The 57,671-nt window shown below is 72.9% G+C and carries 46 protein-coding genes (1 of these 46 running past the window's edge); 18 read left to right on the top strand and 28 right to left on the bottom strand.

Annotated features, from left to right (window positions below):
• Nucleotides 1-670: the end of a WD40 repeat domain-containing serine/threonine-protein kinase gene (locus NYZ98_RS29080; protein WP_262846755.1), read on the top strand. 2,837 nt of this gene lie to the left of the window's left edge; the window shows 670 of its 3,507 coding nt (coding positions 2,838-3,507); its start codon lies beyond the left edge, outside the window; it ends in the stop codon at nt 668-670.
• A gap of 13 nt (nt 671-683) precedes the next feature.
• Here NYZ98_RS29080 and NYZ98_RS29075 read toward each other — a convergent pair whose 3' ends face one another.
• Nucleotides 684-2,270, bottom strand: a complete 1,587-nt coding sequence (locus tag NYZ98_RS29075; RefSeq protein WP_262846754.1) for a DUF7507 domain-containing protein — start codon at nt 2,268-2,270, stop codon at nt 684-686.
• An 837-nt stretch (nt 2,271-3,107) separates the two neighbouring features.
• On the bottom strand, nt 3,108-3,974 hold the full coding sequence (locus NYZ98_RS29070) for an AraC family transcriptional regulator (protein ID WP_262846753.1): 867 nt from the start codon (nt 3,972-3,974) through the stop codon (nt 3,108-3,110).
• Nucleotides 3,975-5,018: 1,044 nt separating this feature from the next.
• Here NYZ98_RS29070 and NYZ98_RS29065 point away from each other — a divergent pair.
• Both NYZ98_RS29065 and NYZ98_RS29060 read left to right on the top strand, forming a co-directional pair.
• A complete protein-coding gene (locus tag NYZ98_RS29065; RefSeq protein ID WP_316249614.1) occupies nt 5,019-6,134 on the top strand; it encodes a type III polyketide synthase in 1,116 nt (371 codons plus the stop codon).
• Nucleotides 6,131-6,730: a cupin domain-containing protein gene (locus NYZ98_RS29060; RefSeq protein WP_262846752.1), complete on the top strand. Its 600-nt coding sequence runs from the start codon at nt 6,131-6,133 to the stop codon at nt 6,728-6,730. The genes NYZ98_RS29065 and NYZ98_RS29060 overlap by 4 nt, the downstream gene beginning before the upstream one ends.
• 379 nt (nt 6,731-7,109) lie before the next feature.
• Here NYZ98_RS29060 and NYZ98_RS29055 read toward each other — a convergent pair whose 3' ends face one another.
• The 3 genes from NYZ98_RS29055 to NYZ98_RS29045 are packed head-to-tail and all read right to left on the bottom strand — an operon-like array spanning nt 7,110 to nt 10,368.
• Nucleotides 7,110-8,720, bottom strand: coding sequence for an ABC transporter permease (locus NYZ98_RS29055; protein ID WP_262846751.1), 1,611 nt, complete (start codon nt 8,718-8,720; stop codon nt 7,110-7,112).
• The gene (locus tag NYZ98_RS29050) at nt 8,717-9,700 is read right to left on the bottom strand and encodes an ABC transporter ATP-binding protein (RefSeq protein WP_262846750.1); all 984 of its coding nucleotides are present in this window, start codon (nt 9,698-9,700) and stop codon (nt 8,717-8,719) included. The genes NYZ98_RS29055 and NYZ98_RS29050 overlap by 4 nt, the downstream gene beginning before the upstream one ends.
• Nucleotides 9,697-10,368 (bottom strand): TetR/AcrR family transcriptional regulator, encoded by a 672-nt coding sequence (locus tag NYZ98_RS29045; protein ID WP_262846749.1) that lies wholly within the window; start codon nt 10,366-10,368, stop codon nt 9,697-9,699. Before NYZ98_RS29045 ends, NYZ98_RS29050 begins: the two co-directional genes overlap by 4 nt.
• Nucleotides 10,369-10,556: 188 nt before the next feature.
• Here NYZ98_RS29045 and NYZ98_RS29040 point away from each other — a divergent pair, with 188 nt between their 5' ends.
• Nucleotides 10,557-11,156: a Dps family protein gene (locus NYZ98_RS29040; protein WP_262846748.1), complete on the top strand. Its 600-nt coding sequence runs from the start codon at nt 10,557-10,559 to the stop codon at nt 11,154-11,156.
• Nucleotides 11,157-11,206: 50 nt separating this feature from the next.
• Here NYZ98_RS29040 and NYZ98_RS29035 read toward each other — a convergent pair whose 3' ends face one another.
• Together NYZ98_RS29035 and NYZ98_RS29030 are read right to left on the bottom strand one after the other, a co-directional pair.
• Nucleotides 11,207-12,007 carry an IclR family transcriptional regulator domain-containing protein gene (locus NYZ98_RS29035; protein ID WP_262846747.1) on the bottom strand — a complete coding sequence of 267 codons (801 nt, stop codon included), beginning with the start codon at nt 12,005-12,007 and terminating at the stop codon, nt 11,207-11,209.
• A 66-nt stretch (nt 12,008-12,073) separates the two neighbouring features.
• Nucleotides 12,074-13,519 carry an amidohydrolase family protein gene (locus NYZ98_RS29030; protein ID WP_262846746.1) on the bottom strand — a complete coding sequence of 482 codons (1,446 nt, stop codon included), beginning with the start codon at nt 13,517-13,519 and terminating at the stop codon, nt 12,074-12,076.
• A gap of 204 nt (nt 13,520-13,723) precedes the next feature.
• Between NYZ98_RS29030 and NYZ98_RS29025 the strand changes: the two genes are divergently transcribed.
• From NYZ98_RS29025 to NYZ98_RS28975, 11 genes are all read left to right on the top strand, one after another.
• On the top strand, nt 13,724-14,911 hold the full coding sequence (locus NYZ98_RS29025) for a CaiB/BaiF CoA transferase family protein (protein ID WP_262846745.1): 1,188 nt from the start codon (nt 13,724-13,726) through the stop codon (nt 14,909-14,911).
• Entirely contained in the window at nt 14,908-15,747 is an 840-nt protein-coding gene (locus NYZ98_RS29020; protein WP_262846744.1) for a citryl-CoA lyase, read from the top strand. Before NYZ98_RS29025 ends, NYZ98_RS29020 begins: the two co-directional genes overlap by 4 nt.
• Nucleotides 15,740-16,603, top strand: coding sequence for a DODA-type extradiol aromatic ring-opening family dioxygenase (locus NYZ98_RS29015; RefSeq protein WP_262846743.1), 864 nt, complete (start codon nt 15,740-15,742; stop codon nt 16,601-16,603). Before NYZ98_RS29020 ends, NYZ98_RS29015 begins: the two co-directional genes overlap by 8 nt.
• A complete protein-coding gene (locus NYZ98_RS29010; protein WP_262846742.1) occupies nt 16,600-16,959 on the top strand; it encodes a hypothetical protein in 360 nt (119 codons plus the stop codon). Before NYZ98_RS29015 ends, NYZ98_RS29010 begins: the two co-directional genes overlap by 4 nt.
• A 138-nt stretch (nt 16,960-17,097) precedes the next feature.
• Entirely contained in the window at nt 17,098-17,952 is an 855-nt protein-coding gene (locus NYZ98_RS29005) for a shikimate dehydrogenase (protein ID WP_262846741.1), read from the top strand.
• 12 nt (nt 17,953-17,964) lie between these two features.
• Nucleotides 17,965-19,791, top strand: a complete 1,827-nt coding sequence (locus NYZ98_RS29000) for a bifunctional sugar phosphate isomerase/epimerase/4-hydroxyphenylpyruvate dioxygenase family protein (RefSeq protein WP_262846740.1) — start codon at nt 17,965-17,967, stop codon at nt 19,789-19,791.
• A 36-nt stretch (nt 19,792-19,827) separates the two neighbouring features.
• Complete coding sequence (locus tag NYZ98_RS28995; protein ID WP_262846739.1) at nt 19,828-20,499, top strand: TetR family transcriptional regulator; 672 nt, start codon at nt 19,828-19,830, stop codon at nt 20,497-20,499.
• A gap of 150 nt (nt 20,500-20,649) precedes the next feature.
• Nucleotides 20,650-21,810 carry an ABC transporter substrate-binding protein gene (locus NYZ98_RS28990; protein WP_262846738.1) on the top strand — a complete coding sequence of 387 codons (1,161 nt, stop codon included), beginning with the start codon at nt 20,650-20,652 and terminating at the stop codon, nt 21,808-21,810.
• A gap of 48 nt (nt 21,811-21,858) precedes the next feature.
• On the top strand, nt 21,859-22,728 hold the full coding sequence (locus tag NYZ98_RS28985) for a branched-chain amino acid ABC transporter permease (RefSeq protein WP_262846737.1): 870 nt from the start codon (nt 21,859-21,861) through the stop codon (nt 22,726-22,728).
• The gene (locus tag NYZ98_RS28980; protein WP_262846736.1) at nt 22,725-24,518 is read left to right on the top strand and encodes a branched-chain amino acid ABC transporter ATP-binding protein/permease; all 1,794 of its coding nucleotides are present in this window, start codon (nt 22,725-22,727) and stop codon (nt 24,516-24,518) included. The genes NYZ98_RS28985 and NYZ98_RS28980 overlap by 4 nt, the downstream gene beginning before the upstream one ends.
• Entirely contained in the window at nt 24,515-25,231 is a 717-nt protein-coding gene (locus NYZ98_RS28975) for an ABC transporter ATP-binding protein (RefSeq protein ID WP_262846735.1), read from the top strand. The genes NYZ98_RS28980 and NYZ98_RS28975 overlap by 4 nt, the downstream gene beginning before the upstream one ends.
• A 59-nt stretch (nt 25,232-25,290) precedes the next feature.
• Here the strand turns inward: NYZ98_RS28975 and NYZ98_RS28970 are convergent, their stop codons facing one another.
• The 4 genes from NYZ98_RS28970 to NYZ98_RS28955 all read right to left on the bottom strand — a co-directional run bounded on the left by NYZ98_RS28970 (nt 25,291) and on the right by NYZ98_RS28955 (nt 27,702).
• Nucleotides 25,291-26,292, bottom strand: a complete 1,002-nt coding sequence (locus NYZ98_RS28970; protein ID WP_262846734.1) for an NAD(P)-dependent alcohol dehydrogenase — start codon at nt 26,290-26,292, stop codon at nt 25,291-25,293.
• 50 nt (nt 26,293-26,342) lie between these two features.
• The gene (locus NYZ98_RS28965) at nt 26,343-26,567 is read right to left on the bottom strand and encodes a helix-turn-helix transcriptional regulator (protein ID WP_262846767.1); all 225 of its coding nucleotides are present in this window, start codon (nt 26,565-26,567) and stop codon (nt 26,343-26,345) included.
• Nucleotides 26,568-26,569: 2 nt separating this feature from the next.
• A complete protein-coding gene (locus NYZ98_RS28960; RefSeq protein WP_262846733.1) occupies nt 26,570-26,995 on the bottom strand; it encodes a hypothetical protein in 426 nt (141 codons plus the stop codon).
• A 128-nt stretch (nt 26,996-27,123) separates the two neighbouring features.
• Nucleotides 27,124-27,702 carry a TetR/AcrR family transcriptional regulator gene (locus NYZ98_RS28955; RefSeq protein WP_262846732.1) on the bottom strand — a complete coding sequence of 193 codons (579 nt, stop codon included), beginning with the start codon at nt 27,700-27,702 and terminating at the stop codon, nt 27,124-27,126.
• 156 nt (nt 27,703-27,858) lie between these two features.
• Between NYZ98_RS28955 and NYZ98_RS28950 the strand changes: the two genes are divergently transcribed.
• The 3 genes from NYZ98_RS28950 to NYZ98_RS28940 all read left to right on the top strand — a co-directional run bounded on the left by NYZ98_RS28950 (nt 27,859) and on the right by NYZ98_RS28940 (nt 33,308).
• Nucleotides 27,859-29,052 carry an FAD-dependent monooxygenase gene (locus NYZ98_RS28950; RefSeq protein ID WP_262846731.1) on the top strand — a complete coding sequence of 398 codons (1,194 nt, stop codon included), beginning with the start codon at nt 27,859-27,861 and terminating at the stop codon, nt 29,050-29,052.
• Between the two features lie 268 nt (nt 29,053-29,320).
• The gene (locus tag NYZ98_RS28945) at nt 29,321-32,026 is read left to right on the top strand and encodes a hypothetical protein (protein ID WP_262846730.1); all 2,706 of its coding nucleotides are present in this window, start codon (nt 29,321-29,323) and stop codon (nt 32,024-32,026) included.
• A 16-nt stretch (nt 32,027-32,042) separates the two neighbouring features.
• Complete coding sequence (locus NYZ98_RS28940; RefSeq protein WP_262846729.1) at nt 32,043-33,308, top strand: hypothetical protein; 1,266 nt, start codon at nt 32,043-32,045, stop codon at nt 33,306-33,308.
• 80 nt (nt 33,309-33,388) lie between these two features.
• Here NYZ98_RS28940 and NYZ98_RS28935 read toward each other — a convergent pair whose 3' ends face one another.
• The 17 genes from NYZ98_RS28935 to NYZ98_RS28855 form a co-directional block, all read right to left on the bottom strand.
• Nucleotides 33,389-35,968, bottom strand: coding sequence for a glycoside hydrolase family 9 protein (locus NYZ98_RS28935; protein ID WP_316249613.1), 2,580 nt, complete (start codon nt 35,966-35,968; stop codon nt 33,389-33,391).
• A 216-nt stretch (nt 35,969-36,184) separates the two neighbouring features.
• On the bottom strand, nt 36,185-37,474 hold the full coding sequence (locus tag NYZ98_RS28930; protein WP_262846728.1) for a helix-turn-helix domain-containing protein: 1,290 nt from the start codon (nt 37,472-37,474) through the stop codon (nt 36,185-36,187).
• 675 nt (nt 37,475-38,149) lie between these two features.
• A complete protein-coding gene (locus NYZ98_RS28925; RefSeq protein WP_262846727.1) occupies nt 38,150-38,956 on the bottom strand; it encodes an SDR family NAD(P)-dependent oxidoreductase in 807 nt (268 codons plus the stop codon).
• A gap of 20 nt (nt 38,957-38,976) precedes the next feature.
• Nucleotides 38,977-39,378, bottom strand: a complete 402-nt coding sequence (locus NYZ98_RS28920; protein WP_262846726.1) for a MaoC/PaaZ C-terminal domain-containing protein — start codon at nt 39,376-39,378, stop codon at nt 38,977-38,979.
• Nucleotides 39,375-39,830, bottom strand: coding sequence for a MaoC family dehydratase N-terminal domain-containing protein (locus NYZ98_RS28915; protein ID WP_262846725.1), 456 nt, complete (start codon nt 39,828-39,830; stop codon nt 39,375-39,377). The genes NYZ98_RS28920 and NYZ98_RS28915 overlap by 4 nt, the downstream gene beginning before the upstream one ends.
• 2 nt (nt 39,831-39,832) lie before the next feature.
• Nucleotides 39,833-40,231 (bottom strand): aspartate 1-decarboxylase, encoded by a 399-nt coding sequence (panD, locus tag NYZ98_RS28910; protein ID WP_262846724.1) that lies wholly within the window; start codon nt 40,229-40,231, stop codon nt 39,833-39,835.
• Nucleotides 40,232-40,241: 10 nt separating this feature from the next.
• Nucleotides 40,242-41,573 (bottom strand): crotonyl-CoA carboxylase/reductase, encoded by a 1,332-nt coding sequence (gene ccrA / locus NYZ98_RS28905; protein ID WP_262846723.1) that lies wholly within the window; start codon nt 41,571-41,573, stop codon nt 40,242-40,244.
• Between the two features lie 11 nt (nt 41,574-41,584).
• Complete coding sequence (locus NYZ98_RS28900; RefSeq protein WP_262846722.1) at nt 41,585-42,568, bottom strand: 3-oxoacyl-ACP synthase III family protein; 984 nt, start codon at nt 42,566-42,568, stop codon at nt 41,585-41,587.
• A 1-nt stretch (nt 42,569) separates the two neighbouring features.
• Nucleotides 42,570-43,526, bottom strand: coding sequence for an LLM class flavin-dependent oxidoreductase (locus tag NYZ98_RS28895; RefSeq protein WP_262846721.1), 957 nt, complete (start codon nt 43,524-43,526; stop codon nt 42,570-42,572).
• Nucleotides 43,516-45,318: a non-ribosomal peptide synthetase gene (locus NYZ98_RS28890; RefSeq protein WP_262846720.1), complete on the bottom strand. Its 1,803-nt coding sequence runs from the start codon at nt 45,316-45,318 to the stop codon at nt 43,516-43,518. Before NYZ98_RS28890 ends, NYZ98_RS28895 begins: the two co-directional genes overlap by 11 nt.
• Nucleotide 45,319: 1 nt before the next feature.
• Nucleotides 45,320-46,342: a TauD/TfdA family dioxygenase gene (locus NYZ98_RS28885; RefSeq protein ID WP_262846719.1), complete on the bottom strand. Its 1,023-nt coding sequence runs from the start codon at nt 46,340-46,342 to the stop codon at nt 45,320-45,322.
• Between the two features lie 29 nt (nt 46,343-46,371).
• Nucleotides 46,372-47,121 carry a thioesterase II family protein gene (locus tag NYZ98_RS28880; RefSeq protein ID WP_262846718.1) on the bottom strand — a complete coding sequence of 250 codons (750 nt, stop codon included), beginning with the start codon at nt 47,119-47,121 and terminating at the stop codon, nt 46,372-46,374.
• Nucleotide 47,122: 1 nt separating this feature from the next.
• On the bottom strand, nt 47,123-47,341 hold the full coding sequence (locus NYZ98_RS28875; protein WP_262846717.1) for an MbtH family protein: 219 nt from the start codon (nt 47,339-47,341) through the stop codon (nt 47,123-47,125).
• 102 nt (nt 47,342-47,443) lie between these two features.
• On the bottom strand, nt 47,444-48,337 hold the full coding sequence (locus NYZ98_RS28870) for a tryptophan 2,3-dioxygenase (protein ID WP_262846716.1): 894 nt from the start codon (nt 48,335-48,337) through the stop codon (nt 47,444-47,446).
• Nucleotides 48,337-49,491 (bottom strand): capreomycidine synthase, encoded by a 1,155-nt coding sequence (gene vioD, locus NYZ98_RS28865; RefSeq protein WP_262846715.1) that lies wholly within the window; start codon nt 49,489-49,491, stop codon nt 48,337-48,339. The genes NYZ98_RS28870 and vioD overlap by 1 nt, the downstream gene beginning before the upstream one ends.
• Nucleotides 49,472-50,413: a TauD/TfdA family dioxygenase gene (locus tag NYZ98_RS28860; RefSeq protein WP_262846714.1), complete on the bottom strand. Its 942-nt coding sequence runs from the start codon at nt 50,411-50,413 to the stop codon at nt 49,472-49,474. The genes vioD and NYZ98_RS28860 overlap by 20 nt, the downstream gene beginning before the upstream one ends.
• Nucleotides 50,414-50,561: 148 nt before the next feature.
• The gene (locus NYZ98_RS28855) at nt 50,562-57,659 is read right to left on the bottom strand and encodes a non-ribosomal peptide synthetase (protein WP_262846765.1); all 7,098 of its coding nucleotides are present in this window, start codon (nt 57,657-57,659) and stop codon (nt 50,562-50,564) included.
• Nucleotides 57,660-57,671: the final 12 nt, after the last annotated feature.

The following is a 57,671-nucleotide window of genomic DNA, read 5'->3' as shown; positions in this document are numbered from 1 at the left end:
GGACACCTCCGCGCAGGACGCGTCCACCGGGCCCGCGGTCATCCTGTGGGACCTGCGCGACGGCCGCGAGCGGTGGCGGCTGACGTACCCGGCCGTCACCGACATCGGGTTCAGCCCGGACGGCAAATCCGTCGTGGTGCGCGGCGACGATGTGCGCACCGCCGACGCCGGGACCGGGCGGCTCACCGGCACCGTCAAGCTCGGCGGCGACACCCGGCGGACGCTGTTCACCGAGGGCGGCGCCCTGTACGCGGCCGGCGAGGGCGAAGGCGGCCTCGCGCTGTGGGCCCCGGGCGCCGCGCGGCCGGAGACGCTGACCCTGCACGGCCCGACCCGCGGGGTGACCGGCGTCGCGGTCGCGCCCGGCGGCGGCCTGGCGGCCACGGTCCAGGGCGACGGCACCGGTTCGGTCGAGGTGTGGGACCTGGCCACCGGCGTCCTGCTCGGCCGTCCCGTCACCGAGCGGGTCAGCGCCGTGAGGGACGTGACGTTTTCGGCGGACGGCACCCGGCTGCTGGTCCTGGACGACCAGGGCGGCCTCACGACCTACCCGGTCGTCCCCGAGACGCTGGTCTCCCGCGTGTGCGCCCGCGCCGGCCGGGACCTCACCGAGCAGGAGTGGCGCTCCCAGCTCCCCGACCTCCCCTACCGTCCCGTCTGCGCCCCCTGACCGACCGGTTCCATCAGCCGCCCGCCGACCGCCGGCCGGCGGCGCGGCTCCGCAGGCGGCGGCGGGCGAGGACGGCGCCCAGCGCGGCCAGTCCGCCGAGGGCGATGGCCGCGCCGGCGAGGACGACGGCCGGGTCGCCGTGGCCCGGGTCGTCCGGGTACCCCGCGTTGACCCCGGCCGGGGGCGACGCCGCCGCTCCGGGTGACATCGGTGCCGTGGCCCCGGGTGAAGCGGGCGCGGTGGCCCCGGGCGAGGACGGTGTGGCGCCGGCGCCGCCGCGGGTGCCGCCGCCAGGGCCTCCGCTCGTGCCGCCGGTCCCGCCGGTGCCGCCGCCGCTGATGCCGCCGCTGGGGCCGCTGCCGGGGTCGGGGAGGGGGCCGGGGCCGGGCGGCCGTGGCACCCCGGTCGGTACGAGGTGGTCGTCTCCCCGGTCGCCGCCGTTGGCCGGCCAGTCGTGCAGGGGCCCGAGGAAGTCGGTGTCGAGGCGCCCGGTGTCGGGGAGCGCGGGGGGGACGACCGGCGCGTGCGGGACGTTCGGCACGTACGGCACGTGAGCCCACCCCGCGGCCAGGACGTGGCCCGTAGGTCCTTCGCCGGGCTCCGGGTACCGCTGGCCGGCGTCGGGCGAGGAGAGGAGCGGCGGGTCGCCGGTCTCGTCGCCGTGGTCACACCGGTGGCAGCCGGGGCCGGGCGGGCGGGGCAGCGGGACCCGGCCCAGCGCCTGGGCCGAGGTGACCGGCCCGGCGGGCCCGGCCGCGGCGGCGGTGGCCGTGCCGCTGACGCTGCCGGTGGAGACGTCGACCGGGGTGATCGTGTGGTCGGGCGCGGTGCAGACGACCGACCGCCCCGGGGCCAGGATGGTGGTCGGGCAGGTGACGGGCGGGTCGCCGGGGTCGTCGACGGTCAGCCGGGTCAGGGCCGAGGTCCCGGTGTTGGTCACCTTCAGCGTCCAGCGGACCCGGTCACCCGCGGTGATGCCGCGCCGGCCGTTGACGTCGATCGTGGCCCCGGTCTTGGTGATCGAGAGGCCCTGGGTTCCGAAGACGGCGGTGAGTGTGCTGGTGGGCGCCGAGGTGACCGGGGTCCCCCCGTTCGCGGTTCCCGAGGCGGTGGCGGTGGCGCGCACCGAGCCGCCGGCCACGTCGGCCAGGGTGATGACGTACGGCGCCGCGGTGCACGCGATCGTCGCGGCCGGCGCCAGCGCGCCCGAGGGACACGTCACCGGCCCGGCTTTGGTGTCGGTCACCGTGACACCGGTCAGCGCCACCGTCCCGGTGTTGGTGACCGCGAACCCCCACTCGATCGAATCCCCGGCTCCGGCCGTCCCGCTGCCGTCGGCGTCCACCACGGTGGCCGTCTTCAGCAGAGCGAGCGAGGGAGCACGGGCGCCGGTGACACCCGCCGCCGCCACGGCGCAGCCGAACGAGCCGACGGCGGACGGGATGCCGGCGGACGAGGTGCCGGCGGACGGGATGCCGGCGGACGTCACCGGCCCGGTGGCCGCCCGCCGCGCGGCGGGAACGAGGCCGGTGAATTCGGCGGGATCGGCCTCGGTGACCCCGACGACATTCGCCGTGTCAGGAGTTCGCGCCGTTTTCACCTTGAAATCAGGCGGTATCATTCCACCCGGAAGAATATCCTCGAACAGGCCGGTGCGTGGCACGCCGTTCGGGCAGCGCGTGAGCGCCGCAGGTCCCTCTTGATATGTCGCGAGAATCGACGGGAAATCGGCTACCGAGGCGATTCCGGAAAAGGCAACCGGCCGGGTCACAGTCGATTCCGTCAGCGGTCTGTTCGCATAATCGCCCGCCGCGCCAAGGCGCGTTCCCGCGGTCACGCCGTCACCGCCGGCGACCGTCGGGAAAGCACCGCCGAGGGCACCGAATCCGACGTGGCCACGGGAAAGGACCGCCGCCCCGCCGGCCGGGGCGCTCGCCCCGGGATCGGCCCGGTAACCCATCGCCGGTGCCGTGGGCTGGGCGTCTCCGGGGACGCCGCCGCCACCGGCCGCCCGGTGGCCCCCGTTGGAAACGAGTTCACCACCCAGCGCGGGCGCCCCATCGTTATCGTCGCCACCGTGGACGGAGCCGGATTCCACGACGGCTGTGAAACCATTGTCACCGATGATGGTCTTGACAGGGGCCCGGGCCGCGGCGGTGGCATTCGGCGCAATATATCCGACACTCAGGACACAGGCCGCCACGCCAATGGAAAGGCTCAGGGCGCGCGCGCGATCGCCACCGAATGATCCACTCATTGCGCGATCTTAGTCATATCACGATCATCGCCGGACTTGGCGTGATCAAATGTCTGATCCCGCTTGCGTCAAGCGACCGGCAATTCTGCGATCGGCGCGGGCCGCCGTGACATAGCCGGGGAGTCCAAAATAGGGCTTCCCGGACATGACAGTTCAATATCGGCCCGCGCCATCGCACTTTCAGCCCTCGGTCCGCTCCACGGGGATCCACAGCTCGGCCTCGGCCTCGGCGCCGTCCGGTGACAGCAGCGTGCGGAGGATCTCCGGCCCCGGCCTGCTCTGGTAGGGGTTGGAGGGGAACCACTGGGTGAACACGTCCCGCCACATGTACTGGAGCGTCTGCGGGAACGCGCCCGAACTCTCGAAGACCGCCCACGTCCCCGCGGGGCAGGGGATGGCCTCCATGTCCGGGGGCACGGGGGCGCCGGTCGCCACACCGTAGTAGTAATCGAGCTCGGTGCCCTCGGCACGGCTGCCGGCCAGGTCGTCGCTCACGTTGACGATGCCCTGCGGCTCCTGGTCGGAGAGCTCCGCGAGGCGCCGCGTGGTCTCCTTGTCGATGCTCCGGACGAACTCGACGATCGCGGGGTTCATCCCCTCGTGGACCAGGGGCACGCGGGCCTTCCTGCCCACCACGCGGAACTCCTCTTTCTCGACCACCCGATATCGCATGCTGCCGTTCCCTTCGATCGTGAGGCGGAAGGACATCCGTGACTGGGAGCGCAGAGCGGCGCCCGTGCGCCTGGCCTCGCCCGGCCCGACGCCGTGGACAGCGCGGAAGGCGCGGGCGAACGCCTCGCCCGAGCCGTAGCCATAACGCACCCCGATATCGAGCAGCGTGTCCTGCCCCGCGAGCACCTGGGCGCCCGCGACGGTGAGCCTCCGCCGGCGGATGTACTCCGACAGCGGGATGCCCGCCAGCGCGGAGAACAGCCGCCGGAGGTGGTACTCCGACATGACGGCGATCCGCGCGAGCTCGGACACCTCGATCGGCTGATCGAGGTTGCGCTCGATGTGCTCCATGGCCTGGTTCAGCCGCTCCAGCATCCCGGCTCCCTTCCCTTCTGCTCACCGACGCTAGGCCCGGCGCCCGCGACCGGACCCGACATCCTGTGCCCGGTGCGGTCGGGTACGACGGCCGCCGCCCGCCCCCGGATCCCCGAAGATCGTTTCCCGGCGCCGGTGCCGCCGGATTCCCCACGCCCGGGCCCCCCGCGCCAAATCGGTTCGCGCCGCGCCTTACCGATACCGGGCTCCGAAACTTTGTGCCCGTTCGTTCCTCGATCTGCTTATTTGATGCACCTTATGCCTGATAGAGGTGAATCGTTTCACGGCCGCGAATCCAGGAACAGCCCGGCCCGACTTCGCATCGCCGTCCGGTGACCGATCGTCCTTCTTGGAGTCGCGCCGGGTGACGCAACGTGACGCCGCCCGGCGGTCCGTCACTCATCGCACAGTCGATGAATGCAAACCGCTCGACTTCTCCGGGATTCACCGGGAAACGGGCCTGAGGGCTTGTGCGCGAGCCCAAGTTTCGCCGCCGTGACGCCACGTTCCCGGATGGATTCGCGAAGGATCCTACGGGAACGACGGCCTACCATATGTAAAAAGTATCGACGCCTAGTTGTCAGACATATCACTGCTTACTTACACTCGATCACAGCCCCTCGAGGAACCCTAATCACTCCGCCTCGCGTGAGGAACGCGACTAATTGCCTAAGCGACGACGCCTGGTGGAATTAGCCGCACAGAAGTCCGTGCGCGCCCCTCCAGGGCGGGCATCCGGGCTTCACCGCCGGCCTCACACGCCTTCCCGTGCCCCGCCCTGTGACCCACCCCCCACCAGTCCCTCCTCGTCACAGTCACCACAGCAGCCCTGGCTCATTCCTTCGCGCGCGACCCCGCTCACCCCCCGTCCCCTCTCTTCGGCGCGCCCTCTCCCTCGGCCTGCTTCACCCCCGCGCGCCCGAACCCACCCCGGCCCACCTCAGCTCGCGCGCCCCACCTCCACCCTCACCTCGTCCCACCGCGCCTCGCCACGGCGGGGCCCCTCTCCCCCAGCACCCCTTACTCAGGATCCAGGTGATAGCCATGCCGGTTCTGTGCAGGCCTGCCGTCCACGTTCCCGAAAATGTGATCACCCAGGCCGAAACCCTGGAGCTGTGCCGCCGGCTCCACTCCGACCACCCCCAGCTCAACCTGGCACTCCGGTTGATCGCCAACACCGGCGTGCAGGAGCGGCACCTCGTGCAGCCCATCGACGAGACGCTGACCCACCCGGGCTTCCACGCGCGCAACGACATGTACGAACAGCACGCCAAGAAGATCGTCCCGGCCGTCATCCGCGAGGCCCTGCGCAACGCGAGCCTCGACGTGGACGACATCGACCTCATCATCTACGTCTCGTGCACCGGCTTCATGATGCCCTCGCTGACCGCCTGGCTGATCAACACCATGGGCTTCGGGCTCGGCACCACCCAGCTCCCGATCGCCCAGATGGGCTGCGCCGCGGGCGGGGCCGCCATCAACAGGGCGGCCGAGTACTGCCAGGTGTATCCGCAGGCCAACGTGCTGATCGTCGCCTGTGAGTTCTGCTCGCTGAGCTACCAGCCGACCGACACCGCCCTCGGCAACCTGCTGTCCAACGGCCTGTTCGGCGACGCCGTCGCGGCCACCGTGATGCGGGCCCAGGGAGGCAGCGGGATCCGCGTCCACCGCAGCGGCTCCTACCTGATGCCCGGCACCGAATCGTGGATCAGCTACGAGGTGCGGGACACCGGCTTCCACTTCCGGCTGGACAAGCGGGTGCCCCGGACGATGGAGGGGCTCGCGCCCCCCTTACGCAGGATGGTCGCCGACCACGGCTGGGACGCCTCCGAGCTCGATCTGTACATCGTCCACGCGGGCGGCCCCCGCATCCTCGACGACCTGGCCAAATACCTGAACGTCCCCGCCGGCGCCTTCGCCCACAGCCGGGCGACGCTGTCCAGTTACGGCAACATCGCCAGCGCCGTGGTGCTGGACGTGCTGCGCCGGGCCTTCGACGACCCGGCCACCACCGACGGCGACAAGTGCCTGGTGGCGGGGTTCGGGCCCGGGATCACCGCCGAGTTCTGCGTCGGCACCTGGGTGACGCAGACCCCCGACCCGGTGTTCCGCGCGCGTGCCGACCAGCAGCGTGCCCGCATGCTCGACCCGATCCCGTGAGGTGGCACCGCCGCCCGTCCGGCTCCGCGGGACACGGCGGCCCTGAGCGTGCCCTGGCGGCCCCGGTGGCCGACGGGGTGACGCTGAGGCCGTCCGAGGGCCCCCGCCTCGCCCTGGGGCCGATGACCGTCACCTACAAGGTCACCGGCGGCCGGAGCGCGGTGGCCTCGACCTTCGAGGTGGTGGTACCGCCCGGCTGGGACGTGGGGGCGCACGTCCACGACCACGGCGAAGAGATCTTCTACGTCCTGGAAGGGGAGCTCGACCTGCTGGCCTTCGCCCCCGCCGCGCCCCGCTCGGGAGACTGGCAGTCCTGGACCTCCCGCTCGGGGGAGACCGTCGTACGCGGCGGGCCGGGCAGTCTGGCCTTCGTCCCCCCCGGCTGCCCGCACGCGTTCTCCAATCCGGGGACCAGGCCGGCGAGGATGCTCTTCCAGGCGGCCCCGGCCGGTCATGAACACTATTTCGAGGAACTCGCCGAGATCCTCGCCGAGGTCCCCCCGGACGACAGGGCCATCGAGGCGCTGCGTTTCCGGCACGGCATAACCCAGCTCACCCCGCTACGACCGGACGTCGGCCAGGCCGCGCACCGCTGATCATTACAAACCACACGGTTATGCTGATTCTCTCTATAGAGGATCGGCGTAATCGTGTTCGTCTTGTTACCCACTGGTAGGTCGTTCGGTAACATGGATGCCCACTCGAAAGCGAAACAACCATCGCGGAACAACAGGCGCCCCATCCGTTTCTCCAGTAACCGACCATGACACCCCCCTTCGGGCGTTTGACCACAGGACAATTGCAATGTCCGTAATGCAATACCAATTACCATCTTGTCGGGCAGTGGATTAATCGGGTCGCTTTTTGGGTATAAGACAGGTTTCCCCGGAGACAGGGTCGCGTCAAGAGCCTTTACCCTGAACGCCATTTCACAGATAGTTGAATGATCACCACCCTGCGTGACCGTGACGGATCTCAGCCGACGGGAAGGTCGCGGTGCCGCAACCCCAGCAGCCCGAGCCCGGTGAGGGCCGCCGCGAGGGCCGTCAGCACGGCGAGCGGCGGCACGGACAGGTCCCCGCCCGGAAGCGGCGGGACATGGGCGAACACCGACAGGCCGGTCACCCACCCGCCCAGCCGGAGCTCGGCGCCCACCCAGCCGAGCAGCAGGCTCGCCGCGAGCACGGCGAAGGCACCGGCCGCGAGGCGGGGCAGCAGGCCGGCCAGCGCGAACGCCAGACCGGCGAACACCCACACCGCGGGCAGCTCCGCGAGGGCGGCGCCCAGCAGCCGGGGCAGCTCCCGCCCGACGTGACCGGTGTTCATCCCGTGCGCGAGCCCGGCGGCGGCCCCGGCCAGGACCAGCCCGGCGGCCGGGCCGAGCAGCCCGAAGGCGAGGTGGCCGCCGGCCCAGCGCAGCCGGCCGACCGGGGCGGCCAGCAGGGGTTCGGCCCGCCCGCCGCTCTCCTCGGCCCGGAGCCGGAGCACCGCCTGGACCGCGTACCCGGCGGCGACCAGGCCGAGCAGCGTCATCATCGCCGTGAGGTACTGGTCGGCGAGGGCGCCCCGGCCGCCCAGCCGGGCCAGGGCGTCCCGCGCCGCCGGGGAGCCGCCGTCCAGCAGCTCGCCGACGCTCTGGGCGATGCCGCCGAGCACGAGGCCGAGGACGGTGAAGCCCGCGGCCCGTGCCAGCAGCGGCCCCCGGTGCAGCCGCCAGGCCAGCGCGAGGGGGGTGCGCAGGCCGGGCGCCGCGGTGGCCGGGCCCAGGCGGGCCTGGAACAGGCCGCCGCCGAGGTCGCGCCGCGCGGACAGGGCGGCGGCCGACGCCGTGAGCGCGGCGACCGCGCAGGCGGCGAGCCCGAGTACCCACCAGCGTTCGCCGGCGAACGGCCGCATCCGGTGCGCCCAGCCGATCGGCGAGAGCCAGGAGAGCCCGCCCAGCCCGCCGCCGGACCGCGCGCTGACATCACCGGCGCCCCGCAGCAGGAACGCGGCCACCAGGACGGTGATCCCGGCGCCCCTGGCTCCCCCGGCGCCGGAGGTGAGCTGGGCGGCCACCGCGCCGACGCCGGCGAAGACCCAGCCCGCGGCGGCGAGCCCGAGCCCGTACGCCAGCGAGCCGGTGGCGGGCAGCCCCGCGCCGGTCAGCGCCAGGGCCGACAGCAGCCCGAGGACCAGGGCGGCCCCGCAGGTGGCGGCCAGGGCGGCGGCCAGGCCCGCGTGGCGCCCGACGGCGGTGGCGCCGATCAGCTCGCGCCGGCCGGCCTCCTCCTCGGCGCGTGTGTGCCGCACGACCATGAGCACGGCGGCCAGGGCGACCACGACGGGGATGAACCCCGCGCGCCAGGTCACCAGCTCGCCGAGGCCGGAGCCGCTCAGGGGGCCGTAGGTCACGGTGAAGGCCGCGTTGTGGACGCTGGTGGCGGCGTACGCCGCGCGCGCCTGCGCGGTGGGGTACCCGGCGTCGAACGCGGAGACGAACGCCACGGGGATCAGGCAGGGGATGACCACCCACACCGGCATCAGCGCCCGGTCCCGCCGCAGGATCAGCCGGACGAGCCCGCCGGTACCGGTCAGCGTGCTCATCGCGACGCCTCCGCGCTCTCGCCGGCCGAGGCGGTCGAAGCGGTCGAGCCGGTCGAAGTGGCCGAGCCGGTCGAAGTGGTCGAAGCGGTCGCCCCGGTCCGGTGGTAGTGCCGCAGGAACAGCTCCTCCAGCGTCGGCGGCCGGCTGACCAGGCCGCGCACGCCCGCCGTGGCGAGCCGGCCCAGCACCGGGCCGAGCGCGTCGGTGTCGACGTCGAAGAGCACCCGGCCGTTCTCCGTGCGCAGGTCGTGCACGCCGGGCAGGCCGGCCAGCCCGTCCGCCGGGCCCGCCAGGTCGGCCTCGACGAAGGTGCGGGTCAGGTGGCGCAGGCCGGCCAGGGTCCCGGTCTCGACGGCCCGGCCGTCGCGGATGATGGTGAGCCGGTCGCACAGCGCCTCGACCTCGGCCAGGATGTGGCTGGACAGCAGCACCGTACGGTCGCCGCGCCGCTGTTCCTCCCGGATGACGTCGCGGAACACCTCCTCCATCAGCGGGTCCAGTCCCGACGTCGGCTCGTCGAGCAGCAGCAGCTCCACGTCCGAGGCCAGGGCGGCGACCAGGGCCACCTTCTGCCGGTTGCCCTTGGAGTAGGCGCGGCCCTTCTTGCGGGGGTCCAGGTCGAAGCGCTCCAGCAGGTCGGCGCGGCGGCGCCGGTCCACCCCGCCGCGCAGCCGGCCGAGCAGGTCGATGACCTCGCCGCCGGACAGGTTCGGCCACAGGGTGACGTCACCGGGCACGTACGCGAGGCGGCGGTGCAGTTCGGGCGCGCCGGCCCACGGGTCGGCGCCGAGCAGCAGCGCGGTGCCCGCGTCTGCGCGTGTCAGGCCCAGCAGGATCCGGAGCGTGGTGCTCTTCCCCGCGCCGTTGGGCCCGAGGAAACCGTGGACCTCGCCGGTGCGTACCACCAGGTCCAGGCCGTCCAGCGCCCTGGTGGCGCCGAACGTCTTGACCAGCCCGGCCACCGAGACGGCGTCGCTCATCGTGATCCTCCTTGTGTGGGTGCGGGCCCGCGCGGGGTCGCGGGGCCGGCCGGGGACGGCGTCCTGTCAAGGGCCTCCCTGGCCGCGGCGGCCTCCTCCAGGCTGAGCAGGGGGTGGGAGTGGATGTCGAGCAGGGCCCGCATGAGCAGCCGCTCGCCTTCGGGGCCGGACAGGTCGGCGCCCATGCCCCTGGACACGTGCCGCCGCAGGATCCCGATGCCCAGCGCCATCGCGGCGATCACCGCCGACCGGACCCTGGGCCCGACGTCGGGCGGGTCGGGACGGCTCCGGTCGGCGTCGGCGAGCCAGCCCTCGCCCAGGGCGACCATCTCGTCGAACAGCGGCGCGGCGCCTCCCTCGATCAGGGAGCGCGCCAGATAGGCCTGGTAGGGGCCCAGCGCGGCGAGCGGGTTGAGGTCGGGGGCGCCGCCCGCGGCCTGGGAGTTGAGGCGGCGGACCGTCTTGACCAGGTGGGCGTCGCACGCCTCGAGGAGCCCCTGCTTGGAGCCGAAGTGGTGGCGCACCAGGCCTGAGGACACCCCGGCGGCCACGGCGATCCCCCGGATCGTCGCCCGCTCGAATCCGTGCTCCCCGAACTGCGCCATGGCCGCGTCCCTGATGCGGGCGCGGGCCGTGAGGTCCTCGGGGTCGGCCGTCGTCACTGCCATCCGTCCTACCTTCAGGTGTGGCTTACTACTCGACAGTGCAGGATACTACACCTGTGTGTAGTCCCCGGTCCAGAGCGGGGCGACCGAGAGCGTCTTGTCCGTTTTTAGGGCTCTTGAGGCGCTCTGTTGGGACATTCGCGGGAACGTCTGAGCGCATCCTGATGTGTCGTGCGATGAGGGGACCTGCATTGGCTGTCAAGCGCTCCACCAAGGCCGGGCGGAACGGCAGCAGCCAGCCGTGGCTGCACCTCGACAACGTCCAGATCCAGGCCTTCGGCACCGTCCGCCAGTTCCCGCTGGGCCTCTCCTTCGACGCCAGGATGTACTCCTGCCAGCGGCTCAACCAGATCCTGGCCGACACCCAGATCCTCTACAGCCTGTACAAGAAGCACCACTGGCTGATGCGCGGCCCGACGTTCTACCAGTTGCACCTGTTGCTGGACAAGCACGCCGGCGAGCAGCTCGCGCTGGTGGACGTGCTCGCCGAGCGGGTGCAGACCCTCGGCGGCGTCGCGGTCGGCGACCCCCGGCACGTCGCGGAGATCACCGTCATCCCGCGCCCGCCCGACGGGGCCGAGGGCGTCCCCTCGATGCTCTCGCGCCTGATCGAGGCGCACGAGACCATCCTCGTCGCCGCCCACGACGCGGCGTCGCGCGCCGACGAGATGGGCGACGACGGCACCAACGACGTGCTGGTCTCCGACATCATCCGCACCGGCGAGCTGCAGACCTGGTTCCTGATCGAGCACCTGGTCGACACCCCCCTCATCGACACGCCCCACGGCTGAGCCGCCGGCGGCCGGTCGGGAAGGTGGCGGCGGTCAGGGGCGCCGTACGGTCAGGAGGCCGTGACCTGGGGGACGGAGTCGTACAGGGCCCAGTCGGCGCTGATCGCGGCCGAGGTCCGCAGCAGCAGCGGCAGGTGTTCCTCGGTCAGCTTCTCCACCGAGGTCTCCGCGGCGTGCGCGTTGACGTTGACGGCGGCGATGACGTTGCCGAGCCCGTCGCGCAGCGGCGCGGCCACCGACCGGATCCCGGGGGCGAGCTGCTCGTCGGTCAGCGCCCAGCCCTTGGCCCGCACCGCGCGCAGCGCCGCCTCGCGCTCGCCGGGGGCCGGGCGCCAGCGCGGCTCGATGCCCGACCGGCTGGGCTGCGCGAGGACCCGCTCCACCTCGGCGGGCGCGAGCCCGGCGAGCAGCACCTTGCCCAGGGAGGTCTGCAGCGCGGGGAACCTGGTCCCGACCTGCACCGACAGGGTGACGATCTTCGGGACCGCCACCCTGGCGACGTAGACGATGTCGGATCCGTCGAGCTGGGCGATGGACGACGACTCGTGCGTCCGCTCCACCAGCCACTCCATGTGCGGCCTGGCGACCTCCCACAGCCCCATCGAGCGGACGTAGGAGACGCCCAGTTCGAGCACGCGGGGGGTGAGGGCGAAGCCGTTCCGCTCGGCCCTGGCGTACCCGAGCTCCTGAAGGGTCAGCAGGATGCGCCGCGCCGTCGGGCGGGCCAGCCCGGCGGCGGCGGCCACCTCGGCCAGGGACATGACGGGGTGTCCCGGCCGGAACGCCCGGATGACGTCGAGGCCGCGCGCCAGCGCCTCGATGAAGTCGGGTCCGGTCTCACCACGGGTCATGAAGGGCCTCTCCTGCTCGGATTCCCCGACTCTAGACGGTGGGGACGGCCGCTCCTGCGATGGCGGTCACCGGGTGTGCGTCGAGGCGCTGTGGTAGTCGGTGTAGGTGTAGGGATTGTCCAGGACGGTGGTCTCGGGGATGTCGGGGTTCATCCCCTTGAGCCAGGCCTCCTCGCCCATGGCCGACCGCAGGTGCTCGATGGTCCGCTCGACCCCGAGGCGTGCCCCGGCCAGGTCGACGCCGACCAGGCGGTGCTCGTGCTTGACCACGCGCCCGTCGACCAGCACGGTGTGCACGTCCCCGCGCTGGGCCTGGAACGCGACGTGGCCGTAGGGGTTGAGCAGGGGGAACGAGACCGGCGAGGCGTCGTTCTTGATCAGGACGATGTCGGCCTTCCGCCCGGGCGCGAGGAGCCCGAGGTCGTGGTCGCGGCCGATGGCGCGGGCGCCTCCCCGGGTGGCCCAGTGGACGACCTGGTCGGCGCGCAGGCCGCTGTGGGTGACCGTCTCCCCCTTGGCGTGGGCCTCGAAGTGCTCGCGGGAGCGGTCGGCGCCGAGCGTGGCGTGCATGGCGGAGAACAGGTCGCCGCTCCACCACACGCTGGTGTCCATGGACAGCGACACCGGGATGCCGTGGGCGCGGACGGCCCAGGTGGGCGGGTAACCCTGGCCGGCGCTCTGCTCGCTCTCGGTGGACACCGAGATGCCGCCGCCGGTGGCGGCGATGCGGTGGTAGGAGTCCGCCGACAGCGAGGCGCCGTGCACGTACACCGTCTCGGGGGTCATGAAGCCGTGGTCGTACATGAGGCGGATGCCGTCGTCGCCGGTGGCGCCCCAGACGCCGGCGTGGGTGGTGACCGGGACGCCGAGCTCGCGGGCGACCTCGAAGGCGGGCTTCTCGGGGAAGGCGGGGTCGCCGGTGACGTCGAACGCGATCTGGAAGCCGAGCATGTCGCCGCCGGCGATCCTGGCGGCGAAGTCACGGAACTCCGGCGCGCCGGTCCACTCGGCGGGCGGGCGCTGGATGTTGCCGTAGGCGAGCACGAACCGGCCGGGCACCGACCGCAGCGCGTCGGCGGCGGCGTCGGCGTGCTCGACCGTCTGCAGCCCGTGGGACCAGTCGACGACGGTCGTGACGCCCGCGTCGACGGCCTCGATCGCGGCCAGCACGTTGCCCGCGTGCACGTCCTCCGGCCGCCACAGCCTGCCGTACTCCAGGTAGTACCAGACGAAGTACTGGGTCAGGGTCCAGTCGGCGCCGTAGCCGCGCATGGCGGTCTGCCACATGTGCCGGTGGGTGTCGATCATGCCGGGCATCACGATGCCGTCGGTCGCGTCGATCACGATGGTGCCCTCGGGGACCGGCAGGTCCGGCCCCACGGCGGTGATCCGGTCGCCGGTGACCAGGACGTCGGCGCGGTGGATCACCTGGCGCCCGTCGTCCATCGGCAGGACGGTGCCGCCTCGCAGCACCAGGGGCCGTCCAGGCTCGAACTCGCTCCGCTTGACCATCGGTGTCTCCTCACCGCACGTGCGACCAGGACACGGGTCGGTTTGCCGGACCTCTGTCCGCTGTGCGTCAGCTTGTTCGTCGTTACTCTGATCAGGGTCGCCATGGATGTCAATAGGTTCGACACACTGGTGACACACTCGGCTGCTATGCCAGAATCGCTCCAGCGGACATATGTCCGCCCGACGGACGGAGGGCGAGGCCGGATGACGAGCGCTGTACCCGAGGACAGGCCAGGGGCCGGGCCGCTGTCAGGTGTGCTGGTGGCCGACTTCTCCCGCATCCTGGCGGGCCCGTACGCGACCATGCTCCTGGCGGACCTGGGCGCCGACGTCGTCAAGGTCGAGGGCCCCAAGGGCGACGACACCCGATCCTGGACGCCCCCGGTGCGGGGCGAGGTGTCCACGTACTACCTGGGCGTCAACCGGGGGAAGCGGTCGATCGCGCTGGACCTGCGCGACGAGGCCGACGCCGGGACGGCCAGGGAGCTGGCGCGCCGCGCCGACGTCGTGGTGGAGAACTTCCGGCCGGGCGGCCTGGCCAAGTACGGGCTCGACTACGCGTCGGTGCGGGCGGGCAACCCCGGGGTCGTGTACGCCTCCATCAGCGGGTTCGGCTCGGGCCCCGGCAGCCGGGTGCCCGGGTACGACCTGATGGTCCAGGCCATCTCGGGCCTGATGAGCCTCACCGGCGACCCCGGCGGCCCGCCGTACCGGGCCGGGATCTCGGTGTTCGACGTGATGGCCGGCAACCACGCCGTGATCGGTGTCCTCGCCGCCCTGCGGCACCGCGAGGCCACCGGGCAGGGCCAGCACGTCGAGGTGAACCTGCTGTCGTCGGCGCTGACCGGGCTGGTCAACCACAGCTCCGCCTACGTCGCGGGCGACGTCGTGCCGTACCGCATGGGCAACGCGCACCCGAGCGTGTTCCCCTACGAGCCGCTGCCCACCGCCGACAACGACCTCATCATCGCCGCCGCCAACGACGGGCAGTTCCGCCGGCTCTGCGAGGTCCTCGGGATCCCCGAGGTCGCCGACGACCCCCGGTTCGCCGGGAACGCCGGCCGGACGGCGCACCGCGAGGAGCTGCGGCCCATCCTGGTCGAGCGGCTCGCCGGGCGCGGCGCGGTCGAGTGGTTCGAGCTGCTGGTGGACGCGGGGGTGCCGAGCGGGCCGATCAACACCATCGACGGCGGCTTCGCGATGGCCGAGCGGATGGGGCTGGACCCGGTCGTCGAGGTCGGCGAGGGCGACCGCGCCGTGCCGACGACCCGCCATCCGATCCGGTTCTCCGCGACCCCGGCCGGCTACGCGCTGCCGCCGCCGGAGCTCGACGAGCACGGCGCGGAGCTGCGCGCCTGGCTGGCCGGACCCGGCGAGGGGCAGGCGCCGTGACCGAGCGGATCGACCGGCCGCGCTACGACACCGCCCTGGGCGCCGCCACACCGGAGACGATCACCCTGCTCGGCCACGACCTGGCCGAGGACGTGATGGGCAAGGTCGGGTTCGGCGAGCTGGCGTTCTGGCTCGCGGCCCAGCGGCGGCCCACGCCGGGCGAGACCCGGGTGTTCGAGGCCGTGCTCGCCGCACTGGCCGACCACGGGTTCACGCCGACCGCGATCGTGACCCGGCTGACGTACCTGTCGGCGCCGGACTCCGTCCAGGGCGCGCTGGCGGCCGGGCTGCTCGGCGGCGGGTCGCGCTTCCTGGGCGTCACCGAGGACAACGGCCGGTTCCTGCACGAGGTGCTGGCCTCGCTTCCGGGCCCGCCTCCGTCCGGCGAGGACGGCTGGGACGACCTGGCCCTGGCGACCGTGCGGGCCCGCCGCGAGGCGGGACGGTTCGTCCCGGGCCTCGGCCACCACGTGCACAAGCACGGCGACCCCCGCACGCCCCGGCTGATGGCCATCGCCACCGAGGAGGGCCTGTTCGGCCCGCATCTGTCGCTGTTCGCGGCGATCGGCAGGGTCCACCCGCGGGTGCTGGGCCGGACGCTGCCGCTCAACGGCGCCGGGGTGTGCGGCGCCGCGCTCGCCGACCTGGGGCTGCCGCTGGAGCTGCTGCGCGGGTTCGCCCTGCTCGCCCGGACCGCCGGGCTGATCGGGCAGCTCGCCGAGGAGCTGCGCCACCCCGTGGCGAACGACATCTTCCTGTCCGTGGACCTGAACAACCGGTCCGTCCCGCCCGATCCGTACCCCGCCGACGATGTGACCGGAGGTCCGCATGGCTGAGCTGGTCGCGGTGATCGCGTCCACCCACCACCCCTTCTACTATCGCGCCAGCACCGCCACCGGTGACGACCGGCCGCCCTTCGCCGACGAGTGGGTCCGCAAGGTGGAGGCGTTCCGGGAGACGCTGACCAAGGCGCGGCCGGACGTGCTGGTCATGGTGGGTTCCGACCATTTCCACCAGTTGTGGCTGGACAACATGCCGCAGTTCCTGGTCGGCAAGGCGCCCTTCTACGACGCGAACTTCTATAACGAGGAGCGCGAGTTCGGCCTGCCGAAAATGCTGTGCCGGGGCCAGGAGGACCTGTCGGCCCACCTGCTGCGGGAGGGCATCGACGCGGGGTTCGACCTCGCGTTCTCCAACGAGCTGCGGATCGACCACTCGATCACCTGCCCGATCATCACGCTGCGCCCGCAGAACGACCTGCCGATCGTGCCGATCTACACCAACATCTTCGCCCCTCCCCTGCCACGGCCCCAGCGGTTCGTGCAGCTCGGGCAGACGATCCGCCGGATGGTCGAGTCCTGGCCGTCGGACCAGCGCGTCGCGGTCATCGGCACCGGGCACCTGTCGCTGGAGCTGGGCGGGCCGCGCCAGTTCGGGCCGACGGGACCCGACCCGGTCTTCGACCGCAAGGCCGTCGAGTGGATCTCGTCGGGCGACCTGGAGGGCTGCCTGTCGGAGGTCACCCTGGACAGCCTCCACCTGCCCGGCAACGCCACCCACGGCTTCATGGACTTCATGCTGATGATGGGCGTCGCGGGCGAGGGCCGTAAGGCCGACTACGTGGACACCTATGATCTGTTCCACACCATGGAGGCGTACTTCACCTGGTATCCCGCAGGAGGCCGCCCGTGAGCAAGTACCTGCTGAACAAGTTCCTGTTCACCGTCGACCGCGACCCCGAGCTGGTCGAACGCTACCGCGAGGACCCGGCGGCGACGGTGGCGATGTGGGAGGACGCCTACGCCAACCGCCTGCTCAACTGCGTCCAGGAGGAGTCCTCCACCTGGCTGCGGCTCGAGGAGGCCGAGCGCGCGGCCCTGGTCGCCCACGACTACCCCGCGCTGTTCGAGCTGGGCGCGCACCCCTTCCTGACGCTCACGCTGTTCATCGCCATGTTCGAGCGCGACCACGGGCCGATGGGCTTCCAGACCGAGTACGCCCGGCGGGTCGCCCACATCTCGATGCCCTACCCCGACATCGCGACCTGAGCCCTCCCGGCACCAGCGAGCCGAGCCGCTCCCGGCCTTCTCAGGGGGCGGCTCGCCGGGTTATACATTAACGTACTAGTTCGTACATTTAGGAGCCGCGCCGCCCCCGCACCCGGGTCCCGGGAGAATGAAGAACCGATGACGTCGTATCTGGTCGGGCTGATCGGCTCGGGCATCGGCCCGTCGCTCAGCCCCCCGCTGCACGAACGCGAGGCCGACCGCCACGGCCTTCGCTACCTCTACCGGCTCATCGACATCGCCGAACTCGGGCTCGCGCCGGAGGCCGCGGGCGACCTGGTCCGCGCGGCCCGGCGCCTGGGCTTCACCGGGCTCAACATCACCCACCCCTGCAAGCAGACCGTCATCGGGCACCTGGACGAGCTGTCCCCCGACGCCGAGATGCTCGGCGCGGTCAACACCGTGGTGTTCGACGGCGAGCGCGCAACCGGCCACAACACCGACTGGACGGGCTTCGCCGAGTCCTTCGCGCGCGGCCTGCCCGAGGCGGCCACCCGCCGGATCGTGCAACTGGGCGCGGGCGGCGCCGGCAGCGCCGTCGCGCACGCGCTGCTCACCCTCGGCGCCGACCAGATCGCCCTCGTGGACGCCCGGCCCGAGCGCGCGGGCGCGCTGGCCGCCCGGCTGTCCCGCCGCTTCGGCGAGGGCCGCGCCGTGGCCGCCGGCACCGACCGGCTGCCCGCCCTGCTGGCCGGCTCGGACGGCCTGGTCAACGTCACCCCCAGCGGCATGGCGGCCCACCCCGGCCCCCCGCTCGACGTCGACCTGCTCACCCCCGCGCTGTGGGTGGCCGACGTGGTGTACCGGCCGCTGGAGACCGGCCTGCTGCGGCGGGCGCGCGCGCTCGGGTGCCGCACCCTGGACGGCGGCGGCATGGTGGTCTTCCAGGCCGCCCACTCCTTCCGCCTGTTCACCGGCTACGAGCCCGACACCGAGCGGATGCTCGGCCACCTGACCGATCTCGTCAGCACGTGAGGAACGGGACACATGCGCAAGTCCATCGCGACGGTGTCGCTGAGCGGCCCGCTGGAACGCAAGCTCACCGCCGTCGCCGACGCCGGCTTCGACGGCGTGGAGATCTTCGAACCCGACCTGCTGGCCGGCTTCCCGAGCCCGGAGGACGTCCGCGCCCGCGCCGCCGACCTCGGCCTGCGCGTCGACCTGTACCAGCCCTTCCGCGACTTCGAGGGGGTGGGCGCCGAGGCGCTGGCCCGGAACCTGCGCCGGGCGCGGCACAAGTTCGAGGTCATGGAGCGCCTCGGCGCCGACCTGCTGCTGGTCTGCTCGAACGCCTCCCCCGAGACGATCCCCGACGACGAGCTGGCCGCCGGCCAGCTCTACCGGCTCGCCGAGCTGGCCGCCGGGCACGGGATCAGGATCGCCTACGAGGCGCTGGCCTGGGGGCGGCACGTCGGCGACTACGCGCACGCGTGGCGGATCGTGCGGATGGCCGGCCACGACCACCTGGGCCTGTGCCTGGACAGCTTCCACATCCTGTCGCGCGGGTCCGATCCTGCGGGCATCGAGGAGATCCCCGGCGAGAAGATCTTCTTCCTGCAGCTCGCGGACGCCCCCCTGCTCGCCATGGACACCCTGCGGTGGAGCAGGCACCACCGCTGCTTCCCCGGCCAGGGCGGGTTCGACCTGGCCGGGCTGCTGGCGCACGTCCTGCGCGCCGGCTACGACGGCCCCCTGTCCCTCGAGGTGTTCAACGACGTCTTCCGCCAGGCCGACACCGCGCGGACGGCGGTGGACGCGATGCGCTCCCTCATCGCCCTGGAGGAGGACGTGGCCGCGCGGCTGCCCGGGTCCCTCGCGGCCGTGCCGCCGCCGGTGCCGCCCACGGGCTTCGCCTTCGCCGAGCTGGCCGCCCCGGCCACCGCCGACCTGGAACCCCTGCTGACCGCGCTCGGTTTCGCCAGGCGGGGCGTCCACACCGGCAAGCCGGTCGAGCTGTGGGCCCAGGGGGAGGCCAGGATCCTGCTGAACGCCGGGGTGCCCGCCGACGCCGCCGCACTGACCGCCGTCGGGCTGGAGTCCCCCGACCCCGCGGGCGCGGTCAAGCGCGCGCGGGCGCTGCTCTCCCCGGTCCTGCCGCGCCGCCGCGCCCCGGGCGAGGCCCCGCTGGACGCCGTCGCGGCCCCCGACGGCACGGCGCTGTTCTTCTGCCGCACCGCGCGGCCCGACCACCCGAGCTGGACCGGCGACTTCGCCCCGGCCGGGGGGCGCGCCCCCACCGGGGAGATCACCCACATCGACCACGTGGCGCTCACCCAGCCCTGGCACCACTTCGACGAGGCCTCGCTGTTCTACCGCAGCGTGCTCGGCCTGCGCCCGCGGGAGAGCCTGGAGCTGGCCGATCCCTACGGCCTGCTCATGAGCCGCGCGATGTCCGGCGCAGCCGGTGCGGTCCGCATCGTGATCAACGTGGCCTACGTCGGCGGGCACGCCTCCGCGCCGGACGCCCCCTGGCAGCACGTCGCGCTGGCCAGCCGGGACATCATGGCGACCGCCCGCAGGCTGCGCGCGATCGGCGGGGTGGTGCTGCCGATCCCGGCCAACTACTACGACGACCTGCGCGCGTGCCACGACCTGGACCCCGGCCGCCTGCGCGACTTCCAGGACCTCGGCCTGCTGTACGACCGGGACGAGGACGGCGAGTTCCTCCACCTGTACACCGTCACCGCCGGGCGGCTGTTCTTCGAGGTGGTGCAGCGGTCCGGCGGCTACGAGGGGTACGGGGCGCGGAACGCGCCGATCCGGCTGGCCGTCCAGCACGCCCCCGCTGACGGGCACCACATCGCTCTAAGATGAGGCCCGACCCGGATTCGCCCTTCCCAGTGGAGCCCCATGTCCGCCCAGCCCGCCGCCCGCGCCCCCGGGGACCGCCAGCGTGACCCCGACCGCACCCGGGCGGAGATCCTGGCGGTCGCCCAGCGGGAGTTCGCCCGGCACGGGTACGCCGGCGCCCGGGTCGACGACATCGCCGCGCTGACCCGCACCACCAAGCGGATGATCTACTACTACTTCGGCGGCAAGGAGCAGCTCTACGTGGCGGTACTGGAGAAGGCCTACTCCGAGGTCAGGGCGGTGGAGCGGACCCTGGACGTGGAGCACCTGCCGCCGGTCGAGGCGATCAGGACGCTGGCGGAGCTGACCTTCGACCACCACGACGCCCACCGCGACTTCATCAAGCTGGTCAGCATCGAGAACATCCACCAGGCCGAGCACATCCGCAAGTCGGAGGCGCTGGCCAACCTGGGCGCCCCCGCCCTGGACCTGATCTCGCGGATCCTGGACGCCGGGCAGGCCTCCGGGGTGTTCGTCACCGAGGCCGACGCCGTCGACGTGCACATGATGATCAGCGCGTTCTGCGTCTTCCGCATCTCCAACCAGCACACCTTCGGCGCGCTGTTCGGCCGGGACCTGACCTCGCCCGACCACCGCGCCCGGCACCGCACGATGATCGGCGAGATGGTCGTGGCCTACCTGACCGGAGCGGGCGAGCGGGCCGTGCCCTGAGAGCGGCGCCCGGCAACCGTTGCGCATTCGAGATTCCCCAGGGACGCCGGCGCGTCGTATAACTAACGTACTCGTTCGTACATTACGTCCGTGTGTCGGGGACATCGCGGATCCGGCACCGCCACCCCCCATCTCCAACGAGGTGAAACCGTGTTCCCCAGCCCACTTCACCGGATCCTGACCGCACCGGCCGCCGTCCTTTCCCTCCTGGTCCTCACCTCCTGCTCGGCCCCCGGCGAGCAGGCCGGCGCCGGCGAGAGCGGCACCGGGCCGATCAAGGTCGCCAACGTCAACGCGCAGAGCGGCCAGCTCAGCTCGCTCGGCAAGTGGGAGAACAAGGGGGTCAAGCTCGCGATCGACGAGGTGAACAAGAGCGGCGGGATCAACGGCCGGCAGGTCCAGCTCGACCTGTTCGACGACCAGGGGGACCCGACGGTCGGGACCAACCTCGGCCGCAAGATCGCCGACGGCGGCTACGTCGCGATGCTCGGCACCGCCGAGAGCGCCGTCACGCTCGCGATGGCGCCCATCCTGAAGGACGCCAAGATCCCCAACATCACGTCCGGCCAGTCCCCCAAGCTCGCCGGCCTGAAGAGCCCCTTCCTGTTCCTCAACGCGCCCACCAGCGTCACCTACGACGAGACGCTCGCCAAGTACCTCGTCGAGACCAAGGGCCTGAAGAAGATCGCGCTGATCAGCAACAACGGCACCTACGGCACCGGCGAGCACGACGCCTTCCTCGCCTCGCTGAAGACGCGCGGCGTCACCCCCCTGGCCGACGAGGTCGTCACCCCCGACCAGAAGGACTTCAGCGCCGCGCTGACCGGCATCAGGGACAAGGAGCCCGAGGTGCTGTTCATCGGCGCCGAGGAGGTCGAGTCCGGGCTGATCGCCAAGCAGGCCCGCGAGCTCGGCGTCAAGGCCGTCCTGGCCGGCGGCGCCCCGATGGGCACCGAGCCGTACCTGACCACCGCCGGGCAGGACGCCACCGAGGGCGCGGTCGTCAGCTCGCCGTACCTGACCAACGACGCCACCGAGGCCACCCGCGCCTTCGCCGCCGCCTACAAGACGGCCTACGGCGAGGAGGCCGAGGTGCACGGCGCCAAGGCCTACGACGGGGCCCGCATCCTGGTCGAGGCGCTCAAGGCGACCGGCGGCGCCGGCGGCCAGAAGCTCGCCGACGCGATCCGCGCGACCAAGTACGCCGGCCTGCTCGGCGACTTCGCCTACGACGAGTCCGGGGTCGGCATCCACGCCACCCAGATCGCCGTCATCAAATCGGGCGAACTCGTCCCCGAGACCGCGAGCTGACCACCCCCCGTCGTCCGGGGCGGCCCCCGCCCCGGACCAAGGAGAACCATGCGGGCATTTCTGCAGACCCTCATCGGAGGGATCGGCTTCGGCGCGGTGTACGCGCTGGTCGCCATGGGCTTCTCGATCGTCTACCGCACGATGGGCCTGGTCAACTTCGCCCACGGCAGCGTGGTGATGATCGGCGCGTACGCCGCCTCCACCTTCTCCATGACCGTCGCCCTGCCGTTCCCGGTCGCCATCGTGATCGCCATCGTGGTGACCGGGCTGATCGGCCTGGTCATCGAGCGGGTCCTGCGCCCGCTGGAAGGCCGCGACTTCGACCTCATGCTGATCGGCACCATCGGCTTCGGCACCGTCCTTGAAGCGCTGGCGATCCTCATCTGGGGCGCCACCGGCCACGCCGTGCCCTCGCCGGTGGGATCGGCGCCGCTGGACGTGTTCGGCGTCCGGGTCCGCGCCTACAGCCTGGTGGTCATCGCGGTCGCCGCCGGCGCGACCGTCCTGCTGGCCCTGTTCCTGCGGCGGACCAAGCTCGGCGCCGCCATGCAGGCCGTGGCCATGGACCCGCAGGCCGCCACCGCCGTCGGCGTCCACGTCGGGCGCAGCAACGCCATGGCGTTCGCCATCGGCGCCGGGCTGGCCGCCCTGGCCGGCGGCCTGATCGGCCCGATGCTGTACGTCAGCCCGGTCATGGGCGGGTCGCTCGGCATCAAGGGCTTCGCGGCGGCGATCTTCGGCGGCTTCGGCAGCATCCCCGGCGCCATCGTCGGCGGGATGGCCTTCGGGATCCTGGACTCCTTCGCCGCCGGGACCTTCCAGGGGTACTCCGAGCTGGTCGTCTTCCTGGTGTTCACCGTCGCGATCATGATCCTGCCCACCGGCATCTTCGGCGAGAGGACGGTGAACCGCGCGTGAGACGTCTCGCCCTGATCCCCCTGGCGGTCGCCGCCGTGCTCCTGCCGTACGGCCTGGACCGCTACGCGATCCACGTGGTCGACGTCGCGATCGTCTTCGCCCTGCTCGGCATCGGCCTCGGCCTGGTCATGGGGGTGGCCGGCCAGGTCAACCTCGCCCAGATCGCGTTCTTCGGCATCGGCGCCTACGCCTGCGCCATCCTGACCACCCGGGCCGGGCTGGGGTTCTGGGTGGCGGCGGCCCTGGCGGTGCTGGTCGCCGTCGCGGTCGGCCTGGTCGTCGCCATACCCGCGTTGCGCGTGCAGTCGCACTACCTGGGCATCGTCACCCTCGGCCTGGCCCTGGCGTTCATCAACTGGATCACCAACACCCCCGAGGCCGGCGGGTCGGAGGGCATCAGCGACCTGCCCGTCCCGCCGATGTTCGGGATCGACCTGACCAGCGAGCACCTGTTCTACTACCTGGAGATCGTGGTCTTCGCGATCGGCCTGGCCTTCGCGCTGTTCGTGGTCGCCTCTCCCCTGGGCCGCCGGATGCGGGCGATGCGCGACGACAGCCTGGCCGCCGGGGCGCTCGGCGCCGACATCCCGCTGCTGCGCGTCACCGCGTTCGTCCTGTCCGGCCTGTACGGCGGGCTGGCCGGGGTCCTGTACGCCGGCCTGATCCGCTACGTGGCGCCGGAGACCTTCAGCGTCGCCAACATGTTCCTGCTGCTGGCCATGGTCATCATCGGCGGGCGGCAGAGCATCCTCGGCTGCGTGGCCGGGGCCGTCGCCCTGTCCCTGCTGCGCGAGGTGCTGGCCGACTTCTCGGTGTACGCCCAGCTCGGGTACGGCACGGTCGTCGTGCTGATGGTGGTGTTCGCCCCCACCGGCCTGGCCGGCCTGCCCCGCCTGCTGCGGGCCCGGCTGTCGCGTCACCGGAGCGGCGAGCGTGCCGAGCTGCGGCCCTTCACCCCCGATGACCCGGCCCCGGTCCAGGGCGGCGGCGACATGCTGGAGGTCCGCGGCGTCAGCATGCGCTTCAAGGGGCTGCGCGCGCTGGAGGAGGTGTCGCTGACCGTGCCGGCGGGCCAGATCCGCGGCGTGGTCGGCCCCAACGGGTCGGGCAAGACCACCCTGTTCAACATCGTCAGCGGGTTCTACGTCGCGACCGCCGGCCGGGTCCTGCTGGAGGGAGACGACGTGGGCGGGGTCGCGCCGTACCGGCTCGCCCGGCGCGGGGTGGCCCGCACCTTCCAGAACCTGCGCCTGTTCGGCGACCTGACCGTCCGGGAGAACCTCCTGGTGGCCCTCGACCACACCCGCACCGCCTGGACCTGGCGGTACGTGGCGCTCCCGCACGCCGTCGTCCGGCACGACCGCGCCCTTCGCGACCAGGCGGCCCGGCTGCTGGACCGGTACGGCCTCACCGCGTTCGCCGACGCCCAGCCGCGCTCGCTCCCGTACGGCATCCAGCGCCGGATCGAGATCGCCCGCGCCATGGCGCTGTCCCCGCGCCTGCTCCTGCTGGACGAGCCCGCGGCCGGGCTCAACGGCGAGGAGGTGCTCCGGCTGGCCGAGATGGTCCGCTCGCTGCGCGCCTCCGGCGTCACCATCGTGATCATCGAGCACAACATGGGGCTGGTCATGTCGCTGTGCGACCAGGTGACCGTCCTGTCCGGCGGCCGGGTGATCGCCGACGGCCTCCCCGGGGAGGTCGCCGTGCTCCCCGAGGTCGTCGAGGCGTACCTGGGCGAGCCCGCCTACCTGTCGGACGACAACGAGGACGCCCCGGAGGCCGCGCGATGACCGGACCCGAGCTGAGCGTGGCCGGCCTCGGCGTGAACTACGGCGGCGTGCGCGCGGCCCACGACATCGCCTTCACCGTCGCGCCCGGCGAGGCGGTCGGCATCATCGGCGCCAACGGCGCCGGCAAGACCTCCACCCTCAAGGCGATCATGGGCCTGGCCCCGAGGGTCGTGCGCACCCTGCGGTTCGGCGAGCACGACCTGGCGCGGATGCCCGCCCACCAGGTGGTCCGCGCCGGCATCGGGTACGTCCCCGAGGGCCGGCACGTCTTCCCGGGCCTGACGGTGGACAAGAACCTCCTGCTGGGCGCCTACACCCGCAAGTGGGACGCGGAGACCAAGGGCTCGCTGGAGGAGGTCTTCACCATGTTCCCCGTGCTGGGCGAGATGCGCCACCGCCTGGCCGGGGCGCTGTCGGGCGGGCAGCAGCAGATGCTGGCCATCGGGCGGGCCCTGATGTCCCGTCCCCGGCTCATGGTCCTGGACGAGCCCTCCATGGGCCTGTCCCCCAAACTGGTCGGCGAGATCCTGCTCGCCCTGCGGCGGCTCAACGAGGAGGGGCTGAGCATCCTGCTGGTGGAACAGAACGCCAAGCTGACGTTCGAGGTGACCAGCCGCTGCCTGGTGATGGAGAACGGCGAGATCGCCATGACGGGGACCTGCGCCGCCCTGCGCGGCGACCCGACCGTGCGCCGCGTCTACCTCGGCGTCTGACCCGCCGCCCGCCTCGGCGCGGGACCCGGCCCGCGCCGCGTCCCGCCTGAGGTGCTGCCTCACACGGTGATGACGATCTTGCCGGCCGCGCGGCCGCTCCTGAGGTGGCGGATGGCCTCGGGGACCTCGCCCAGGGGGTAGGCGCGGTCGACGACCGGCGTGAGGCCGCCGGACGCGGCCAGGCCGCGCAGCAGCTCCAGGTCCTCCGCGTTCGCTCTGGACAGCAGGGCGCGCAGGTTCTGACGCGCGAACGGCGACACCACCATCGCCTGGAGCTGGCGGCCCACGCCCCCGAGCCACCGTCCGCCCACTTCGGCCCCGACGATGACGATGGTCCCCCGGGGGGCGAGGACCCGCCGGAGACGGGACAGGCGGCGCCCGCCCGCGGTGTCGAGGATCAGGTCGTAGCGTCCGGCCCCCTCGGTGACGTCCTCGCGGGTGTGGTCCACGACGTGGCGGGCGCCGATCGACCGGACCAGTTCCGCCTTGGCCGGGCCGCACACGCCGGTCACCTCCGCGCCGTACGAGGCGGCGAACTGGACCGCGAAGGTCCCGACGCCGCCGCCCGCGCCGATGACCAGCACCGTGCGGCCCGCGAGGTCCCCACCGGCCCGCAGGCCCTGGAGGGCGGCGAAGGCCGAGGTGGGGATGACCGCGGCCTGCTCGAAGGTGAGCCCGGCCGGCTTGGCGGCGAGCCGGTCCTGCGGGGCGCACGCGTACTCGGCGTAGGAGCCGTCGCAGGTGCCGAACACCTCGTCGCCGGGCCGGAACCGGGTCACGTTCCGGCCGGTCGCCTCGACGTGGCCCGCGACGTCCGTCCCGAGGACGCGGGTCTTCGGCCTGAGCAGCCCGAAGCCCGCGAGCCTGACGGGGTACGGCAGGCCGGTGGCGAGGTGCCAGACGCCGTGGTCGACGCCGGCCGCGCGCACGCGGACCAGGACGTCATCGTCGCCGGGCACCGGCCTGGCGACGTCGCCGGGCTCCAGCAGGTCGGGGGAACAGTAGGCGTCCCTGGCCATCGCCTTCATGGTGGTCACGCCGTTCCGGGTGTCACTGGGCATGGTGTCGCCTTTCCTGGTGCACAGGGGTGGGACGGGGGGGTGCGGGACGGCTACGCGTCGGTGCCGGGGTACTGGAAGACCTCGTCCAGCGAGACGCCGAAGACCCGGGCGATCTGGAACGCCATCTCCAGCGAGGGCGAGTAGCGGCCCTGCTCGATGGCGATGACGGTCTGGCGGGTCACTCCGATGCGGTCCGCCAGGTCGGCCTGCGTCATCTCCCCGCAGGAGAAGCGCAGGGCACGGATCGAGTTGGTGACCTTGGTGGGCCTGCCCATGGTCACAGGCCCCGGTGGTACGCGACGATCTTCACGGTGGAGGACGTGAGCGCGTCGAGGGCGAATCCCAGGTAGAGCGCGTTGGCGATCCAGAAGTGCGCGAAGCCCGCCATCGTCAGGACGAGCGCCACCACGGCGCCCGCGGCCAGGACGTAGTACCCGGCGTTCTGGCCGTGCCGGTGGATCCTGGTGTCCCGTTCGTCCTTCTTGTCGGCGTCCTTCGGGGAGACGATCGCGGCCACGATGGTCGCGACGATGTTCGCGGCCACCGAGACGCCGACGGCCGTGAGCATCGGCCCCACGTAGGCGACGCCCGCGGCCTCGGTGTCCGCGAGCCGCCCGAGGACGATCACGAAGTAGACCGCGGGCACGCCGACCGCCATGCCGGCGTAGATCCACGCGCGTTTCTCCTCGAAGGACATGCCCATGCCTGCTCCTATGTAAAGAAAACTAGACATGGTCAATGTAAAGCAAAGAGAACACCATGTCTAGTTTTCTATACTCCGGTGGCGGGCCCGGGACGGAAGGGGCGCAGGGACCGGCTCACCCGCGGTGGTCAGGGTCGCGGGCGCAGGCCGTCCATCACGACCGTGACGAAGGCACCGGCGAGCTCCGGGGACGCCTCGCCCGAACGCGCGATCGCGTACGTCACCTCGCCCAGCATCACCGTGACGACGGTCATGTCGATGTCGGTCCTGATCGCCCCGGCCTCGCGCGCCCGGCCGATCAGGCCGGAGGCGACCTTGCGGAGCTCGGCCCGCCGGGCGGCGGTCAGGGGCGCCTCCAGTCCCTCGACCCGCTCGCTCATGATCCAGTGGGCGGCCTGGAACTCGATCAGCTCCAGCAGGAAGGCGCGCAGGGCCGCCGCCGGGTCGGGCAGGGCCAGCGCGTCGCCGGCCCGCCGGATGAGCGGGTCGAGCAGGTCGGCCACGGCCGCGTCGACGAGCGCGTCCTTGGTACCGAACGCCCGCACCACCGTCGCCGCCCCGAGCCCCGCCCGGCGGGCGATGGTCTCCACGGTGACGGTGGCCCCGCGCTGGGCGAGAAGCGACTTCGCGGCCTCCAGGGCCAGGTGCCGGTTGCGCACGGCGTCCGCGCGGCGTGGCCGCGTCTGTCCCGGATCGGAGGTTGACATCTGGAATGGTCCTTCCATATCGTCAACTGGAGTGCTCATTTCACTTAGCCTATGAGTCCAGGGAGGGCCCATGCAAGCATTTCCCAGCACCCCGGACGCACCCGCCCGGCGACCGGCGGCGGCCGGCGCCGCCCGCCGGACCGCGGTGACGGTCCGATGAATCCGCGGATCCTGATCTCGGGCGCGGGCATCGCCGGGCTCACCCTCGCCCACTGGCTGGCCGGATACGGTTTCGAGCCCACGGTGGTCGAGCGCGCCCCGCGCCCGCGCCACGGCGGCAACGGCGTCGACGTGCGTGACCAGGCCATCGAAGTGGCCACGCGAATGGGGCTCATGCCGCGCGTCCGGGCGGCCAGGGCCGACGTGGTGGGCATGGCGTTCGTGGACGCCACCGGCCGAGGCCTGGCCCGGATGGACCTGCGGGCCACCGGCGACGAGGTCGAGATCATGCGCGGCGACCTCGTGGCGCTCCTGCACGAGAAGGCCCAAGGCGGCGTCGAATACCTCTACGGCGACTCCGTCCGGAGCCTCGGGCAGGACGGCGACGGTGTGAGCGTCACCTTCGAGCAGGGCGGCCCGCGCAGGTTCGACCTGGTCATCGGGGCCGACGGCATCCACTCCACCGTCCGCGCGCTCGCCTTCGGACCGGAGGCGCGGTTCCTGCGCCACCTGGGGCACTACGGCGCCTTCGCCGAGGCCGACCCCGCCCTGGGCGAGGACCGCTGGGTGACGGCCTACAACGAACCCGGCAGGATGGCGGGCGTCTACCGCTCGGGCAACCACGCGGGCGCCAAGGCCAACTTCGTCTTCCACCGGCGCGATCCGATCGCCTACGACCAGCGTGACATCGAGGGTCACCGGCGGATCCTGAGCGAGGCCTTCGCCGGCATGGCCTGGCGGGTGCCCGAGTTGCTCGCCGGGGCCCTGGCCGACCCCGACCTGTACTTCGACTCCCTCGCGCAGGTGCGCATGCCGTCGTGGTCGTCGGGACGGGTGGCCCTGGTGGGCGACGCCGCCTGCTGCGCCTCGCCGGTGTCGGGCTGCGGCGCCCGGCTGGCCATGGTCGGGGCCTACCGGCTGGCCGGTGAGCTGGCGGCCGCGGGCGGCGACCACGCGATCGCCTTCCGCCGGTACGAGGAGGGCTTCAGGACCGCGGCCCTGCGCATGCAGCGGGTCGGCCCCAACCTCCGCCTCATGGTCCCCAGGAGCGGCTTCGGCGCCCACGTCAGGAACGCGATCGCCGGGTCGCCGCTGCTGGACTCGCTGGCGGGCATGGAACGCATCCTGAGCCCCAAGGACACCGCGCCCCTGCCGGACTACGAACGCGGAACCCCCTCGCGCCGCCCGTGACGGCTCGCCGCCCTCCGCAGGCGCGTACGTGCCGGGGCCGGGCGGCGCCGTCCAGGGTGCGGAGGCCGGGGGCGGGGCCTGCGGATGAGTAGGGGGTTACTCATGTGCCGTCTCATGGACCCGGAGCACCCTTGGCCACGGCGGGTGTACGGGGAACGGGCCGCGGCGGGACGCCGCGTGGGGCCCGGCTCTTCGTGCCGCCGATACGGGGTGGCGGCCGGGGGAGCCGGTCGCCGGGGGCTTCACGTGCGCATGGGGAGTGATATCGGTGCTGACGGTCACCTTCACCGGCAGGACGGCCATTCCCTCGCCCTTCGTGGGCGCGGGGTACGGCATCTGGTCCTACAAGGTCGATCCGGGTGGTCCCGGCGACCTCCAGCCGGGTCAGCGGATCGCGATCGGGCTGCCACGGGACGTGGACCTGCGCGGACCCGAGCAGTTCCCGGGCGTGCCCCTGCTGGAGGGGAGCTTCGTCCAGCGGGACACGGCCTCCAGCCGCCAGTGGGCAGGGCGTGTCGTCGGCGGGACCGGCAATCTGACCATCTCCTTCGTGGCCCCGGCCTACGAGACCAGCTACGAGGTGCTGCTCGCCAAGGGCCCGTCGAGCCAGAACCTGACGCCGGCCACGTTCCTCGCCGGGGCGGGCGGCACGCCCAGCACCCTGCAGGTGATGCCTGCCCCGGTGACGGGCCCGCCCGTGTTCAACGGCCGCCCGCCGGCCGACTTCACCGGCACGCTCCCGTACGCCAGCGAGGTGTTCGGCGTGTACCAGCCGCTGGCCGGGTGGTTCGGGCGGCAGAACTCCCTCCGGGTCGCCGGTGCCACCGGCGGCGACCTCCTCGCGCGCCTCGCCGGCGAGGCGTTCACCGGCGACCGGGCGCGGACGCTGGACGGCGAGGCCCTGGGCGCCCTGGCCGCCGGCCTCCAGGACGCGACCGGCGGGGTGCTGTCGCCGGTCGGGCTGGTGAACCTGTTCCGCGAGTACTTCTTCGAGTTCGACACCTTCCTCGGAGCCCCCGCCGGGCACCTGTGGATCAGCCCTGGCGGCACCGTGGAGGTGGTGGAGACCAGCACGCGGCGCATGCTGGTGGAGCGGACCGCCGAACAGTCCGAGGAGGTCTCGCGCAAGGTCGAGGAGAGCCTCACCGAGCAGGACGACGTCGCCGACGCGGTCAAGGAGGACAACGCCAACGACTCCACCCTCGGCGTCAGCGCGACCGGAGGCGTCAACGCCGGCGTCTACCACGCCGACGCCAGCGCGAGCTTCAACCTCCAGACCACGGTCAAGCGGTCCTCCGAGCAGACCCACAAGCACACGCGCACGCAGAGCGCGAAGGTCACCAGCGAGATCAAGAGGAACTACAAGACCACGTTCAAGACGGTGACCGAGACCACCGACACCTCCAGCCGCCGGTACGTCGTGCAGAACACCTCAGGCGAGCTGGTCAACTACGAGCTGCGGCGCAAGATGCGCAAGGTCGGCGTCCAGCTCCAGCACATCGGCACCCGGCTGAGCTGGCAGGTGTACCTCGACGCCCCGGGCCGCGACCTCGGTCTCGGGGAGCTGGTGCACGTCGCGCCCGCGCCCGACCTGACGTCGGTCAAGAAGCCCGACCCGGTGCCGTACCCGGGGATCCAGCAGGTGACCCACCACCTGTCGGTGCCGTTCGTGCTGTACCAGGGGGCCGACGACGAGGCCACCGACACCTACCAGACCGAGCCAGAGAACATCGACCACGGCATCTTCAAACCGGACGTGGGGGCCGCCGACATCATCCAGTTCAGGTTCGACTACCCGTTGCCGCCTCCCCCGCCGGGCTACGCGCTCAGCAGGATCGGGTCCCTGGACTTCCACGGCGCCCAGGTGCGGTTCACCACCGACGCCCCCGACCTGGGCACCAACCCCGATCCGGTGCGGAACAAGCTCGCGGTCCGGCTCACCTACGCCAACTTCGCGGGCAACAAGTTCATGCCCTTCGACGCCATCATGGTGTACGAGCCGACCGCCGAGGCCAGGCAGGCCGTCGACAAGGCGAACAAGGACGCGGCGGACGCCTACGACGCCCAGGTCGCCGTGCTCCAGCGCGAGGCGTACGGCAACGCCGTGCGGGACCGCCTCAGGCTGATCAGCTCCACCCGCCCCCGGCCGTCGCAGGACCTGCGCGCCGAGGAGCGCCAGACCGTCTACGGAAGCCTGATCGACCGGCTGCGGCTGTTCCAGGACCCGCACCTGGGCTCGGAGCTGATCCGGCAGATCTTCGACGTGGACGAGATGCTGTACTTCGTGGCCCCCGACTACTGGCGGCCGGGCACCGTGGTCACCCACCCCACCAAGGACAGCGTCGGCAGGTACCCGGTGCCGGCGGCACCGTGGACGACGCCCGACCCGGCCGTGCTCGCGGGCCAGACCGTCGCCGGCTGGTACTCCCACACCGACGCCGACAACGCGCTCGACCCGCAGGGCCACGCCACCCCCGAGTGGCGCGTGAACTACCTCATGACCGAGGAGACCCAGCCGGCGCCGCTCGGCAGCTCGCTGGGGTGGCTGATCCAGGCCGACGGGGACCGGCGGCGCAGCGAGTTCCTCAACGCCGCCTGGGTCAAGGCGGTGCTGCCGGTACGTCCCGGCCACGAACTGGACGCGCTGGCGTGGCTCGCGCAGGCGGGCGTCGAGGGCGAGGCGGCGCTGGGCGTGCCCTACTCCGTGCAGGCGGGCGACCCGCCCGCGTACCAGGGCAAGACCGTCGGGGAGGTCCTGCGGCTCCTCGCCACCGGCCTGCAGGCGTCCAACCTCGACATCTCCAACACCCTGACCAGCGAGGAGGTGTTCGAGACCGGCTTCGACCCCCTCGACGGGGGCTTCCGGCCGGCCGCGCCCTACGAGGTCTTCGACCAGTGGGCCGAGGTGCTGCCGACCGATCAGCTGGTCGCCGTGCAGGTGCGCTACGACCCGAAGACGGGACAGCAACTGTGACCGGGGAGGCCGCCGCGTGACCTCGCGCGACACGCCCGCCTCGCTCCTGCTGGACGCCTTCTACACCGACGAGGCCGGCGTCAGGAACGCGCCCGGCAACATCGACGGCGCCCGGCCCCGGGGCACCCCCCTGCTGAGCAAGAACACGTTCACCACGGTCACGCCCCTGCCCGGCGGGGCCGTGCGGGAGAGCCCGCAGTCGTCGCGCGTGCCGATGACCAACAAGGCCAACCCCCGGCACAACCCGGCGCTCAAAGGCACGCCGATCCAGAACATTCCCCGGGACGAGAGGGACGAGCACCCCATCTGGGTCTACCTCTCGCCGTCGGTGGCCGCCCGTGCCACGGCGCTCGCCGGGGCGGCCTGGGACCCGCCGATCCGCGTCTCCATCCTGTACGGGGTCGGTTTCGAGATGAACCGGCACGGCCTGCGCTCGGCGGTGGCCGCGCGCGCCGAGCCCTCCGCGCTCGTCCTGGTGCCCGGCATCGAACCACCGGGGCCGCGCTGGGGGGTCGGCATCTCCGAACTGGACCTGCGCCGCCTGCTCGAAGGGGCGGCCGGCCGCCCGGTCACCTACCGCACCTCGGTGCTGGCGGCGTTCAGCACCGGGATCAACGGCCTCAACCAGACCCTGCTGCAGGACCTGGTCGACGTCGGCCGTACCGAGCGGGTGGTCATCTACGACTGCCTGTACGAGCAGAGCAGCGGGAGCACGGCGGCGGCGCTGGCCCGCGCGAAGTCCCGCGCGGGGCCCAACCTGAAGATCGTCGCCTACAAGTGCACGACCGGCGGCAACTCCCTCGACCCGCCCGGCGAGCTTGCGGTGGTCAGGAAGAACCCGGGGCTCATCCCCACGGCGGGGGTCGTCGACCTGTTCTACCGTCCCGCCTACACCGCGCTGGTCACCTTCCGCTGCCTGGACGCCGCGATCACCGACGGCGCCGTCACGCTCGCCCCCGGCACGTCCCTGCGGAGCGCGTTCGACGCCATGAAGGCCATCGCGCCCGCGCGCGGCACGGTGGTGAGCAGCGCCGCCACCTGGCGGCACGTCTTCGGCGCCGCCCCTCCCGCGTCCAAGGTCGTGTTCGAGACCTGGGCGAACGACAAGGCCAACCAGGCGGTGGTCCGCGCGTACCTCAAGGAACTCGGCTCTACGTCCAGGGCCGGGAGCGTCCGGCAGCTCATCTGGGGCAACCGCCTGCCGGGCTGGCCCGGCGGCGACGGCGAGGAGAACCACGACCTCCTGCTCCCCGACTTCGCCTGGGAGTACCTGCCGGCCTGACCGGCGGCCTGGGGCCCGGACGGTGCGGGCCCCAGGCCAGGCCGGGGGTCAGGCGGTGCGGGCCCCAGGCCAGGCCGGGGTCAGACGGCGCAGGCGGCGCCGTTGAGGGTGACCAGGTCGGGGGCGGGGTCGGCGCCCGGGGCGGAGACGCCGGTGAAGCCGAAGGTCACCGACCCGCCGGGCCTGATCGTGGCGTTCCACCCGAGGTCCTTGGCCGTGACGGTGGCCGCGTCTTGGGTCAGGGCCGCGCTCCAGGCGCCCGCGGCCTTCTGGCCGCCGAGGAAGGACCACTTCAGCGTCCACCCGCTGACCGCCTTGGACCCGGTGTTCCTGACCGTGACCTGCGTGGTGGAGCCGCCCGGCCACCGCCCGTGCGTGGTGTAGGTCACCGCGCACGCGCCCGGGACCGGCGCGGTGCCGTCGCCCTGGTCGGCGACGAACGCCGAGATCCAGGACAGCGGCGCGTTCCAGTTGACCGTCAGCTCGTTGGTCGACCAGGACTCGATGTCGTCGACGTAGCAGAACTGCGGCGCGCAGCCCCGCAGCAGTGCCTGCGCCTTGGGGTCCTGGATGCCGGAGTTCGGCCCGCCGGCCAGCGACCCCTTGGGCGGGTTCGGCAGGTCGGCGTTGAGCTGGTGGGCGTACCACCGGCTGTGCTGGTTGTGCGAGGCGACCTCGCCGTACCCGGTCACGTAGGACTGGTTCAGCGCGTTGCGGCCGAGGAGGTAGCCGAGGCCCTCCAGCACGCCGTCACGGTACTTCGCCCGCCCGGAGATGTCGTAGGCCGCGGCCATCACCACCATGTTGTTCAGCACCTGGCTGCTGGAGCCCCAGTCGTAGGTGTTCTCCGCCGGGTCGTACGGCAGCCCGTACGGGTGTGCCTTCAGCGTCGCCAGGTACTCGTCCGCGCCGGCGAGCACCGATGCCCGCACCCCCGCCCGTCCGGGCAGGTCGTTCGGCACGGTGGCCAGGTCGAGGCGGCCCAGCGCCGCGGTGGACTGCCAGCCGAAGCCGCGCGGCGTCCAGATGTCGGCCGTGTGGTGCGGCGAGGCCAGGACGGCGTCCTGGAACTCCTTCTCCCCTGTGGTGACGAACAGCTCGGCCGCGGCCCAGTAGAACTCGTCGGTCACGTCGCCGTCGTCGTAGGTGCCGCCGCCGGTGCCGTCCGAGGCGGAGGCGTAGACGGCGGGGTGGGCCCTGGCGGCGGCCCACGCGTCGCGCGCGGCGGTGAGGTTCCTGGCCGCGAACGCCGGGTCGTAGGGCGCGAACACCCGGGCCGCCTGGGCGGCGGCCGCGGCGAGGTTCAGCGTCGCGGCCGTGGAGACCGGGTGCAGCTCGCGCGCCTGGGGGTCGAGGTGGGGCAGCAGCGGCAGGCCGGTCCAGTTCTGGTCGTGCACCTTGTGGTGGGCCATCCCCGCGTACGGCTTGCCCGCCGGGACCTGCATCCTCAGCAGGAACTCCTGCTCCCAGCGGGCCTCGTCGAGGATGTCGGGGACCTTGTTGCCGCTCTCGGGGATGGCGAGCGTGGAGTCGCCGAGCCTTCCCGGGCGGGCGGTGACGGCGTTCTTGGTCCGCTCGAACTCGCCCATGAGCTGGGCGACCGAGATGCCGCCGTTCACCACGTACTTGCCGTGGTCGCCCGCGTCGTACCAGCCGCCGGAGACGTCCAGGGAGTAGTCGCACACGCCCGGCTGGCACGGCACGTCGGTGTCGCCCTGGTTCGGGGCGGCCCGCAGGTGCCCGGCCGGCCGGCCGTACCCGGGCCGCAGGGAGTCGAGGATCTCGATGCCGCTGCGCTGGGTGTAGTAGAACTTCAGCGCGTCGGCGCGCAGGCTCTCGTAGGCGCCGCCGCCGATGTCGAACGGCCTGCTGGTCTGGCCGTCGGCGGTCAGCGTGTAGCCGGTGCCGGCCTTGGTGTACGCGCCGAAGCCGATCGAGTGGACGTTCTGCCCCGAGCTCGCGTCGACGCCGCGCGGCACGGTGCTCCCGGACGCGACCACGGTGCCGCCCGAGTTCGCCAGGCGCCAGGGCAGCGGGCCGGTCGCCTCGGTGACCAGCGTGGCGTCCTTGGGCCCCTTGGGCAGGTAGGCCACCTGGTTCACCCGTACCCGGGGACCGGTGTCGGGCACGTACACCTCGGGCTCGGCGCCGCCCCGCAGGGTCACGTCGTCCAGGCAGAACCGCCACGGCGTCGCGCTGCCGCCGAGCTGGAACACCACCTGGGCGTCGGGCAGGCTGACCGGCGAGGTGAAGGTGTAGGCGTAGGCGTTCCCCGACACGCTGAGCTCGGGGGTGGCCGAGAGGTACTGCGTGTACGGGTCCACCGGGAGCTGGACCAGGGCCTTGGCGACCTTCGCCGGGTCGGCGGAGGCGGTGAAGCCGAACGCGTAGGTGTCGTCGCGCACCAGCGGGATGTCGTTGACGCCGATGATGACGTCCCAGGGGTTGACGGTGCCCCCGGGGACGGTGGCGCACAGCCGGCCGGCGTCGAGCTCGAAGGTGGTGTTGCCGGTGTGCCACCAAGGGTCGGTGGTGGTGTCGAACGTGCCGTTGACGATCTGTTCCGGCTCCGGGTCGGCGTGCGCCGCGACCGGCGGGCCGGAGGCGGCCAGCGCGAGGACGGCGAGCGGAAGTGCCCAGCGGCGAAGGGATCTGATCACGGAAGCGTCCTCGTGGTCGGGATGGACAAAACCATGGGAGCGCTCCCACGTGGTGGCGACCCTGCGCATGCTTCCATCGCGCCCCGGGGCGGTCAATGGCCGTCCGGCCCCGGGCGGCCGGTGCGGCGGGGGTTCGCCTGGTCACGATCGGACACCCCCGCCGTACGCCTCCCGCCGCCCGGTCACGCCGCTGAAACTTTCACCCCGCCACCGGTCTCACACCACCCGCGCGTCCTCGACGATCGCCGAGCGGACGAGGCTGAGAAGCTGGAAGTACGAGCGGTTGGCGTGCTCGGCCCGCCGGATCAGCCCGCGCAGCAGCAGGTAGCGGATGCCCCTGGCCGCCTCGACCGGCGTGGTGCCGGCCAGGGCGGCGCAGTCCTCCACCGACCAGCGGCCGTCGTGGCCCGCGACGCTCCGCAGCAGGTCGCGCGCCGAGGGTTCGAGCGCCTCGATGGCCTGGCGGACCACCTCGCCCGCCTTGAACGCGGAGCTGCCGTCGGCCGCCGACAGCACGGTCCAGAAGGGGTCGCGGGACAGTTCGCCGAGGAGCTCGTCGGGGGTGTACACCAGGGTGAGGCGCCCGGCCGCCTCCAGGGCCGCGGGCAGGCCGTCGAGGCGCCGGCACAGGGCCGCGATGGTCGCGATGGCGGTCTCGTCCAGCCGCAGGCGTGGCCTGGCCAGCCCGATGCTCGTCATGATCATGCGGGCCGCGTCGACCTCCGCCAGGCCGGCGGCGTCGTAGCGGTGGTCCACCCTGGGCAGGGCCAGCGGTGCCAGGGGGAGGACGGACGTCTCGGCCGTGCAGGTCATGCCGCGCGTGGTGAGCAGCACGCACAGGCCGGGATAGCGGGCGAGCAGGCTCGGGATCCGGTCGGCCGGCAGCGACGCCTCGTCGTGGTCGTCGATGACCAGCAGGGTCTGCCCGGTGCCGATGACCCCGCCGAGCTCCCGTGGGTCGGCGCCGGGATCGCGCAGCAGTTCGTCCACCAGCCGGCCCCTGCTGCCGGTGTGGGGGCAGGACGGCGTCCACACCACCTGCACCCCTTTGGCGTTCAGCCTGGCGGCCACCTCCAGCGCCAGCCGCGTCTTCCCCACCCCGCCGAGGCCGGTGACGGCCACCATGCGCCTGTCCCGCGAGCGCACCAGCTCCTCCAGGGCCCTGATCTCGGCCCGGCGCCCGACCAGGCCGCTGACCGGCCCCGAGACCGGGGCGACCGGATGGAACGGGCCGCCGCCCATCCCGGCCACCGGCGGGGCCGCGGCGATCCGCAGGGCCTCGCGGTGCGGTTCCTCGATGCGCAGCGCGCGGGCCAGCAACTGGACGGTCTCCTTGCGGGGCCGCCTGACCCGGCCCGACTCCAGGTCCCGCACCGCCCGGATGCTCACGGCGCTCAAGTCGGCGAGTTCCTGCTGGGTAAGGCCAGCTATATTGCGATATTTCCGTAAAAGGGTGCCGAAGCGCTTCCCCTCGTTGTAGCCGTGCTCGTCCTTCACGATTGTCATGATCGGCCCACCTCCGTGGTCGCTCAAAACGCGGGACTCAGAAGTGATGCGGGACAGGCGGAAGGCAGGGGAGCGGCCCGCGACGGCGTCCTGTCCACGCGGACCTGGAACGACGGCGCCGGACCGCGGACCTGGAACGACGCGCGCCAGACCGCGGGTCTGGAAGACGCACGCCGGACCGCGGGCCTGGAACGACGTGCGCCGGACCGCCGGCCGCGGCCCCGGACGACGGCGGGACGGCGCCCCCGGCCGGGAACCGGCCGGACGGTCGGCATCCCCGGTCCGGGACCGGGCACCCGGCCCGGCCGAGGCGCCCGCCGCCCAGGGAATGCCCGCGCGGACGTCCTTCGCGCGACCCGGACACGCGGAACCGCCTCACTGATCACTCCCCCGATGCCATGCGCGCCCCCGGACACCGACGGCGAGCCCCCTGCCACCTCACTCAATGGGCGTGCCACCGCGTGACACCTTCCGTGCCACCCCGTGACACCTTCCGTGCCATCCGTGCCATCCGGCGCCGCCCGCCCGTAACCCCCTCGGCACACGCGGCACGACGGCACGCCCCTCACAGGCCCGGCGCGACCCGCGCCGGGCCCTGGCCGCCGCCGGATGCGCGCGCCGAGGACCGGACCTCGGCCGAGGCGGGCGGCCGTCCGGGCGGGTCGCGCGCGTGGGTCAGATGACCAGGCCGCCGCCGCAGACCAGGACCTGGCCGCTGACGTAGTCCGACTCCGGCAGGCACAGCAGGTAGACCGCCCCCGCGGCCTCCTCGGGCGTGCCCGCCCTGCCCAGCGGGACCGAGGTCCGCATCGCCTCCAGCAGCGGCGCGCCGACCCCGACCCTGATCCGCCGGCCACGCACCTCGATGCCGGCGTCCCCGCCCGCCGGCGCCTCGGTGAGCCGCGTCATGATCAGCCCGAAGGCGACGGCGTTGACGTTGACCCGGTCGCGTCCCCACTCCTTGGCCAGGGTCTTGGTCAGGCCGACGAGCCCCGCCTTGGCCGCCGCGTAGTTGGCCTGCCCGGCGTTGCCGCCGAGCCCCGAGATCGAGGAGATGTTGACGACCTTGCGGTGGTGCCCGACCGGGTTGGCCCGGATGTAGGGCTGCGCCGCGCGCAGGATGCGGAAGGGCGCCTTGAGGTGGACGTCGAGGATGTCGTCCCACTGCTCGTCGGTCATCTTCTGGACGACGGTGTCCCAGGTGTAGCCGGCGTTGTTGACGATGATGTCCAGGCCGCCGAAGGACTCGACGGCGGTCCGCACGAACCGCTCGGCGAACCCCGCCTCGGTCACGTCGCCCACGCAGGCCACCGCGCTGCCGCCCCCGGCCTTGATCTCGGCGGCGGTCTCCTCGGCGGGCCCGGGGTCCAGGTCGTTGACGACGACGTGGGCGCCCTCGCCGGCGAGCTTGCGGGCGATGGCCCGGCCGATGCCCCGCCCGGCGCCTGAGACGATCGCGGTCCTCGCGGTCAGCTTGCTCATGTGACTGCGCTCTCCTTGGTTCACTCGTCGGCAAGTGCGATGACGGCGGTGCCGCGCAGGGTCACCGTGCCGTCGGCCAGGGTCACCGCGATGTCCAGGTGCGCGGCCCCGTCCTGGACCGCGCTGACGGTCCCCGTGCAGACCGGTTCGGCGTGCGGCGGCGTCATGGCGGTGAACCGCACGCCGTACGAGCGGACGCGCCGCTGCGGCGCCCAGCCGGTCAGCAGCCGCCCGAGGTAGGCCATGGAGAGCATGCCGTGCGCGAACACGTCCTCGAAGCCCACCTCCCTGGCCGCGTCCGCGTCGACGTGCACCGGGTTGTAGTCACCGGAGGCGCCCGCGTACAGGGCCAGCGTCGTGCGGCTGATCGCGGGCACCCGCAGCGGCGGAAGCGGGTCCCCTGCCCGCACCCGGCCGTTCACGGCGCGTCCCGGGAACCGGGGACGACAAGGACGGTGGTCAGCGTGGCGACCGGCCCGTCCGCGCGGGTCACCTCGACGGTGCGGACCAGGAAGTCCAGCGCGCCGCCCTTCTTGGTGTAGACGTCGCTGATGTGCGCGGCGAGGGTCAGCCGGTCGCCCGCGTAGGCCATGGCGTGGTAGGTGAAGCGCTGCTCGCCGTGGAGGATCCTGCGCGGGTCGATGCCGAGCCCGGTGAGGTAGGCCCAGGGGTCGTCGCGGTCCATCTCCAGGCAGAACAGGAACGTGGGCGGCACCGGCAGGTCGCGGTGGCCCTCGGCGCGGGCGGCGGCCGGGTCGGTGTAGACGGGGTCGTGCTCGCCGGTCGCCCTGGCGAACAGGCGCAGCCGCCCGCGCCCGACCTCGACGGTCAGGTCCGGCGACCTGGTGCCGACGGCGGCGGTGTCGATGGCCACCGTCAGGCTCGGACCGGGTCCGAGGGCGCGGCCTCGCTCGGGTCGTGCCCGGTGCCGGTGATCCGGTTGAGCTCGTCCACGAACACCACCGACGGCTCGAACTCCCGCAGCTCGGCGTCGGTCATGACCGCGTAGCCGATGACGATGACCAGGTCCCCCGGGCTGATCAGCCGGGCGGCGGCGCCGTTGATCCCGACCACGCCGCCGTCGGGCGGCCCTTCGATGACATAGGTGGAAAGGCGCGCGCCGTTGTTGATGTCGACGACGTCCACCCGCTCGCCGTGCACCAGGTCGGCGGCCTTCATGAGGTCCGCGCTCAGCGTCAGCGACCCGACGTAGTGCAACTCGGCGTGGGTCACGGTGGCGCGATGGATCTTGGACTTCAGCATATGACGGAACATGTCGAACCTTTCAGCGATCGTGAAAGCGGGTGATCTGCCCGAGAAGCCGTTCACGCATTTCGTGGTCACGCACCCCGAGCCCCTCCCCGGGGGCCAAGCAGAGCACGCCGACCTTGCCCTGGTGGGCGTTGACGTGCACCTCGTGCGCGGCCTGCCCGGTCTCGGACAGCGGGTACACCTTGGACAGCGTCGGGTGGATCCTCCCCCGGGCGATCAGCCGGTTGGCCTCCCACGCCTCGCGGTAGTTGGCGAAGTGCGAGCCGATGATCCGCTTGAGGTTCATCCAGAGGTAGCGGTTGTCGTAGGAGTGCTCGAAGCCGCTGGTCGAGGCGCAGGTGACGATCGTGCCGCCGCGCTTGGCCACGAACACGCTGGCGCCGAAGGTCTCCCTGCCGGGGTGCTCGAAGACGATGTCGGGATCGTCCCCGCCGGTCAGCTCCCTGATATGGGCGCCGAACCGCCGCCACTCCTTGGGGTTGTGGGTGTGCTCGCCGGACCAGAACCGGTAGTCCTCGGCCTTGCGGTCGATGACCAGCTCGGCGCCCATCGCGCGGCACAGCTCGGCCTTCTCCGGGCTGGACACCACGCACACGGGGGTGACGCCGCCGTTGAGCGCGAGCTGGGTGGCGTAGGAGCCGAGGCCGCCGGACGCGCCCCAGATGAGCACGGTGTCGCCCTGCTTCATCCTGGCGCCGTTCGGCGAGACGAGCTGCCGGTAGGCGGTGGAGTTGACCAGGCCGGAGGCGGCGGCCTCCTCCCAGGTCAGGTGGGCCGGCTTGGGCATGAGCTGGTTCGCCTTGACCAGGGCCAGCTCGGCGAGCCCGCCGAAGTTGGTCTCGAACCCCCAGATCCGCTGCTCGGGGTCGAGCATCGTGTCGCCGTGCCCGTCGGGGTGTTCCAGCTCGACCGACGAGCAGTGCGCCACCACCTGGTCGCCGGGCCGCCAGGCGTTGACGCCCTCGCCGGTGCGCAGCACCACGCCCGCCAGGTCGGAGCCGATCACGTGGTACGGCAGGTCGTGCCGCCGGCCGAGCGGCGACATCCTGCCGTACCGCCGCAGGAAGACGAACGTCGGCAGCGGCTCGAAGATCGACGACCACACCGTGTTGTAGTTGATCGAGCTGGCCAGCACCGCGACGAGCACCTCGCCGGGGCCGAGCTCGGGGGTGGGCACCTCCTCGACGTGCAGCGACCGGCGCGGGTCCTTCTCCTCGCTGGTCAGGCCGTGGAACATGTCCACTTCGTCGGCGTGCACGGTCACGGCGCGGTGGCTCTCGGGGACCGGCAGCCCGCCGACCTCACCCGGTTCCCCCGCCATGATCGCGTCGATGATGTTACGCATGGTGCCTCCGGTCAGTGCCAGACGAGGATGGTCGCTCCCGCGCACAGGCCACCGCCCGCCGCGGCGAGCAGGACGCGTTCGCCCCTGCGCAGGGGCGAACGCCGGTGCGACTCCGACAGCGTGAACGGGACGGACGCCCCGCCGGTGTTGCCGTACCGCCGGGCGGTGACCGGGACCCGGTCGAGCCCGATGCCGAGGTCGGCGGCGAGCGCCTCCAGCATGCGGGTGTTCGCCTGGTGGAACACGAAGCGGCTGATGTCGCCGATGCCGAGGCCGCAGTCGTCGAGGACCTGCTCGACGAGCTTGCGCATGGTGGGCATCACCCAGCTTTTGACCCGGCGGCCGTCCATGTGCAGCAGGTGCCGTCCGGCGGCCCTGGCCTCGGCGTCCAGCGGCATCGCGGTGCCGCCCGCGTCGACCCCGACCGAGGCGTGGTGCTCCCCGTCGGTGATCATGCGCGTGCCGAGGAAGCCGTACCCCTCGGGCACCTCGCCGAGCAGCATGGCGCCCGCGCCGTCGCCGAACAGGCTGACCGTGCGGCGGTCGCTCCGGTCCATCACACTCGACAGCTTGTCCGCGCCGACGACCAGGACCCTGCCGCCCGGGTAGTGGGCGCGCAGCAGGCCCTCGCCGATCGCCAGGGAGTAGACGAACCCGCTGCACACGGCGTTGACGTCGAAGGCCGGCACGGCGCGCAGGCCCAGCTTGTGCTGCAGGATCGCCGCCGTCGCCGGTTGCGGCACGTCGGGCGTCACGGTCGCCACGATCAGCGCTTCCAGCCGGTCACGGGCGCCGGCCTCGGCGTCCAGGGCCGCGTTGGCGGCGGGCACCGCGAGGTCGGAGGTGGCGGTCTCCGGGGCCGCGTAGCGCCGCTCGTGGATCCCGGTGCGCTCGACGATCCAGTCCTCCCCCATTCCGGTCCACTCGCTGATCCGCGCGTTGGTGATCACCTCGTCGGGCACGTGGGCGCCCAGCCCGATCACTCCGATGGCCATGTCAGCTCCTTGTCTCGACGCTCTGCGGCCGGTCCGGCAGTTCGTGCCGCAGCGCGGCCAGGCGGTGGTACTGGGCCGGGTAGTCCGCCGCCCCGGGGAGCAGCACGAGCTGGTCGGCCCCGGCCGCCACCAGCGCCCCGAGGCCGGCCGCCACCTCGGCGGCGGTGCCGGCGACGGCGTAGGGCAGCAGCCGGTCCACCGGTCCCCCGTACTGCGCGCGCAGGAAACGGGCGCACTCGGCCCTGGCGAGATCGGGGTTGCGGTCGTCCACGTGGACCAGCACGGTGACGCCCGCGCGCGGGCACGGCCTGCCGAGTTCGCGGGCGCGGGCCGACAGGGCGGCCCGCCGGTCGGCGAACCGGCCGGCGTCCACCCAGAGCCCGAGCCAGCCGTCGGCGCGCGCGGCCGCACGCTCGATCGCGGCGGCGCTGCGGCCGCCGACCCAGGCCGGCGGGACCGCCCCGGTGGGCGCGAGCGCAGGCACCTCGGCGTCCCACGGTTCCGGCAGCCGCACCGGGCGGCCGGTCACCAGGGCGGGCATCGCGTCGAGGAAGGCGTCGGTGCGCCTGCCGCGCTGGGTCATGGGCACCCCGGCGGCGGCCCACTCGCCGGGGTTCTCGCCGCCCACGCCCACCCCGAGCACGACCCGGTCGCCCGAGAGCACCTGGAGCGACGCGATCTGCTTGGCCGTCCAGGCCGGGTGGCGCATCGCGGCCAGCAGGACGCCGAACCCGAGGGCCACCCTGCCGGTCACCGCGCTCGCGGCGGCCAGCACCGTGACCGGTTCGAGGATGCCGCTGTGGAAGGCGAGGTGGTCGACGGTCCAGACCGAGTCGAACCCGAGCCGCTCGGCCAGCCGGGCCGCCGCGACCACGTCGTAGCGCCCCGAACCGGCCGCGCCGGAGGCCGGGAGCATGACCCCGACCTCCACCGCCCGCCGCCCGCCGTCACCGGGCATGGTGGCCGTTCCCGGGCGCACCGCCCAGGCCGGTCACGTGCGCCGCGAGGTCGCGCAGGCGCGGGTGCCGGTAGACGTCCTTGGTGGCCAGGCCCACCCCGAGCCGCCCGCGCACCTGCGCGACCACCCGCAGGGCGACCAGCGAGTGGCCGCCGAGCGCGAAGAAGTCGTCGTCGGCGAGCACCCGGTCCATGCCGAGCACGTCGGCCCAGACGGCGGCGATCAGCTCCTCGACCCGCCCTTCCGGCAGCGGGCGCTCCTCGCCGTCCGCCCGCGGGGGGACGGGGCGCGGCAGCGCGGCCAGATCGAGCTTGCCGTTCACCGTCAGCGGGAACGCGGGCACCGCGACGAACGCCGAGGGCACCATGTGGTCCGGCACCCGGTCGGCGAGCGGGCCGCGCAGCCGCTCCTCCGGGAGCGGGGTCCCGTCCGCGGTGGTGTAGTAGGCCACCAGCGTGTCGCCGTCGCCCCGGGTGACGACGGAGCGGGTGACCTCGGGCACCTCGGTGAGCACCGCCTCGATCTCCCCGGGTTCGATCCGGTAGCCCCGCACCTTGAGCTGCCGGTCGAGCCGGCCCATGAAGATCAGCGTGCCTTCGGGGCTCCACCGGACCAGGTCCCCGGTCCGGTACATGCGGGACCCGTCGCCCGCCACCACGTCAGGCAGGAACCGCTGGGCGGTCGCCCCCGGCCTGTTCACGTACCCGAGCGCCACCCCCGTCCCCCCGACGAACAGCTCGCCAGGCTCGTCCACCCCGGCGGGCCGCAGGTGCTCGTCGAGCACGTAGACGCGGACCCCCGGCAGCGGCTCGCCGATGTGCGGGTACGGCCCGGCGATCGGCGCGGCGGTGGCGTCCACCGTGCACTCGCTCGGCCCGTAGAGGTTGACCGGTGCCAGCAGGCCCTGCCCGGCGGCCCCGGCCAGGTCGCGCCACATGTCCTCGGAGATCGCCTCGCCGCCGAGCAGCAGCCGCGTGGGCGGGTCGGAGGGCGCGGCCGGCATCAGCTCGTCGCGCAGGGCCGCCCAGTGCGAGGGGGTGAAGTCCAGCACGGTGACGCCCTGGTCCCTGACGAGCGCGCCGAGCGCCGGCGGGTCGAGCCGCATGGCGTCGGTGAGCACCACGACCGTGTCGCCACGGCACACCCGGATCCACTGCTGCACCGAGGCGTCGAAGGACACGCTGGCGTTCCAGGCGACCGTGGCGGGCCCGGCCGCGAAGACGCCCGCCTGCTCCAGCATGGTCAGCAGCGCGGCCACCCCTCCCCTGCCGACCACCACGCCCTTCGGCGTGCCCGTCGAGCCGGAGGTGTACTGGACGTAGGCGGCGTCGTGCGCGGACACCGCCGTGGCGGCGCCGCGCTCCCCGCGGTCGCCGGGCGTCAGGACGCGCACCCCCTCCGGCCAGTCCGCCCGAGGGTCGCCGGCGCAGACCACGCTCACCCCGGCGTCGGCGACGGCGAAGGCCAGCCGCCGCGCGGGGTAGGCGGGGTCGAGGGCGAGGTAGGCGGCGCCGGCCCGCCACACCGCGAGCAGGGCCACCAGCGTCTCGGCCGAGCGGGGCAGGCAGACGCCGACCCGGGTGCCGCGTCCCACGCCCGCCGCCCGCAGCGCCCCGGCCAGTCCGGCGACGCGCTCGTCCAGCTCGGCGAAGGTCAGGTCTCCGTCGGGTCCGCGCACGGCCACGCGGCGGGGGTGCGCGGCGACCACCGCGCGTAACCGGTCCAGCGGGTCGACCGGCGGGGTCAGGAGGGCGGGGCCGGCTGACCATTCGGCCTTGGCGGCGACGGTCATCTCAGGCCCCCACGTGGGCGGTGAGAGGCGGGACTGGCCGGCAGTCGTGGATCGACACCGGTTCGCCCATGGCGACGACGATCTTCCGGTCGCCCCGGAAGGCGTCACGGCCGTGCGCGGCAAGCAGGTTGTCCACGATCAGCAGATCCCCTGCCTGCCACGCCCGGCGCACGACGGCCGCGTCGTAGGCGGCGTTGATCGCGCCGACCTCCTCAGCGGTGAACTCCGTGCCGTCGCCGTGCCTCGTGTTGAACGGCAGGCCTTCTCGGCCCAGCTCCTGCAGGAGCACGTCCCGGATCTCGGGTTCGAGTGAATGCTCGCTCCAGAAGGCGGCGTGGTTGAACCACACCTCATCCCCTGTTCGGGGATGCCTGATGACCGCGGGGCGGACCTGGCCGGTTCGCAGCGTGTCGTGCTCGCCCCATCGGTAGGTGATCAGGTTCTCGGCGCAGTACTTCTCGACCTGGTCGGCCGAGGTCGCGTTGAACGCGGTGCGCCAGTCGAGGGAGATGTTCTCGCCGTAGTTGCGCAGCAGCGACCAGCCGGTGCCGCGGAACCGCTCGGCCAGCTCGCCGGGAAGGTTGCGCAGCACCTCCCGGCAGTCGGCGACCGGCGTGGCCCCGCCGGTGCGCGGGGCGGTCAGGCAGCAGAACATCAGGATTCCGGGAAAGGTCAGGGTGTAGCTGTTCTCGTTGTGCATGCGGATCGTGTGCGCGGGCGGCAGGTCGGTGGAGGAGAAGACGCCGTCGCCGAAGTCGGTGCGCGGCGTCGCCTTCTCCTGGTAGGGCGCCCGTTCGTCGAGCACCGCGTCCCGCACGGCGGCGAAGCCGGCGGCGTCGGCGATGGGCAGGCCGCGCAGGAACAGCGCCCCGTGCTCGTCCAGCAGTTCCCTGACGCGTTCCCGCCGGGCGGTGAGCCAGCGGGTGGCCCGCTCGATGGTGTCGACGCCGGCCACGTACGCCGTCGCCGGCCGGCCGGGGTCGACCGTGCAGAGCAGGTCGGCGTCGAGGTCGTTCGCTACCATGCGTTCTCCCGGTATCGGGTCGGAGCCGCTCACAGCACGTCGATGTGCGCGGGCAGTGCGCGCCATACGTCGGGGGTGTAGAAGTGACCGCCGGGCAGCGCGTCGACGCGGCAGGGGCCGTCGCAGACCCCGGCCCACTGGCCGGCCACGCCGGGCTCGATCACCTCATCGTCCCGGCCGTACAGGACCCGCACCGGGATGCGGGTCCGCGCGCCGGGGGCGGTGTAGGAGTCCCTGACCCTGATGTCGGCGCGCATCAGCTCGTAGGCCATGTCCATCAGGTCGGGGTCGGACCGCACGTGGTCGGGCAGCAGGCCAATCGTCCGCATCCAGCTCAGCAGGGCCTCGTCGGTGTCGCCGAAGGAGGGGAACCTGTCCCGCTCGGTGAGCCCGCGGTCCGGCGCGTTGCAGGAGGAGACGACCAGGGCCTCGGGCACCGGCCCGCCGCTCCGCTCGATCCGGGTGGCGACCTCGAACGCCATCCACCCGCCCATGCTGTGCCCGAACAGGACGTACGGCCGGCCGGCCGCCGACAGGACGGCCGCCGTGGCGTCGTCCGCCAGCTCCTCCCAGGAGCGGGCCGGTGCCTCGGCGAACCTGCCCTCCCGGCCGGGGTAGCAGATGAGCGTCAGCTCGGTGCGGTCGTCGAGGTGCGCCGCCCACGGCCGGTACGCTCCGGTGCCGCCGCCGCAGAAACCCAGGCAGACGAGCGACCTCGTCGCCGCCGGCCGGGGGGAGGGGCGGATCACCGTGGTGTCCTGGATTCTCTGCGCGGCCATGTCAGGTGGTGATCTGGTCCATCTGCTCCCGCAGACTCCTCGGGCGCATGTCGACCCAGTTCCGCTCGATGTAGTCGAGGCAGGACTTCCGGTCCTCCTCGCCGTGAACAATGGCCCAGCCGTCCGGCACCTCGATGAACGCGGGCCACAAAGAATGCTGGTCCTCGTCGTTCACCAATACCAGGAATCTGCCGTCCTCGTCGTCGAACGGATTGGTCACGTCAACCTCCGCGAATTCGTATTTCCTGAAAAGCAGCCTAGTGTCGGTGAATGCGCCGCACCGGCAGTTCATAGGGCAGGCGACCGGCAGTTCCCGGCGCCGTCACAATGCCCCTCTGACCGACCAGAGTTCGGGGAAGAAACGGTGGTCGGCCACCCGTCGCAGCCATTCCACCCCGCTGGTCCCGCCGGTGCCCGGCTTGCCGCCGAGCACCCTCTCCACCACCAGGACGTGCGTGGCCCGCCACCTGCCGAACTCGTACGCCACGTCGACCAGCGCCTCGGCCAGCCGGTGCAGGGCCTGGTGGCGCACCGGGTCCTCGTACACCCGCCGCCACGCCCGCTCGACCTCGGGCCTGGCCTGGTACGGCTCGGCCCAGTCCCGGTCCAGAACCTCGGCGGGCAGCGGCATCCCGTTGCGCGCGAGCAGCCTGAGCGCCGCGTCGTACAGGCTCGGCTCGTTCAGCGCGCGCAGCAGCTCGCCGTGCGTGACGGGGTTCCCCGCGTACGGCCTGGCCAGCGCGGCGTTCTTGTTGCCGAGCGCGAACTCCCACTGGCGGTAGACGAAGGACTGGAAGCCGGAGCCGTCGCCGAGCTGGTCGCGGAATTCGCGGTAGTCGGCCGGGCTGAGCGAGCTCAGCAGCTCCCAGGCGCCGACGAGCTGGTGCTGCACCGCGCGCACCCGGCGCAGCGCCCACAGCGCGGCGTCGACGTCGTCGGCGTCCAGCCGGTCCCTGACGTGCAGCACCTCGATGTGGCCGAGCTTGAACAGCAGCTCCATGACCTGGGTGGCGATCAGGAAGGCCGGCTCGGTTGGTGCCTTGGTGCGGAGGCCCTGCAGCGACAGCAGCACGTCCGAGCGGACGTAGTCCACGAAGGGCGTCGAGCCGTCGCCGAACTCCAGGATCGGCTCCCCGCCCGAGGTCGTCGCGCGTTCGGCGCGCTCCTGGTCGGTCAGCGCCCGGTAGGCCGAGCGCTGGTACTCCTTGGCCGCCATCAGCCCGCGCCTCCCGCCGGTCCGCCGACCACCTCGGAGATCGCCCGCAGCCCGGCGCGCAGGACGCCGGGCGGGCCGCCGAAGCCGATCCGCATGCGGTCGGGGTAGCCGAAGCAGAAGCCGGGCACGACGAGCACGCCGTGGGCCTCCAGGTCGCCGCAGATCTCCCGGACGTCGGCCACGCCGCGGACGGCGGGAAAGGCCGAGACGCCGCCGAGCGGCACCGGCAGGTCGATGTGCTCGGGATCCTCCAGCGCCCAGGCGCGCAGCACCTCGCGGTTGGCGGCGGCCTGCCGGAGCCGGCGGCCGGCGATCCGGTCGCCGTCCCGCAGCACGGCGGTGGCGAGGAACTCCGCCAGCGGCGAGGTGGCGATGGACACGTAGTCCCGCACCTTGACCATCGTGGTCAGCAGGCCGGCGGGGGCCATGCACCAGCCGACGCGCATCCCCGGCAGGCCGTAGGCCTTGGACAGGGTGCCGACCGACACGGCGCGCTCCAGCCGCTCGCGCGGGTCGGGCAGCGGCGGGCCGTCGTAGACCAGCTCGGTGAAGGCGCCGTCCCACAGCAGGTGGCAGTCGTGCCGGGCGATGAGGTCGAGGAACTCCTCGTAGGCGGCGGCCGACAGGGTCGTCCCTGTGGGGTTGTGCGGGAAGTTGACCAGCACGGCCTTGGTGCGCTCGTTGAGCAGGTCGCGGAACCGGTCGAGGTCGGGGGTGAACCCGTCCTCGGGGTCCAGGCGCCACACGCGCAGCCGCGCGCCGAGGGTCTCGGCGATCGCGTGCAGGGAGTGGTAGACCGGCTGCAGGACGACGATCTCGTCCCCCGGGCTGACCAGCGCGGCCAGCGCCAGGAACAGCGCCTCGGTGGAGCCGTGGGTGACCATGACCGTCTCGGGCCCGCCGTCGCCGAACCGGTCGGCGATCGCCTGGCGCAGCGGCAGGCAGCCGACGGAGGGGCTGTCCCTGAACTGGACCTCGTCCAGGTCGCGCGCGGTGATGCCGAGGATGTCCCTGAGCTGGCCGACGGAGTAGTCCTGCACCCCCGAGCTGGAGATGTCGATGGGGAGCTCGAAGTACCGGTCGCGCAGCCAGTCCTCCAGCAGCGCCGGGGCGATCCGCCCGATGGGCCGCCGGTCAACCGATTCGACGGTCATCGCCACCGCTCCTTCCCGGCCGGGTGCGCCGCAGGTCGACCGCGACGTTGACCCGCCGCAGCCACCGGTCGCGGCCGTCGTAGCGGGGGCGGAACGAGCGCCGCCCGTGCACGACGTTGCGGTTGTCGACGAAGCAGACGTCACCCTGGGCGAGGGGGACGTCGTAGAGGTTGGCGTCCAGTTGCGCGAACAGCGCCTCCAGCGCCTCGCGCGCCTGGTCGTCGCCGGGCACGGCCACGGTGAAGTCCCGGTCGGCGCGCAGCGTCACGGCGCCGGCGGGGCCGGTGAGCAGGGCGACCGCCTCGTCGCCGCGGGAGCCCGCCATCAGGCGCGGGTCGTGGGCGTCGTCGGGGCGGATGAGGAACCGCCGCTCGGCGAGGGTCGCGCGCACGTGGCCGGGCAGCGCCGCCACGTCGGCGAAGGACAGCGTGGTCGGCGTGTCATCGGGGTTGCGCAGGCAGTACAAGCCCACGTAGTCGGCGCGGAAGGGCGAGAAGGCGTCCTCGGTGTGCCAGCCGAGCTCCTTGTGGCTGCTGGAGCTGACGTCCCCCTCCTCCATGCCGGCGACGGGCAGGACGTCGGTCAGGACGCGGCCGTCCTGCTGGGCCACCCACCCGATCGCGTCGCCGAGCAGCGCGGCCCAGAGCATCAGCGCGAAGCCGCCGAGCCGGGCCTCCTCGCCGCCGTGGTCGCGCCAGTGGGTGGGGGTGCGGCCGAGCAGGTCGTCGCGCACGATGTTGCCGGTGACGAGAATAGCGTGCTCGCCGTCGTCGAGACGCGCGCGATTGATCGCGCGGCGCGGGGCGGCGGGCAGTTCATGGGCGATCACGGTGACGTCCGCCAGGAATTCGGGGGCGTCCGCCGAGGCGTATTCGCCGGCGCAGCGCCGGGCGAGATCCCGCGCCGACGCGGCCTCCTCCAAATCGAGCGTGAATGTGGAAACCCGTGAACCTAAAAGCGTGTCCGGGGTCAAGAGCGCACCCTCCATAAATGACGGACGAACATTAAATCCACCCTATCTCCGCGCATATCAAGAAAGCCTGGACAGCATTTTCCTGCCGCAATACTGCCTATCGGGCCGGGCGCGGCGCGGCCGCGATCTCCCGGGCGAGCACGTCGCCGATCTCGGCGAGCGGCCCTGGCCGGGTCATGTCGAAGTGGCCGCACGCCACGGGGTGCTCGGTCAGCTCCCCGGTGAGGTGCCCGGCCCAGCTCGACGCCTCCGGGTGCCCGTCCTCGCGGTCCAGCGTCGCGGTGAAGAACAGGACGTCGCCGCGGAACACCGGCGCCGCCCGGCCGTACACCAGGTCCAGGTTGCGCCTGGCCGCCGAGGCCAGCTCGCCGAGCAGGACGGGGTCGGACGCCAGGCGCCCCGGCCCCTCGCGGTGCATGAGCCCGGCGATCCACGCCTGGGTGTCCTCGCCGGAGACCGCGTCCCGTTCCCAGGTCCCGTCCGGCGGGTAGGCGTCCAGCAGGGTCAGCAGGGCGACCTCCTCGCCCTGTTCCTGCAGGCGGCAGGCCATGGCGTGCGCGATGTTGCCGCCGATCGACCAGCCGAGCAGGTGGTAGGGGCCGGTGGGCTGGACCCGGCGCAGGTGGGCGAGGTAGTCGTCGACCAGTTCGCCGAGCGAGCCGGGCACCGTGCCGTCGCCGCCGAGGCCCCGTGACTGCACGCCGTACACGGGCAGGTCCGGGCCCAGGTGGCGCAGCAGGCCGGCGTAGCACCAGCTCAGGCCGGTGACCGGGTGGACGCAGAACAGCGGCGGGCGGGCGCCCCGGGTGCGCAGCGGCAGCAGGACATCGATCGGCCCGGCCGCGTCCTGTCCCCCCAGCAGGCCGCTGATCCCGGCGACGGTCGGGGCGTGGAACAGGTCGCGCAGGGCGAGGTCGATCCCAAGGGTGGACCTGATCCGGCCGATCAGCCGGGTGGCCAGCAGGGAGTGGCCGCCGAGGTCGAAGAACCCGTCGTCGACGCTCACCCGCGCGACGCCGAGCACCTCGGCGAACAGCCCGCACAGGACCTCCTCGCGGGGGTCGCGCGGCGCCCGGCCGCCGGTCGTGCCTTCCATCAAGGGCGCGGGCAGGGCTCGGCGGTCGAGTTTGCCGTTGGGCGTCAGCGGCAGCGCGTCCATCAGGACGTACGCGGCGGGGACCATGTAATCGGGCAGGACGGCGGCGGCGTGGGCGCGCAGCGCCGGTGTGCCGGGGGCGTCATCCGCGTCGGCGGGCACCACGTAGGCGACCAGGCGCGGGTCTCCGGGCCGGTCCTCTCTCAGGGTCACCTCGGCCTGCCCGACCCGCGGGTGGGCGGTCAGGGCGGCCTGGACCTCGCCGAGTTCGATGCGCAGCCCGCGGATCTTCACCTGTGCGTCGGCCCGTCCGACGAACTCGACGGCGCCGTCCCTGGTCCATCGGACCAGGTCGCCGGTGCGGTACATCCGCTCCCCCGGCTCTCCGAACGGGCACGCGACGAACCGCTCGGCGGTCAGTCCCGGCCGGTCGCGGTAGCCCCGGGCCAGGCCCAGCCCGGCCAGGTACAGCTCGGCGACCACGCCGGGCGGCACCGGCCGCAGCCCTTCGTCCAGGACGTACAGGGCGGTGCCGGCGACCGGGGTGCCGATGGGCGAGGTGGCGGACCGGAGCACGCTGCCGGCGGTGATGGTGGCGTGGGTGACGTCGTCGGAGGTCTCGGTGGCGCCGAAGGAGTTGACCAGGGGGATGGCGGGGAACGCGGCGAACCAGCGGTCGCACAGGTCGGCGGGCAGGGCTTCGCCGGTGACCACCAGGCGGCGCAGCGAGGTCAGGGCGGGCGGGGCGGTGTCCTGCCAGGCGTCCAGTGCCGCGCGCAGCAGGGACGGGACCACCTGCAGCACCGTCACCCCCTGTTCGGCGACCGTCTCGAACAGCCGGACGGGGTCACCGGCGACGTCCTTGGGGACGATGGTCAGCGCGGCACCGGCCGACAGCGGCGTCAGCGCCTGCCACATGGAGATCACGAACGACACCGGCGCGGTGAACGCCACCAGGTCCGACGAGGTCATCTCCAGGTCGGCGGCCTTGGCGAGCATGTGGTTGCCCACCCCTCGGTGGTCGGCCAGCACTCCCTTGGGCCGTCCGGTGGACCCGGAGGTGTAGATCAGGTAGGCGGGGTTGCGCACCGACACGGCCGTGTCGAGGTCGTCGCCGGAGCCGGGCAGTTCCTGGCCGGCCTGCTCGGCGGTCAGGACCAGCATCGGCCGTGCGTCCTCCATGAGGTACGCCACCCGTGAGGCGGGAAGGTCCAGGTCGATCGGCAGGTACACCCCGCCGGCCTTGAGCACCGCCAGCAGCGCCACCACCAGGTGCTCGGAGCGCGGCAAGGCGACCCCCACCACCGACTCCGGGCCCACCCCCTGCGCCACCAGACGGCGGGCCAGCCGGTTGGCGCGGGCGTTCAGCTCGGCGTAGGTCAGCGAGACCTCGCCGGACACCACCGCGACCGCCTCCGGGGTGGCCGCCACGCGTGCCTGGACCAGCTCCACCGGCGTCACGGGCTCGGCGCGCCCGTCCCAGCCGGCCAGGACCAGGTCCCGTTCCCGTTCCGACAGCAGGTCGGCCTCGCCGGGGCGCCCGCCGGGGTCGGCGGCCATGGCCGCCAGCAGGCGCACCAGCCGGTCGGCCACCTCCCGGACCGTCCCGGCGTCGAACAGGTCGGTGCTGAACTCGACCGCGCCGAAAAGGCCCTCGGGCGAACCGTCCCCGGCGCGCCTCTCCTCGAAGTCGAACTGCAGGTCGAACTTCGCGGTGAGGGTGCCCGCGGGCTCGAGGGCCGCGGTGAGGCCGGGGAGGTCGAGGCGGGCGTCGGCGGTGTTCTGCAGGACCAGCATCACCTGGAACATCGGGTGCCTGGCCAGGGAACGCGGCGTGCCGGCCAGCTCGACCAGCCGCTCGAACGGCAGGTCCTGATGGTCGTAGGCCGCCAGGTCGGTGGCGCGCACCCGGCCGACCAGCTCACGGAAGGTGGGACGCCCGCCGGTGTCGGTGCGCAGGACCAGCGTGTTGACGAAGAACCCGACCAGGTCGTCCAGCGCGTCATCGGTACGACCCGCGATCGGCGTACCGATCGGGATGTCGGTCCCCGCCCCCAGCCGGGTCAGCAGCGCCGCGAGACCGGCCTGCAGCACCATGAACAGGCTGGCGTGGCTCTCCCGGGCGAAGGCCAGCAGCCGGCCGTGCAGCTCGGGTTCGATCTCGAAGGTGTGCCGGTCGCCCCGGTAGGTGGCGACGGCGGGCCTCGGCCGGTCGGCCGGCAGCGCGAGCTGGTCGGGGATCCCTTCGAGGGCGCCCGTCCAGAACTTCACCTGCCGGGTGAGCTCGTCGCCGAGCAGGTCGCGCTGCCACAGCGTGTAGTCGGCGTACTGCACCGGCAGCGGCGGCCACTCCGGCGCGCCGCCCGCGCGCCGCGCGGCGTACGCGCGGGACAGGTCGCCGGCCAGCGGGGTCATCGACCAGCCGTCGGCGGCGATGTGGTGCACGACCAGCACCAGCACGTGCTCGGCCGGGCCGAGGCGGAACACCCAGCCGCGGATCGGCAGGTCGGTGGCCAGCACGAAGGCGTGGCCGACCGCGCGCTCCACCAGGTCCGCCAGCTCGTCCCGCCCGCAGTCCACCAGCTCGACGACCGGCTCGGCGTCGGCGACACGCTGGCAGGGGACCCCGTCCACGGCGGGGAAGATCGTCCGCAGGCTCTCGTGCCGGGCCACCACGTCGCCGATCGCGGCGCGCAACGCCTCGTGGTCCAGCTCGCCGGTCAGGCGGACGGCCACCGGGATGTTGTAGGTGGCGCTCGGCCCCTCCCATTCGTGCAGGAACCACAGCCGCTGCTGGGCGAACGACAGCGGCACCGGATCCGGCCGGGTGGCCGGGACCAGCGCCGGGCGGATGGCACGGAGGCTCTCGCGTCGGGCGATCCCGGCCACCGTCGGCGACTGGAACAGCTCCCGGACGGTGAGCTCCATGCCCAGCGTCGAACGGATCCGCGAGATCAGCCGGGTGGCCAGCAGGGAGTGGCCGCCGAGGTCGAAGAACCCGTCGTCGACGCTCACCTGCGCGACGCCGAGCACCTCGGCGAACAGCCCGCACAGGATCTCCTCCCGCGAGTCGCGCGGGGCCCGGCCGGTGGCCGTGACCTCGGGCGACGGCGCGGGCAGCGCCCCCCGGTCCAGCTTCCCGTTGGGCGTCAGCGGCAGCGCGTCCATCCGGACGAAGGCCGACGGCACCATGTACTCGGGCAGGACGGCGGCCAGCGCGGCACGCACCACGCCGGTGGCGGCGTCGCCGACGAGGTGGCCCACCAGGCGCGGGCCGCCGGAGGCGTCGGGGTGGAAGCCGGCGGCGGCGTTCCGCACGCCGGGGACGGCGCGCATCGCGGCCTCGACCTCGCCGAGCTCGACGCGGAACCCGCGGACCTTCACCTGGCCGTCGAGGCGGCCGAGGAACTCCAGCCGCCCGTCCGGCAGGCGGCGGACCCGGTCGCCCGTGCGGTACATCCGCGAGCCTTCCTGGCCGAACGGGTCGGCGACGAACCGCTCCGCCGTCAGGGCGCCCCGGCCCGCGTAGCCCCGGGCCAGGCCGAGCCCGGCGACGTACAGCTCGCCGGGCACCCGCGCCGGTACGGGGGCGAGCGACTCGTCCAGGACGTACACGGCGGTGCCGCCGACCGCGTGGCCGATGGGCGCCCTGGTCCGGCCGGACGCCGCGCCCGCCGTGATGGTGGCGTGGGTGACGTCGTCGGAGGTCTCGGTGGCGCCGAACGAGTTGACCAGCGGCACCTCCGGGAAGAGGGCGAACCAGCGCTCGCACAGGTCGGCGGGCAGGGCTTCGCCGGTGACCACCAGGCGGCGCAGCGAGGCCAGGGCGGGCGGGGCGGTGTCCTGCCAGGCGTCCAGCGCCGCGCGCAGCAGGGACGGCACCACCTGCAGCACCGTCACCCCCTGCTCCGCGACCGTCTCGAACAGGCGCACGGGGTCACCGGCGACGTCCTTTCCGATCACGGTCAGCGCGGCACCGGCCGACAGCGGCGTCAGCGCCTGCCACATGGAGATCACGAACGACACCGGCGCGGTGAACGCCACCAGGTCCGACGAGGTCATCTCCAGGTCGGCCGCCTTGGCCAGCACGTGGTTACGAACCCCTCGGTGATCGGCCAGCACCCCCTTGGGCCGCCCGGTGGACCCCGAGGTGTAGATCAGATAAGCGGGGTTGCGCACCGACACCGGCACGTCAAGGTCGTCGCCGGAACCGGAGAGCTCCTCGCCGACCTGTTCGGCGGTCAGCACGAGCACCGGGCGGGCGTCCTCCACGAGGTGGTCCACCCGTGAGGCGGGGAGGTCCAGGTCGATCGGCAGGTACGCCGCCCCGGCCTTGAGCACCGCCAGCAGCGCGATCATCAGATGCTCGGAGCGCGGCAGGGCCACCCCCACCACCGACTCCGGCCCCACACCCTGCGCCACCAAGCGGCAGGCCAGGCGGTTGGCGCGAATGTTCAGCTCGGCGTAGGTGAGCGAGATCTCGCCGGAGATCACCGCGACCGCGTCCGGGGTGGCCGCCACGCGTGCCTGGACCATCTCGGCGAGCGTCTCCGCCCCGGCCGCGTCGTCCCAGCCGGGCAGCAGCGCCGCCCGCTCGCCCGCCGACAGCAGTTCCGCCATGCCCATGCGCCCGTCGGGGTCGGCGGCCATGGCCGCCAGCAGGCGCACCAGCCGGTCGGCCACCTCCTGGACCGTCCCGGCGTCGAACAGGTCGGTGCTGAACTCGACCGCGCCGAAAAGGCCGCCGGGCGAGCCGTCCTCGCCCCGCCGCTCGCTCAGGACGAACTGCAGGTCGAACGGGACGGTCCGCAGGGAGACCTCCTCGAACCCGACGTCGAGTCCCGGCAGGCGCAGGTCGAACCCGTCGTCGGTGTGCAGGATGAGCATGGTCTGGAACAGCGGGTGGTGGGCGGTGGTGCGCACGGGGTTGAGCGCCTCCACGAGCCGCTCGAACGGCAGGTCCTGGTGCTCGAAGGCCGCCAGGTCGGTGGCCCGGACCCGGCCGACCAGCTCACGGAACGTGGGGTGCCCCCCGGTGTCGGTCCGCAGCACCAGCGTGTTGACGAAGAACCCGACCAGGTCGTCCAGCGCGTCATCGGTACGACCCGCGATCGGCGTACCGATCGGGATGTCAGTGCCCGCGCCGAGCCGGGTGAGCAATGCCGCAAGACCGGCCTGGACCACCATGAACAACGTCGCGTGCGACTCGCGGGCCAGGTCCGCCAGGGCCGCGTGCAGCTCCGCCGGGATCGTGAACGGCACCTGGCCGCCCTGGTAGGACGCCACCGCCGGGCGCGGCCGGTCGGCGGGCAGCGCGAGCTGGTCGGGGATCCCCTCAAGGGCCGCCGACCAGAAACCGAGCTGCCCGGCCGCCACGCTCCCGGCGTCCCGCTCGTCGCCGAGCAGGTCACGCTGCCACAGCGTGTAGTCGGCGTACTGCACCGGCAGCGGCGGCCACGCCGGAGCCTCTCCCGCGCACCGCGCGGTGTAGGCGCGGGACAGGTCGCGGCAGAGCACCCCGAGCGACCAGCCGTCGGAGGTGATGTGGTGCAGCACCAGCATCAGCACGTGGTCCTGCGGGGCGATCCGCAGGATCAGCCCCCGGATGGGCACGTCGGCCGCCAGGTCGAACGGCCGGTGCGCGGCCTCGGCCACCACACCGGGCAGCTCCTCCTCGGTGACGTCCACCAGGTCCACGACCGGGCCGGCGTCCACCACGCGCTGGTACGGCCGGCCGTCCACCGAGGGGAAGGTCGTCCGCAGGCTCTCGTGCCGGTCCACGGCGTCGCCGATCGCCGCGCGCAGGGCCTCGGCGTCGAGGTCGCCGCGCAGCCGGACGCCGAGCGGCACGTTGTAGGTGGAGCTCGGGCCCTCCCACTCGTCGACGAACCAGAGCCGTCGCTGGGCGAACGACAGCGGCACCCGTTCGGGACGCGTGACCGGAGCGGGCGCGGCACGACGCTCCCGATCCGAACCCAGCAACGCGGCGACCCCCGCCACCGTCGGCGCGCCGAACAACTCACGCACCCCCAGCTCCACACCCAGCGACGAACGAATACGCGAGATCAACCGCGTCGCCAGCAACGAATGCCCACCCAGATCGAAGAACCC

Source organism: Sphaerisporangium corydalis, assembly GCF_025506355.1.
GTDB classification, from domain to species: Bacteria; Actinomycetota; Actinomycetes; order Streptosporangiales; family Streptosporangiaceae; genus Sphaerisporangium; species Sphaerisporangium corydalis.
This window is presented reverse-complemented; position numbering and strand designations above follow the sequence as displayed.

Bases quoted from the DNA above. Each gene is read 5' to 3' on its own strand.
- NYZ98_RS29070 (WP_262846753.1), bottom strand. From the start codon at position 3,974: ATGCTGGAGCGGCTGAACCAGGCCATGGAGCACATCGAGCGCAACCTC.
- NYZ98_RS29065 (WP_316249614.1), top strand. From the start codon at position 5,019: ATGCCGGTTCTGTGCAGGCCTGCCGTCCACGTTCCCGAAAATGTGATC.
- NYZ98_RS29055 (WP_262846751.1), bottom strand. From the start codon at position 8,720: ATGAGCACGCTGACCGGTACCGGCGGGCTCGTCCGGCTGATCCTGCGG.
- NYZ98_RS29050 (WP_262846750.1), bottom strand. From the start codon at position 9,700: ATGAGCGACGCCGTCTCGGTGGCCGGGCTGGTCAAGACGTTCGGCGCC.
- NYZ98_RS29045 (WP_262846749.1), bottom strand. From the start codon at position 10,368: ATGGCAGTGACGACGGCCGACCCCGAGGACCTCACGGCCCGCGCCCGC.
- NYZ98_RS29035 (WP_262846747.1), bottom strand. From the start codon at position 12,007: ATGACCCGTGGTGAGACCGGACCCGACTTCATCGAGGCGCTGGCGCGC.
- NYZ98_RS29030 (WP_262846746.1), bottom strand. From the start codon at position 13,519: ATGGTCAAGCGGAGCGAGTTCGAGCCTGGACGGCCCCTGGTGCTGCGA.
- NYZ98_RS29025 (WP_262846745.1), top strand. From the start codon at position 13,724: ATGACGAGCGCTGTACCCGAGGACAGGCCAGGGGCCGGGCCGCTGTCA.
- NYZ98_RS29015 (WP_262846743.1), top strand. From the start codon at position 15,740: ATGGCTGAGCTGGTCGCGGTGATCGCGTCCACCCACCACCCCTTCTAC.
- NYZ98_RS29005 (WP_262846741.1), top strand. From the start codon at position 17,098: ATGACGTCGTATCTGGTCGGGCTGATCGGCTCGGGCATCGGCCCGTCG.
- NYZ98_RS29000 (WP_262846740.1), top strand. From the start codon at position 17,965: ATGCGCAAGTCCATCGCGACGGTGTCGCTGAGCGGCCCGCTGGAACGC.
- NYZ98_RS28995 (WP_262846739.1), top strand. From the start codon at position 19,828: ATGTCCGCCCAGCCCGCCGCCCGCGCCCCCGGGGACCGCCAGCGTGAC.
- NYZ98_RS28985 (WP_262846737.1), top strand. From the start codon at position 21,859: ATGCGGGCATTTCTGCAGACCCTCATCGGAGGGATCGGCTTCGGCGCG.
- NYZ98_RS28975 (WP_262846735.1), top strand. From the start codon at position 24,515: ATGACCGGACCCGAGCTGAGCGTGGCCGGCCTCGGCGTGAACTACGGC.
- NYZ98_RS28970 (WP_262846734.1), bottom strand. From the start codon at position 26,292: ATGCCCAGTGACACCCGGAACGGCGTGACCACCATGAAGGCGATGGCC.
- NYZ98_RS28965 (WP_262846767.1), bottom strand. From the start codon at position 26,567: ATGGGCAGGCCCACCAAGGTCACCAACTCGATCCGTGCCCTGCGCTTC.
- NYZ98_RS28960 (WP_262846733.1), bottom strand. From the start codon at position 26,995: ATGGGCATGTCCTTCGAGGAGAAACGCGCGTGGATCTACGCCGGCATG.
- NYZ98_RS28955 (WP_262846732.1), bottom strand. From the start codon at position 27,702: ATGTCAACCTCCGATCCGGGACAGACGCGGCCACGCCGCGCGGACGCC.
- NYZ98_RS28950 (WP_262846731.1), top strand. From the start codon at position 27,859: ATGAATCCGCGGATCCTGATCTCGGGCGCGGGCATCGCCGGGCTCACC.
- NYZ98_RS28930 (WP_262846728.1), bottom strand. From the start codon at position 37,474: ATGACAATCGTGAAGGACGAGCACGGCTACAACGAGGGGAAGCGCTTC.
- NYZ98_RS28925 (WP_262846727.1), bottom strand. From the start codon at position 38,956: ATGAGCAAGCTGACCGCGAGGACCGCGATCGTCTCAGGCGCCGGGCGG.
- panD (WP_262846724.1), bottom strand. From the start codon at position 40,231: ATGTTCCGTCATATGCTGAAGTCCAAGATCCATCGCGCCACCGTGACC.
- ccrA (WP_262846723.1), bottom strand. From the start codon at position 41,573: ATGCGTAACATCATCGACGCGATCATGGCGGGGGAACCGGGTGAGGTC.
- NYZ98_RS28900 (WP_262846722.1), bottom strand. From the start codon at position 42,568: ATGGCCATCGGAGTGATCGGGCTGGGCGCCCACGTGCCCGACGAGGTG.
- NYZ98_RS28895 (WP_262846721.1), bottom strand. From the start codon at position 43,526: ATGCCCGGTGACGGCGGGCGGCGGGCGGTGGAGGTCGGGGTCATGCTC.
- NYZ98_RS28890 (WP_262846720.1), bottom strand. From the start codon at position 45,318: ATGACCGTCGCCGCCAAGGCCGAATGGTCAGCCGGCCCCGCCCTCCTG.
- NYZ98_RS28885 (WP_262846719.1), bottom strand. From the start codon at position 46,342: ATGGTAGCGAACGACCTCGACGCCGACCTGCTCTGCACGGTCGACCCC.
- NYZ98_RS28880 (WP_262846718.1), bottom strand. From the start codon at position 47,121: ATGGCCGCGCAGAGAATCCAGGACACCACGGTGATCCGCCCCTCCCCC.
- NYZ98_RS28870 (WP_262846716.1), bottom strand. From the start codon at position 48,337: ATGGCGGCCAAGGAGTACCAGCGCTCGGCCTACCGGGCGCTGACCGAC.
- vioD (WP_262846715.1), bottom strand. From the start codon at position 49,491: ATGACCGTCGAATCGGTTGACCGGCGGCCCATCGGGCGGATCGCCCCG.